The organism is Bacillus sp. PPSBB_2, assembly GCF_045291115.1.
GTDB lineage: Bacteria > Bacillota > Bacilli > Bacillales > Bacillaceae_G > Bacillus_A > Bacillus_A cereus.
Genome location: NZ_CP147983.1, coordinates 5,711,012 through 5,768,682 on the forward strand (window position 1 = coordinate 5,711,012; position 57,671 = coordinate 5,768,682).

Below are 57,671 nucleotides of genomic sequence, written 5' to 3' on the forward strand. Positions count from 1 at the left end.
TCGTATTTATTATGAAACAAAACGTAGACCGCATTTTATTGTAGCTGAAAAGAAAGTTAGTGAAGTTAAACAAAAGGCATAACCAAAAAGTTACTTCTGTAGGAGAAGTAACTTTTTTATATACTAACATTTACAAACACTTCTTTTGAAAAAATATACATTTTGAAATGATAGCATTATATGAAAGAATTTAGTATCATGATTCAAGGTACTATTTCAAGTTGGACGGAGGATACTATGAGCTTATTAACAGTTGAAAAATTAGGACATACATTTGGCGATCGTACATTATTTAAAGATGTATCTATGCGATTATTAGCAGGTGAGCACGTTGGATTAGTTGGTGCAAACGGTGTTGGTAAATCAACATTCATGAATATCATTACTGGTCAGCTTATTCATGACCAAGGTCGCGTAGAATGGACACCGGGCACACATTACGGCTACTTAGATCAGCATACTGTTTTAACACCTGGGCGTACAATCCGTGACGTACTAGCGGATGCATTTTTACCGTTATTCGAAAAGGAAAAAGCTTTAAATGAAGTTACAGAAAAAATGGGAACTGCTACACCAGAAGAACTAGAAGAACTTCTTGAGCAAATGGCAGAAATACAAGATGCACTTGAAGCAGGTGGTTTCTACTTACTAGATATGAAAATTGAAGAGGCTGCACGTGGTCTTGGAATTGATGCAATTGGTTTAGATCGTGATGTTTCAGCATTAAGTGGTGGACAACGTACAAAGGTATTGCTTGCAAAGCTATTACTTGAACAGCCAGAAGTGTTATTGCTTGATGAACCTACTAACTATTTAGACGTTGAACATATTCATTGGTTAACAAATTATTTGAAAGAATATCCACATGCATTCTTATTAATTTCTCATGATACGGAATTTATGAACAAATGTGTTGATGTTATTTTCCATCTAGAATTCACAAAAATGACACGCTATACAGCGACATATGAAAAATTCCTAGAACTAGCAGAAATCAATAAAAATCAACATATAAACGCTTATGAAAAACAGCGCGAGTTTATCAAAAAGCAAGAAGACTTCATTGCAAAGAACAAAGCTCGTTATTCAACGACAGGTCGTGCAAAGAGTCGTCAAAAACAACTTGATCGCATGGAGCTTATTGATCGTCCGGAAACAGCAATTAAACCGGAATTCTCATTTAAAGAAAGTCGTGCAAGTAGTCGCTTCGTCTTTGAAGGTGAAAATGTAGAAATCGGATATACACATCCGCTACTACCAAAGCTATCAATGACGATTGAACGTGGTGAAAAAATTGCTATTGTTGGATGTAACGGTGTTGGTAAATCAACGTTACTAAAAACAATCTTAGGTAAAATTAAACCTTTAAGCGGTAAAACAAGTCTTGGTGACTTCTTAGAGCCTGCATACTTTGAACAAGAAGTTAAAGCTGATAATATAACACCAATTGATGATGTATGGAATACATTCCCTGGCCTAGACCAGCATCAAATTCGTGCGATGTTAGCAAAATGCGGATTAAAAAATGAACATATTTCTCGCCCATTAAGTCAATTAAGTGGTGGAGAACAAGCAAAAGTTCGTTTATGTAAGCTAATGGGTGAGGAAAGTAACTGGCTATTATTTGATGAGCCGACAAACCATCTTGATGTTACAGCAAAAGCGGAACTTAAGAAGGCTATGAAAGCATATAAAGGAACAATTCTCCTTGTATGTCACGAACCGGACTTCTATGAAGATTGGATCACAAAAGTTTGGGATGTTGAAGAATGGTCTCAAAATAGTAAGTAGTCTTTAAGAAAAAACTCCTTGTGTAGACAAGGAGTTTTTTACTTATTTTTATTAAGAATTTTTTATATTGTAGTATCCTATAAGGCGTAATCGAAATTCTTTTAATTCCGGATACGCCTCTAAATTTGCTAACATACCTCTAATTACCGGAATTCTTGGATTAAGCAATCGTATTTCCGCCTCTAAAACATCTAATGTAACCAACAGCTCATCATCCTCTAATTGATCAGCTAAAGTGCGCTTAAATACAATAATCTCTTTTAAAAAATGTTCTTTAACTTGTTCCTTAATAAGCTCTGATTTACAAAGGAATTCTCCAAGCTTTTCTTCATGTAAAATAGGTTCTTCCGAAGATTCTACTAAGCCATCTACTAAATGATCTACTCTTTTTAAAATAAAAGCAGCGACATACGATAAATCAATTTCTGGTGCTTGTAAAATAATTAACTCTAAATAACCACGGCATATGCCTTCTACCATAATTACTAAATCCAATAAATATGGCATAACCTTTTCACCATAAATGGACAATAAACTATTCCGATAAAATGCATGAGACTCTAACTTCATCCGCATCATAAATTCTTCTACTTCTTTATTAAACGGAATCGCATTTTCTCTCGCATGCATAATAATAAATTCTTTATGCTTTTGTATATCATTAAACTGACAATGTAATTGTTTTGCAAATTTTTCACGTGGTAATAAAGACTCTTGTTCAATATCCAGCATTTTCTTTTGGATTTTGTCATAATAATATCGAAGTGTCGCTAATAAAAGCTCATCTTTCGATTTAAAATATAAGTAAAAAGCTCCCTTAGATATACCACTAGCTGTCACAATTTCCTGCACTGATGTCGCATTTACACCCTTAGTAGCAAATAACTTCATAGCCGATTCTATAATTAAACGCTCTTTTTCTTTCATATCTTCTCTCCTAAATTTAATCTCGCATCTTATTATAAATGTATTATACCATCTCTTTTTATTGACGATTGACCGAACGGTCAGTTATATTATGTATTAGACTGACCAGTTGGTCAATATAATAAAAAGGAGCGCAAACATGAACAAAATCATCAATTTCTCGTTAAAAAATAAGTTCGCAGTTTGGCTACTAACCATTATTGTTACTATTGCGGGGATCTACTCTGGACTCAATATGAAGCTGGAAACAATCCCTGATATTACAACACCAATTGTGACGGTAACTACGGTCTATCCTGGTGCTACACCAGAAGAAGTAGCTGATAAAGTTTCAAAGCCGATGGAAGAACAACTACAAAATTTAAGCGGTGTTAACGTTGTGAGTTCATCATCTTTTCAAAACGCATCTTCTATTCAAGTAGAATACGATTTTGATAAAAATATGGAAAAAGCAGAAACAGAAATTAAAGAAGCTCTCACAAATGTAAAACTCCCAGAAGGTGTTAAAGATCCTAAAGTTTCACGAGTAAACTTCAATGCCTTTCCAGTTATTTCGTTAAGCGTGGCAAGTAAGAATGAATCTTTAGCTACCTTAACTGAAAATGTAGAAAAAAATGTTGTACCAGGATTAAAAGGACTTGATGGTGTTGCATCTGTTCAAATTGCTGGCCAACAAGTAGATGAAGTACAGCTTGTCTTCAAGAAAGATAAAATGAAAGAACTAGGACTAAGTGAAGATACCGTAAAAAATGTGATTAAGGGATCGGATGTATCTTTACCACTTGGCTTATACACATTTAAAGACACGGAAAAATCAGTTGTTGTAGATGGCAATATTACAACGATTAAAGCGTTAAAAGAACTTAAAATCCCAGCTATACCTTCCTCACCTAACGGTCAAGGTAGTCAAAATGCTGGCGCTGGTGCACAAACGCCGCAAATGAATCCAGCTGCTATGAACGGGATTCCAACAGTTACATTAGACGAAATTGCTGACATTAAAGAAGTTGGGAAAGCAGAATCTATTTCTCGAACAAATGGAAAAGAAGCAATTGGAATTCAAATTGTGAAGGCCTCTGATGCAAATACAGTTGATGTTGTAAATGCAGTAAAAGATAAAGTAAAAGATCTTGAGAAAAAATATAAAGATTTAGAGATCATTTCAACATTCGACCAAGGTGCACCTATTGAAAAATCAGTTGAAACAATGCTGAGCAAAGCAATTTTCGGTGCTATCTTTGCGATTGTTATTATTATGCTGTTCCTACGAAATATTCGAACAACGTTAATTTCTGTCGTTTCAATACCACTTTCTTTATTAATTGCTGTTTTAGTCATAAAGCAAATGGATATTACGCTTAACATTATGACACTTGGAGCAATGACCGTTGCTATAGGCCGCGTTGTCGATGACTCAATTGTTGTTATTGAAAATATTTACCGACGTATGTCGTTATCAGAAGAGAAATTACGTGGAAAAGATTTAATTCGTGAAGCTACGAAAGAAATGTTTATCCCGATTATGTCTTCCACCATTGTAACAATTGCTGTATTTTTACCGCTTGGACTAGTAAAAGGTATGATTGGTGAAATGTTCTTACCATTCGCCTTAACTATCGTCTTCGCTTTATTAGCATCATTACTAGTAGCAGTTACAATCGTACCGATGCTAGCTCATTCCTTATTTAAGAAAGAGAGCATGAGGGAAAAAGAAGTACATCATGAAGAAAAACCAAGTAAATTAGCAAATGGGTATAAACGCATACTTGCATGAGCTTTAAATCACAAAATTATTACATCAAGTATCGCTGTCCTTCTATTAGTTGGTAGTCTTGCACTTGTACCAGTTATCGGTGTAAGTTTCTTACCTTCTGAAGAAGAAAAAATGATTATTGCAACATATAATCCTGAACCAGGTCAAACGTTAGAAGACGTTGAAAAAATTGCAACAAAAGCTGAGAAGCACTTCCAAGATAATAAAGACGTCAAAACAATTCAGTTCTCATTAGGTGGAGAGAATCCAATGAGTCCTGGTCAATCAAACCAAGCAATGTTCTTCGTGCAATATGATAACGACACGAAAAACTTTGAAAAAGAGAAAGAACAAGTCGTTAAAGATTTACAGAAGATGTCTGGCAAAGGCGAATGGAAAAACCAAGACTTCGGAGCAAGTGGCGGTAGTAACGAAATTAAACTATACGTTTATGGAGATAGCTCAGAAGACATTAAGCCTGTCGTAAAAGATATTCAAAATATCATGAAGAAAAATAAAGACTTAAAAGATATAGATTCTAGTATTGCAAAAACATATGCAGAGTACACTTTAGTCGCAGATCAAGAAAAGCTGAGTAAAATGGGCTTAACGGCTGCTCAAATTGGAATGGGACTTTCTAATCAACATGATCGCCCTGTTCTGACAACAATTAAAAAAGACGGTAAAGATATCAATGTATATGTAGAAGCTGAAAAACAAAATTATGAAACAATCGATGACTTAACAAATCGCAAAATTACAACACCACTTGGTAATGAAGTAGCTGTGAAAGATGTTATGACTGTAAAAGAAGGTGAAACATCGAATACAGTAACACACCGAGATGGACGTGTTTATGCAGAGGTTAGTGCCAAATTAACATCTGATGACGTTTCAAAAGCATCTGCTGCAGTACAAAAAGAAGTAGATAAAATGGATCTTCCTTCTGGTGTAGATGTTTCTATGGGCGGTGTTACTAAAGATATTCAAGAATCATTCAAGCAACTTGGCCTAGCGATGTTAGCTGCGATTGCCATTGTATACTTCGTTCTTGTCGTTACATTTGGTGGTGCCCTAGCACCATTCGCAATTTTATTCTCGCTACCATTTACAATTATTGGGGCTCTTGTTGCCTTATTAATCTCTGGTGAAACATTAAGTGTATCTGCAATGATTGGTGCGCTTATGTTAATCGGTATCGTTGTAACAAACGCAATCGTGCTTATCGACCGCGTTATTCATAAGGAAAATGAAGGACTATCAACACGTGAAGCTTTATTAGAAGCTGGTGCAACACGCCTTCGTCCAATTTTAATGACTGCAATTGCAACAATCGGTGCTCTTATCCCGCTTGCATTAGGATTTGAAGGTAGTGGCTTAATTTCTAAAGGACTTGGCGTAACGGTAATTGGTGGATTAACAAGTTCAACGTTATTAACACTTCTTATTGTTCCAATCGTTTATGAAGTATTAAGCAAATTTAAAAAGAAAAAAACAAAATAACAAAAAAATAACCTCGCTAACTGCGAGGTTATTTTTTATTTCCAAACAAGATTAGGAAATCGCCATAGCCTTCTTTCTCTAATTCCTCTTTTGGAATAAATCGAAGAGCTGCGGAATTAATACAGTAACGAAGGCCATTTGGTCCTGGACCATCTGGAAATACGTGCCCAAGATGTGAATCTCCTTCTTTACTTCTCACTTCTGTACGTGTCATATTATGACTCACATCCATCTTTTCTTTCACACTTGCTGACATCACTGGTTTTGTAAAACTAGGCCATCCACATCCACTATCAAATTTATCTAGAGAAGTAAACAACGGCTCACCTGAAACGATGTCTACATAAAGACCTTCCTCTTTATGGTTCCAATACTCATTTCGAAATGGTGGTTCTGTACCATTTTCCTGTGTTACATAATACTGCATCTCATTGAGTTTTTCTTTTAAATGAGCATTATCCTTTGGCCAATGTTGCTTAATAAAAGCATCTCGTCCTGAGCCTTTACGATATAACTCATAGCGGAATGTGTTTTTCTTATGGTATCCTTGGTGATATTCTTCAGCTGGATAAAATGTAGCTGCTGGTAGTATTTTTGTCGCAATTGGTTTTGAAAAGCGTCCACTCTGCTCAAGCTCTTCTTTTGAGGTCTCTGCTTTTTTATGTTGTTCTTCATTATGATAAAAAATCACCGTTTCATAAGACTGTCCGCGGTCGTGGAATTGTCCACCAATATCAGTCGGATCAATTTGTCTCCAATATATATTTAACAATTCCTCATACGGCATTTTATTTGCATCAAATGTAATTTGTACTGCCTCATAATGTCCCGTCGTTTCTGAACATACTTCTTTATACGTTGGATTCTCTTTATGACCACCTGTATAGCCAGAAACAACCTTTATAATCCCTTCCATCTCTTCAAATGGCGAAACCATACACCAGAAGCACCCTCCAGCAAATGTAGCCAATTCTACCTTTTCATTTACAGCCATTACTTCACCCCTATTCTATGTTCTGCTTACAGTATGGCATAAGAAACATCATATTATAAAAGAAAAAGCACCGAACATCGATGCTTTTTCTTTACTTCACTTTATTTTTTCCAACATCCTTCTCCATTTCATCACTTGTCACGTCTAAAACATCTAATAAGAAGATGAAGATTGGAATACCGATAATTAATCCCCATACACCTAAGAAGTGTTCTGAGAAGATTAATACCATAAATGTATAGAAAATCGGTAAATTTGTTTTTTGCGACATAAACTTCGGGTTTAATACGTAACTTTCAAGCGCATGAATCACTGTTACGATAACCAAAATATAAACAACGTACATGATACCGCCAATATTGTAAGCAATCATACAAAGTGGGAATAACGAAATGATAACCCCTGCTACTGGAATTAAGCCAAGCAAGAAAATCATTAACGCTAAACCTAATAATTGTGGGAATCCTAATATCCATAATGCGATAACTGAAAGAACACAGTTAACAACAGCAATTAAAAATTGCGCTTCGATTACCTTTCCAAATGAACGTGCAAATTTCTTTCCGAAGTACTCAATTTCAGTATAGAAAATTGCAAGCCTGCTTTCTTTAAACTTTGCAGTAAAACCGACAATACGAGATTTTTCTAATAAGAAAAACAAACTCAAAATTAAAGAAAGTAAAACTTGAAGGCCAAATTTACCAACATTCGTAATCGATTTATACAAAATGTCTACGCCTTGTCCTACATATTTAGAAAGCTCCATATGATTGACAGCATTAACTGCATACTTAATTAGTTCACTATCTGGTGGGTTTCTTAAAAATACATTGAATTGGTAAATCAGTTGTGAAATTTGTATCGTCAATACTGGTAAATATTTAAATAGCGTAATAGCAATTCCACCAATTAACATTACATATAGAAACGCTATAATAATTTTTCGATTAATAGGCATGAAATGATCTAATTTGCGTGAAATAAACTTTTGGAATCGATCCATTAAATACGTGAGAATAAACGTAATTAATATTAAATTCAACATACTTTGCAGCCCGTATAACACGAGAGCAAGTATTACTAATACGAGTAACCTCTGGAATCCTTTGCTTTGAAACAGGTTTTTTATTTGCATAATCGACGAATACTCTCTCCTGTCCTATAAACTAAAACGTTAATAAGTAGATTTCTCTCTCTTTTCTACTTTTAATTATTCATTCATATTAAGATTTTTATAAACTCATTATATGCCTACCTTACCAGGTATATAGTAGCCTACTTCTTATTTTACAATACAATGACCTAATTCAAAACGTATTCTACATAGTATTAATGAAGATTTAAGGAAACTTACATTTTTTAATAGGTCTTACCACTACTGTAACATAAAAAGCAAGCTATCAGTAGAAATCTGTCCTACAAATAGCTTGCTTTTCTTATTTTTTAAGTAAGTTTTACTATCCAATGAATGGCATGAACATTGGGATGACAACTACTGTTACAACCCCAACTACCGTTACAGCAATACTTGCCATCGCTGCCTCTACCTCACCCATTTCAATTCCTACTGCAACTCCTAATGCATGACCCGCTGTTCCAAGTGCTAAACCTTTTGCAATCGGATGTTTCACTCTAAATGTTTTTAAGAATAATGCTCCTAATGCGTATACGATAACTGCGTTGAAAATAACTGCAAACGATGTAATTGCTGGAATACCACCAATACTTTCTGAAATTGGTAACGCAATTGCTGTTGTTGCTGCTTGTGGTAGCATTGAATTCATTACTGCTGTATCTAAACCGATTGCTTTTGCAACAATGAACACGACAATTACTGAGCAAATAGATCCAACCACGATAGCTGATAAAATTTGCCACCAATATTTTTTCAACTTATCAACTTGTTTATATAGTGGGATAGCGAATGCAATTGTTGCTGGCTCTAAGAAGAAACTAATCATTTTTCCGCCAGTATTATATTCTTCAAAAGTAAAGTTACCTACCTTTAGAAATACAATCCCTAATACCATCGCCACGAATAATGGTGTAAATAGGAAGAACCCTTTTGAATGCTTGAATAATAATGTTCCGATTCCGTATGCGATTAATGAAACGACGATTCCGAAATATGGAGTCATTGTGCTTGCCATGTTCATTACCTCCCAACAATATATAAATACAATGGTTACGCAACCTTTCCGTGCTTGCGTCCTTTATTTACTACTTTCAATTCTTTTGTATCTTCTGTTTCTTTTTCATCTTTTCCTAAAATAAATTGTGCAAATAATCCTGTTACAGCGAGTAAAATAACTGTTGCTACAACAATTACAGTTAAAATTTGTACAAAGTATTGTCCCATTACACCAAGAGAATTAATAACTGAAATACCTGATGGGACGAATAAGAATCCAATAATACCTGTTAAAGCTGTTCCGAGTGATTCAACTTGCTCCAATTTAATAACTTTTAAACATAATAGACTAAATAAAATAACTAACCCGATTACCGATGAAGGCATTGGAATTGGTAAATGTGTTGCAATAATATTAGAAATTAACATAATAGCTGAGAATATGAATGCTTGTGATAAGAAACTATATACTTTTTTCGTACTCATTTTGGCCACCTCTTTCGATTTGGTACCTTTATTGTATAGGATATAACCGCCCGAGTAAGCGTTTACATAACAGGGCGTCAAATATACAGAATCAGTTACAAATATAAAAGGATGAAATACAAAAGCTGCTCCTTAAATACGAAGCAGCTTCTTGAGTTCTTTTGCATATGTACGGCTAACAGGTACTTTTGATCCTTCTTTCATGATTAAATTATAAGTAGAATTGAACCATGGCTGAATTTCAGTAATATGATTAATATTCGCAATAAAACTACGATGGATGCGCATGAAACTTACTTGCGGCAACTTCTTTTCCAAAATCACAAGTGTATCGTGTGTTACATATGTTTCCCTCATTGTTTTTACTGTCACTTTTCCGTCCACAAGTCCTACATATACAATATCTTCAATATTAACAAGTACGATTGATTCTTCAATTGGTAATGCTAATTTATGCATCTCTACTGTTACATCTGTCCCCTTTATTTCGTGCTTCGTTTCTATTTGCGATTGTTTTTGTTTTTTATACTTCTTTAATGTCTGCACAATACGCTCTTCATCAAATGGTTTTAAAATGTAGTCTAACGCATCTACTTCAAATGCTTGCAGTGCATATTGATCATAGGCAGTAGCAAATACAATTGCAGGTGGATTTTTCATCTTCTTTAATATATTGGCGATTTCAAATCCGTTATCATCGGATAATTGAATATCTAAAAACACAATATCTGGTCTACTTTGCATTAGTTCTTCTAATGCGTCTTCCACACAATCAGCCTCACCAATTATCTCAACTTCTTTCGTTCTCTCTAATAAATACTTTAGTTCATCACGTGCTAACATTTCATCGTCAACTACTAATACTTTTAACAATCTGCTCTTCCTCCCCTACTTTTTTTGGAATAACAAAAGTAATCTCTGTCCCCTCATTTAATTCACTTTCGATATGAAGCATCGTTTCTTTTCCAAATAATCCAATAAGACGTTCATTAATATTATATAAAGCTGTTCCAGTCCCTTTCTTTGACGAAACTACCATCTTTCCTAATTGTTCTAAACGTTCTTCCTCAATTCCCTGCCCATTATCTTTTACTTCAAAATGAACCATACCCTCTTTTTCAAAAACATGCACTTCTACTTCACATACTGGTTGCTTCTTCGGAAAAGCGTGTCGCAATGCATTTTCAACCAATAGTTGAAGAACAAATGGTGGTACTAAAGTTGTCTTTAGCTCGTCCTCAATATACATCTTTACCTCATACTTATTTGGGAACCTTGCTTGTTCTAAGGATAAATATGCCTGTACATGGTTTAATTCTTGTTCTAGTGGAATCAATAACTGACGTGCCCCTTGCAAATTACATCGGAAATATACGCTAAGCTGTAATAATAACTTCCTTGCTTTTTCTACATCTGTTCGGCATAAAGCTGATACTGTATTAATCGCATTAAATAAAAAATGCGGGTTAATTTGTGCTTGTAATGCCTTTATTTCCGCATCTTGCAATAATTTACTTTGCAACTCAGCTTCACCTAATTCAAGTTGTGTAGAGAATATTTTTGCTAATCCTTCTGCTAATTCCTCTTCCACACGACTTAACTGGTTAGGATTTTTGAAATACAGTTTTAATGTCCCTATTGTATTTCCATGTGAAGTTAGTGGAATAACAATCGCCGCTTGCAAAGGGCAGCCTTCATGTTGACAATTAATAACCTCACGTGATTTTGCTTTCATTATTTTCCCTGTGTGTAACACTTCTTTCGACAAACCAGTTATTAAACTATGTGACGGAATATGGTGATCTGATGCTAATCCAACATGAGCTAATATTTTCTCTGTATCTGTTAAGGATACCGCATCTGTTCCTGTAAAGCGGTGAATAATTTGTGCCACATGCTTACACGATTCTTCTGTTAAGCCTTGGCGAAAATATGGTAACGTTTTATCTGCAATACGTAATACCTTATGAGTCTGAAGTGCCTTTGCGTTCTCTTCCTGACGCAAAATAGCTTGTATCATAGAAAGTAAAATAAAACTTCCAAAACTATTTACAAGGATCATTGGTATCGCAATTGTTTTCACAATGCTCATTCCATCCTCTACAATTAATAGGATCATAATCATTTCTAAAGAAACGATAAAAACACTTAAAATCGCTGAAAACTTAGGGGTAATTGTACGGTTATATTTTTTAAAAATGTATCCGATATAACCAGTTATAACGCCTGCTAAAATTGAAGAGATTGCACAACTTAGAGCTGTCGTCCCTCCAAGCATATAACGGTGAATACCAGCAATTGATCCTACCCCAATTCCGACGATAGGACCACCAAGCAATCCACTAATTCCAACACCCATAATACGTGTATTTGCAATGGTACTCGATGATGAAACACCTTGTAACCAATTTTCATTCATAATCGTATTTCCTGCTATTTCAATCCCAGTGTAATTGCTTACAATTGTAAATACCGAAAAAATACAAATAAGCTTAAGCTTATCTACATAGCCATCCTGTTTATGAAGGAGGCGTCTGAAAGTTTTAATATGAGAGAGTAAAAATCCTAAAATAACTATAAGTCCGACTCGTTCAATCATCATGAGTACTAAATTTAGCATCTTTGATTCATTCCTTTTTATTTAGTTAGTTTTATTATGGGAAAATAATGAAGTCGGCGTCAAGAAGAACGAAATGTTTTTTGAAATATTTTACACATAATAACTTCCTCTTTATTTGACAATACATATAGAAGAGTGCTAAAAATAAAGTAATATAATACAGTCCTTTAACCCAACCCCGTGAGGTTGAGAAGGAAGTCGGAATACAATATACGTATGTTCTTTTCTTGGGGATACGTATGCTTTTTTGGCCTTCTCATCATATCAGGTGAGAAGGCCTTTTGTTATTCTTCCATAGCGACTGTAGAAAATAAGGAGGAGTAATAATGAACGTCACTACTGATGTACAACAAACAACAGAGGAGACAAAAGCGAAAAGATATAAAACATTATTTGGTTCTGCGCTAGGATATGCAGCAGAAGGTTTAGATATGTTGCTATTATCTTTCGTACTTGTCTATATTTTAAAAGAGTTTCACTTAAGTCCTGTTGAAGGTGGAAACTTAACTTTAGCTACCACAATAGGAATGTTAATTGGTTCTTATTTATTTGGATTTATTGCTGATTTATTTGGCCGTATTCGTACAATGGCCTTCACAATCTTACTGTTTTCACTAGCAACCGCACTCATTTATTTCGCAACAGACTACTGGCAATTATTAATTCTGCGCTTTTTAGTTGGAATGGGAGTTGGTGGTGAATTCGGAATCGGAATGGCCATCGTAACAGAAACATGGTCTAAAGAAATGCGCGCTAAAGCGACATCTGTTGTTGCACTTGGATGGCAATTTGGTGTACTGATTGCTTCACTCCTTCCAGCATTTATTGTCCCACACTTTGGATGGAGAGCCGTTTTCTTATTTGGATTAATTCCAGCTTTACTAGCTGTCTATGTCCGTAAAAGTTTAAGTGAACCGAAAATATGGGAGCAAAAACAACGCTACAAAAAGGAACTATTGCAAAAAGAAGCTGCAGGTAAATTAACAACTACTGAAGCAGAACAACTAAAACATATAAAAAAATTTCCACTTCGAAAGTTATTTGCCAATAAAAAAGTAACAATTACAACAATTGGTCTTATTATTATGTCGTTCATCCAAAACTTCGGATATTACGGAATCTTCACATGGATGCCCACTATTTTAGCAAATAAATATAACTATACATTAGCAAAAGCAAGTGGCTGGATGTTCATTTCTACCATCGGTATGCTAATTGGAATTGCAATCTTTGGTATTCTAGCTGATAAAATTGGTCGCCGTAAAACTTTTGCAATCTATTATATTGGCGGTACAGTATACTGTCTCATTTACTTCTTCTTATTCACAGATTCAACATTATTATTATGGGGAAGTGCATTGCTTGGATTCTTTGCAAATGGAATGATGGGAGGATTTGGAGCAATTTTAGCTGAAAACTATCCTGCTGAAGCTCGCTCTACCGCCGAAAACTTTATTTTCGGTACAGGACGTGGGTTAGCTGGATTTGGGCCTGTTATTATTGGCTTACTTGCTACAGGTGGCAACCTACTTGGAGCATTGTCCTTGATTTTTATCATCTACCCAATCGGGTTAATTACAATGCTACTATGTGTACCAGAAACAAAGGGAAAAGTATTAGATTAAACGTAAAAGAGGAAGCATCTCATTTAAGATGCTTCCTCTTTTACGTTTTTATTTATTTTGATTTACTAGCCTTCTGAAATAAGAATGCAGTTTTATCTTCTTCTTTTACAATACCTTGTTTTAATGCTAATTCTCCCGCAACTTTAGGCGCTAACCATAGCATTGGGAATAACAAAATTGATACCGGAACTGCCGTCACCACGATAAACGATTGTAGCGCATTAATACTTCCTTCACCCATATATAAAAGAATTGCTGCAACTGCGCCCATAATAAGCGACCAAAAAATTCGCAAACTAATTCTAGGATCTCCGTCTCCAGTCACTGCCATTGAAATGGAATACGCCATTGAATCTCCTGTTGTCACTACAAATAAAATTGTTAATAAAAGAAATGCTGGTCCAATAATATTAGAAAGTGGCAATTGCCCTGTAATTGCAATCATAGCTGCCGGCATACCAGATTCACTTAATGCGTCCGAGATAGACCCAGGATTCATCAACTCATAAAACACGCCTGATCCACCTAATATAGTAAACCAAAATGTTGTAATAATAGGTGCGATAATTCCAATTGCAACGATGATTTCTCGAATCGTTCTCCCTCTTGAAATTCGACTCACTAAAATTGCCATCATTGGTCCGTATCCAATAAACCATCCCCAGAAAAAGATTGTCCAAGATCCTAACCAACTTGTATCACCACGGTATGTGCTCATCGGTATAAACTCATTTACATAAAATCCAAACGAAGAAACAAACGAATCAATAATAAATCCACCTGGCCCAAATAGTAATATGAATGCCATTAACACAATTGCTAATCTAACATTTAAATTACTTATAATTTGAATCCCTGTATCAATACCTGTTACTGCCGATATGGTAGACACGGCCACCACACAAACAATAATTGCTAATTGAGTAATAAACACATCAGAAACTCCAAATAATTCTTGTAATCCATAACTTGCTTGTAAACCTAAAAATCCAATTGGGCCAATTGTACCTGCAGCTACTGCAATAATTGCAGCTGCATCAATTATCGTTCCAAGCAGGCTCTTTCTTAATTTTTCCCCAAAAATAGGATATAAAAGTGTTCGAGGTTTTAGCGGCATATCTTTATGATAATGTCCATACATCATAACTACCGCACTAATTGTACCTAAAATCGTCCATGCTAAAAATCCCCAATGCATATAACTTTGTGCTAAAGCAGGCATGACTGCTTCTTTCGTTCCAGCAGATATACCATCATGTATTGGTGGCACCGTCATCAAATGATACATTGGCTCTGCTGCTGCCCAAAAAACGCCACCTCCAGCAAGTAATGTAGACATAATAATAGCAAGCCATTTTGCCGTACTAATCTCAGGTTTTTCTAATCCCCCAAGCTTAACTCTCCCATATTTGGAGAAAGCCATACACATCGCAACAATAAATGTACCTAATAATAAAACTTGCCAGAAGGCACCGAAATATTTAATTGAAAAAGCGAAACTTTTATTAATCGCACTCTCTACATAATCCTTGTTCAAAAAAACTGCAATTACAAATAATAAAAGTGAACCACCACTAATAATAAATACAGGCCAATCAGTTTTTCGACTCTTCATCCTCATTTATACTTCCTCCTTCCTCAGCAATCAAAAAAAACAACTTTATTATGTTTTATTGTTTAAACCCAAAACATAATAATTATATATGCATAACATTTTATCGACTTCCCACATACTTATGTTGTCCCTAAAAATATGCCAAATCCCTTATTAAAAAGAAAAATCCTCTTCCTCTTACATAAAAAAGCAAAACAAAAGACCTTATATTTCTATAAGGTCTTCGAAACAGAAATTTGATTATAACATAAGGTACTCCTTGGTTCAAAAAGCCTCTTCCAAAAATAACCGAGAGTAAAGGCTTCCATTTGCTACATAACAGTAATTAAAAAAAATTATATTTCACAGAAAAAACCTACACTAAATATTATTTATGAAAGAAATTTGGCTTCAAAATTTCATTCGGATACGGTTTATGATAAATGTGAGTGGTAGCTGGAGATAATGGCGGAATAAGCCATACCCAATTACCTGTTACAACACGACCACAAGCAGCTTCTTGCTTCTCAAATTGCTGAAATTGTTGTGCAGCAGTATGGTGATCAACAATACTAACTCCTTGTTTTTTAAAGGAGTGTAGTACGGCAATATTCAACTCAATTAGCGCCTTATCTTTCCATAAGGTACCGTTTCTCGATGTATCTAAATCCATCATCTCCGCAACAGCCGGAAGTAAATTATAACGATCATGATCTGCTAAGTTACGCGCCCCAATTTCTGTTCCCATATACCATCCATTGAACGGAGCGGCTGTATAAGAAATACCGCCAATTTCTAAACGCATATCTGAAATCATTGGAACACCATACCATTTTACTCCAAGTGATGAAATAGGGTATTCTGGGTGTTCAATTGGCACTTCTTTTACTTCTTCTCTCGGAATTTCTTTATATGTAGGCGCCTTCCCGTTTATAGAGAACACAAGTGGCAATACATCGAAATTCGTACCTTCTCCTTGCCAACCAAGCCCCTGACAAAAGTCCGTAAATGTAGCGGAATGAGAATCACCAATCACTCCCGTTTCTGTTTTATATCCTGCATATCGAATCAATTGGTGATTATAAATTCTTATATTATTTTCCTCACCTTGATATTGCTTAAAAATCGTAATGGTTGGTTTAACTTTCCCGTCGTTCGTTGCATATTTAATATGATGAATTAATGCATTATATACACCCTCTTCATCATTTACTTCGCGCGCATCTAATATGTGCATCTTACTCCAAAATAGTCTTCCAATGCATCTATTACTGTTACGCCATGCCATTCGTGAACCATGAACAAGTTCTTCAAATGTATGCTCATATGTCCCTGTCTTTTCTATCTCAATTTGAATTTCTTTTATACGTTCTTCTATCAATTGTTCTTTATGAAGCTCCTTATAACAAATCGTAATAAAATTACTTGCTTCCTCTATTAATTGTTTCGTTTTACTCATAAACAATCTCCTTCTATTTCAACAAAACCCTGCTACTTTACAGTATAAGCAAAAAGGATAGGAGTCACAAATGAAAGTGAGAGTGTTACTTTTATTGTAATATTTTTCAGAAAATTAATGGACTTACTATTGACTTATATGGAAAATGGGTGTATTTTTGACTCAGGTAAAGTATTTTTACCTAGACCAACTTTTTAAGTGGAAAGGAGGTAATGTTATGTCTTCATTTCAATTGCCAAAGCTTTCATATGACTATGATGAACTAGAGCCACATATTGATAGCAATACACTTTCCATTCATCATGGAAAGCACCATGCGACATACGTAAACAATTTAAATGCTACTTTAGAAAATTATACTGAATTACATAATAAATCTTTAGAAGAATTGCTATGTAATTTAGATGCTTTACCGAAGGAAATTGTTACAGCTGTACGAAATAACGGTGGTGGTCACTATTGTCATAGTCTTTTTTGGGAAGTGATGAGCCCACGAGGTGGCGGTGAGCCTAATGGAGACGTTGCAAAAGTAATTGATTATTATTTCAATACCTTTGACAACTTAAAAGATCAACTTTCCAAAGCAGCTATTAGTCGTTTTGGAAGTGGCTATGGATGGCTTGTTCTTGACGGTGAGGAACTCTCTGTTATGAGTACACCAAATCAAGATACGCCTTTGCAAGAAGGGAAAATCCCCTTACTCGTAATTGATGTATGGGAACATGCTTATTATTTAAAGTATCAAAATAGGCGCCCAGAGTTTGTTACCAACTGGTGGCATACAGTAAACTGGGACCAAGTAAACGAGAAGTATTTACAAGCAATTCAATCACAAAAACATTAGTCGTACGTATAAGGTAAATTTGGTAATGTAAAATCAGTATTGTCGAAATCCTCCAGAATCCCCCGGATTGCCACCGGGGGATTTATGATTACTTCATTGTATTTATATAATGTTTTAAAACATTTTTCATTTCTAGTTTCAGCTCTCGGAACAAAAATCCGAATTCACGAGCCTTTCCATTATGTAATGTACAGTTAGTTACCTCATTATAAGGAGCTATATTTTCCCCAGCTTTCTGAATGAGTGCTTTTATTCCTGTCTTCTCTTCTATGAAATGAATAATTTCTTCCGTAGAAACTACCCCGTTACTACAGGCGTTAATTGGCCCTTTCACATTTTCCATTCCGCACCAAGCTAGAAACTCTCCTGCCTCTTTTTCATGTATAAATGACAAAGTTCCATCTACATGATCCACAACGATAGGTTTTTGGTTCACAATACATTCAACGTAAAATTGTAACCTTTTCGTATAATCGTTTTCTCCAATAACAACTGGAAAACGAACTGCAACAACTGGGAATGTTGCTTGTTGAAATACAACGGCTTCAGCTAATCTCTTTCCTTCACCATAATTGAAGTCATTCCTATCTCCATACGCGATTGCATAATCGTACGGATTAAAGTCTTCTTCTGATAAGCTTAGGGCAGGTTCATAGACGGCCATTGAAGATGTCATAACATATTTCTTCGTTTTCCCTCGTAACACTTCACATATTATCTTCGCTGCATTCGAGCTATAGCATAAATTATCGTATACAATATCATAACTTTTTCCTTCTAGACGCTTTTCTAGTAGCTTTCCATCTTCTCTATCAATAATTATTCTTTTTACTGCGCTACCAAAAGAATCTTCAGTAACTCCCCTCGTCGCAATCGTTACATCGTGCCCCTCTTGCAAAAGTGCTTCTACTAAATGTTTACCAAAAAATCTTGTTCCCCCTAGCACCAATACTTTTTTCAACTTTATCATCCCCATTTTAGCAAATTGTAAAATACTACCTCTCTATTATAAGTGCCAACATATAAAAAGCATGGAATTCGTTTAACGATTCCATGCTTTTCTACAGAAAATATATTAACGTACTCGATATTTATAAATACAATAACAGAAGTACAAAATAGAAATTACTGATACATAAACCCATAGTTCATATACAAATCCCTCTCCCCACACTCCCATAAAATAAAAGAGTGAAGGTAAAGTCAATGTTACCCATGATTGTACGAAGGCAATCCTTCCAAGATATTGATTAATGTTCTTCTTTTGTGTATTTAATACAAAGAATAAATACCAAAGTAATGCCCACATAAACCACGTTAACGCATTAACAACATCATGGAATTGAACAAATGAAACAACCATATAGAATAAGGCTATAATTGCTACCCAAATACAAAACCATCCTAGACCACTACTATCCATTCCTTTTATAAAAGTAACACCTACATATAAATAAGTTAATCCAAATAAGAAAGTAGCCGCATATGAATACACTGTCCAATTGCTTTGGTCAGAAATCATGATCAAATAAAACGGAATAATAATTTGTAGTGCACCCACAAATAAATTAAAAACACCCGCACTTTTCATCTCTGCTTTCCCTAATATAACAAGACTATTTAAAAATAAAGCTGCCCCTGAAAGTAATAATCCTACATAACCCATATATATTCGTGTGAAAATCTTTACCTTTCACACTTTTAACCTCCCCACACTATAAAGTGATACTTATATTATTTTTCTTCCCATTTAAAACTACATACATAATTTTTCATCCAAATAAGTCAGACCTCCTACCTCAAAAAGGAGCGAACTTAAAACGCTTTCAATAATAAATAATCCTATTAAAACATGAACTAGGATTCCTTGATTATAAACGGACTCTCGCAATGATACAAGTGTTGGAATACTTTTCAATAATACGCTTTCAATTTCTATAAAAAATTAATAAAATAATACATTCCTCTATCTCATTCTACTACCTTCTAGCATAAGATATTGTAAAATCACATCATTTAAAACAGCGAACGTTCTTTTCTAGGTTCGCTAATAAAATTAATAAAAAATGACCTCTTGCTTTTATGCAAAGGTCATTTTTTTATATTCATCATTAAACTTCTAAATAGCCATTTTTATTATTTGATTGCCATTTCCAAGAATCTGCACACATTTCTTCTAATCCGCGTGTTGCCTCCCAGCCTAATTCACGCTTTGCTTTCGATGCATCAGCAAAACATACTGCCACATCACCTGGGCGACGCTCTGTAATTTTATAAGGAACTTTCTTACCCGAAACTTTTTCAAACGCTTCAACCATCTCTAGTACACTATAGCCCATACCTGTGCCCAGGTTATAAGCATCTACTCCCGTTGTACTCAGTACTTTCTCAAGCGCCTTTACGTGACCATTTGCTAAGTCCACAACATGGATGTAATCACGGACTCCTGTTCCATCTTTCGTTGGATAGTCATTTCCGAATACGCTTAATTCTTTTAACTTACCTACCGCTACTTGCGTTACATATGGCATTAAGTTATTTGGGATTCCATTTGGATCTTCTCCGATACGCCCACTTTCGTGTGCACCAAATGGATTGAAATAGCGAAGTAACGCGATACTCCATTCTGCATCTGCAAATGCTACATCACGCATAATTTGCTCAATCATTAATTTCGTTTGACCATATGGATTTGTTGCACTTAATGGAAACTCCTCCGTAATCGGTGACGTTTCCGGGATACCATATACAGTTGCAGATGAACTAAAGATTATCTTCTTTACATTATGTTTCTGCATTACTTCACATAGCACTAACGTGCTTGTAATGTTGTTATGATAATATGTTAATGGAATCGCTACTGACTCCCCTACAGCTTTAAATCCTGCAAAGTGAATAACTGCTTCAATTGCATTTTCTTCAAAAATTGCGTCAAGCGCTTCGCGATTTAAAACATCTTCTTTATAAAACTTAAATTGTTTTCCTGTTATTTCTTTCACTCGATTTATAGATTCTACCGAGCTATTCGAAAGGTTATCCACTACTATAACTTCGTAACCGCTATTTAGTAATTCTACACATGTATGACTACCAATATATCCTGCTCCACCTGTTACAAGTATTGCCATAATTATAGTCCTCCATATTTCATTCATTATAAACTTCTCAAAGTATATCACATATTTCTTATCCTATGTTTAACATGCGAACACAGAAACTTACATTTTATCCCATAATGATTTTATAACATATACGATTCTAATCAGTTAATAAAAAAACGCCACATAATTTTTATTATGTGGCGTTTTTTTATTAAATTACATAACAATATACACTTAGAAAATGCGCAAGACTACCTAATAATACAAAAACATGAAAAATTTCATGATGCCCCATATATTTAAACTCTAACCATTTTGGCTTTGTTCCATAAATAAATCCACCAATTGTATAAAAAATGCCCCCAAGTACTAAGAAAATAATGCCTCCTGTACTTAAATTCTCAGCTAACGGTGCAAAGAATAACACAATTAACCAACCCATCGTAATATAAATTGCTGTCGATAACCATCTTGGACAATTAAACCAAAACATTTTAAATACAATGCCACAAATCGCAGTTGCATAGACTAAACAAAATAATAGTAAACCACTTGCTGAATTTAATGTAATTAAGCAAAAGGGTGCATATGTACCTGCAATTAATATAAAAATCATAGAATGATCTAGCTTCCTAAAGAAGTAAATAACACGTTCATTGGCTACAACACTATGATACACAGCTGACGCCGTATAAAGGACCATCATTCCAATACCAAACAAAATAACAGCTGTAATTGCAGCAAATGATGGCATCTTGATAGAAACTTTCACAAGCATAGCTAATAAGGCAATAAATGATAATATCGCTCCACCTAAGTGAGTAAATGCATTAACTGGTTCCCTTACATAAGCATTCATAATAACACCCCTCATATAATTACATGTAGTTTTAATAACTACATATAATTATATACACATTTCTTTTTAAGGTCAACATTTACAATTCATTTGTTTCGTAATACCATATTTAAAGATATATTAAACATTAAGTTCCACTAAGTTATAAAAGTGAGGGATTCTACGTGGAAAATATAAATGAATTACTTGAGACATTGCATTTAGAAAAAAACATTAAACTTGAGGATATTCCAAATGTTGACTTATATGTAGATCAAGTTGTTCAACTATTTGAGAATACTTATGCAGATACAACGAGAACTGATGATGAAAAAGTATTAACCAAAACGATGATTAATAATTACGCAAAAGGAAAACTATTCATCCCCATCAAAAATAAAAAGTATTCAAAAGAGCATATGATTTTAATTAGCCTAATTTATCAATTAAAGGGAGCTCTCTCCATTAACGACATAAAAAGTTCATTAGAAACTATAAATGACTCCTTATTAAATGATGATTCATTCGAATTAAATACGTTATACAAAAATTATCTTGCTCTTACTGAAAGCAATGTCGAAAGCTTTAAACAAGACGTAAATAACCGTGTTACAGAAGTAAATGAGATTTCTTCCTTAGAAGATACAAAGCTAGAAAAATTTCTACTACTAACATCCTTCGTGACTATGAGTAATATGTATAGACGTTTAGCGGAGCAACTAGTGGATGATTTAAAAGAATCATAAATAAAAAACTATTCACCTATTAAAGTGGATAGTTTTTTATTTACTTAATTGCTTCATGAACTTTTAGTTGTTTCCCTTTAATCGTTGTAGTCTTCATGACTTTCAAGACAAGTGGTCCTTTTCCATTTAATATTTCAACGTAAGAAACATTATCCTGTATCGTAATAATGCCTATATCTTCTGCTGTAACACCTTTAATTTTAGCAATTGTACCGACGAAATCTACCGCCCTAATTTTCTTTTTCTTCCCGCCATTAAAGTACAGCTTCATAATGTCTTTGTTGATGTCTGCATTTTTATCTTTCTTTATAATTGGTTTAGCATGTATCTTTTCTTCAAATGCAGCTTTCTCTTTCATAACTTCTTCTTTTGAAGGTCCAATTGCCTTTGGAATTTCAAATCCAATATACTCCTCAATCTCTTCTAAAAATCTATTTTCATATGGTGTTATAAATGTAATAGCTTTTCCACTATTTCCAGCTCGTCCCGTTCTTCCAGTACGATGTACATAGCTTTCTTTTTCAAGTGGAATATCATAATTAATAACATGTGTAATATTATCAATATCAATTCCTCTCGCAGCTACATCTGTTGCTACTAAATAACGGAATTTTCCTTTTCTAAAATCATCCATGACTTCAAAACGATCTTCTTGTACCATACCACCATGTATTTTGTCACAAGGATAGTTAGCTCGTTTTAATTGTCTATATACATGATCTACATTTTCTTGTGTACGGCAGAAAATAATACAGCTATCAGGATTCTCAATCGTTGTTACATCTTTAAGTAGTGAAAGCTTCTCGTCTTCTATCACCTCAAAAAGAGTATGTTCAATTTTATCCGTCGTAATCCCAGCCGCTTTAATTTCAATATGAGTTGGTGAATTCATATATGTACGAGACAATTTCTCAACATCTTCTGGAAGTGTTGCTGAAAATAACATTGTCATTCTTTTTGTAGGTAATTCATCAATAATTGCCTCTACTTGATCGATAAAGCCCATATTTAGCATCTCATCTGCTTCATCAATAACTAAATACTTCAAACACTCTAAAGAAAGGGTACCCTTCTCAATATGATCCAACACACGACCAGGAGTCCCAACTACAATATGTGTCTTTTGCTTTAATTCTAATTTTTGACGTGCAAATGGAGATTTCCCATAAACTGCCGCAGCCTTAATCCTTTTGAATCGACCTATATTTGTAATATCTTCTTTTACCTGTACCGCAAGCTCTCTCGTTGGTGTTAAAACTAATGCTTGTGGTTTATTCTCTTCCCACTCCACCATTTCACAAAGTGGAATACCAAATGAAGCTGTTTTTCCACTTCCAGTCTGGGATTTCACAACAAGATCCTTCTTTTGTAATGCAACTGGAATAACCTCACCTTGTACTTCCGTTGGATGATCATACCCTAACCCAGTAAGTGCCCTTACAATTTCCTTACTTAATTTATAATCAGAAAAACTTTTTTTACTCATATATTAACCTCATTTTATTCTGTATTATTTTCTTTTTTATCTTTTGTATACGTTACTATCACCCTACTTATTATACTTGAAACCTCACATAAAAGGTGAATCATGCCAGATTCATCTTTTTATATAGAAATAAACCTTTTCATTTCATATATTGTTCAACTACTTGATAACATCTTTTTCTCGTATTGTTAGCATTAACCTTATTATAGTATCCTACATCCACTCAAAAAAATAAAAAGAATACATACAACCTTGTATAATTATCTTAATTTTTCAACCCTTCCCATAAACGAACAATAAAAACAAAAAAACGTTTTAAATTCGTTTTTAACGTTTTTTTTTAGATGTAAAATCTACTTTTTTAAAAAATGTTAAGAAATCCTTTGACTTCTTAATAAAAATAATGTAAATTATCCTATGGACGAACATTTTTGATTAATAAAAATAAAATATTCGTATTTTAGGGGTGTAAATGATGGAAAACGTATTTGACTATGAAGATATTCAATTAATTCCTGCAAAATGTATTGTAAATAGCCGCTCTGAATGTGATACAACTGTCACTTTAGGAAAACATAAATTTAAATTACCTGTCGTGCCTGCAAATATGCAAACGATTATTGATGAAAGAATTGCAACTTATTTAGCTGAGAACAACTACTTTTATATCATGCATCGTTTCCAACCAGAGAAACGAATCTCATTCATTAGAGATATGCAATCACGTGGATTAATCGCTTCTATCAGCGTTGGTGTAAAAGAGGACGAATATGAATTCGTACAACAATTAGCTGCTGAGCAACTTACACCTGAATATATCACGATTGATATCGCACACGGTCATTCTAATGCTGTGATCAACATGATTCAACATATTAAAAAACATTTACCAGAGAGCTTCGTTATCGCTGGAAACGTTGGAACTCCAGAAGCGGTAAGAGAATTAGAAAATGCTGGTGCCGATGCAACAAAAGTTGGTATTGGACCTGGTAAAGTTTGTATTACTAAAATTAAAACAGGCTTCGGAACTGGTGGTTGGCAGCTAGCTGCACTTCGCTGGTGTGCAAAAGCTGCAAGTAAGCCAATTATCGCTGATGGTGGTATTCGTACACACGGCGACGTAGCTAAATCTATTCGATTTGGGGCAACTATGGTCATGATCGGTTCTCTATTCGCTGGTCACGAAGAGTCTCCAGGGGAAACAATTGAAAGAGATGGCAAACTTTATAAAGAATACTTCGGTTCTGCTTCTGAATTCCAAAAGGGTGAGAAGAAAAACGTTGAAGGTAAGAAAATGTTCGTTGAGCATAAAGGTTCTTTAGAAGATACGTTAATCGAAATGGAACAAGATCTTCAATCTTCTATCTCTTACGCTGGCGGAACAAAATTAGACGCTATTCGTACTGTAGATTATGTTGTCGTGAAAAACTCGATTTTCAATGGTGACAAAGTATATTAATTCTTAAATTAACTCGAAGGACAAGCATTTTCATGCTTGTCCTTCTTTTTTGTATATAAAAATGTAAAACATTTTAATTAACTGAATTTTCTAGTATTATGTGTTTAGATGGTCTTAATAAGGAGGAGATACGACTTGAAAAATGTAATGGAAAATCGCCTTAATCGCGCAGAGGTACCTGCTGAACTAACATGGGATTTATCCGATTTGTATAATTCTGATGCCGAATGGCATGCTGCATTAAACGCATTGGAAAATGATATACAGAAACTTGATTCATTTAAAGGGCATTTACATACTAGCTCCCACACTTTATTAAATTGCCTACTTTTAGAAGAAGAGCTTTTAATGACGTTAACAAAACTATACTCATATGCAAATTTAAAAGAATCTACTGATCGTACAAATCCAAGTATTCAAGCGAACTCTTCCAAAATTTCTGCTTTATGGACGAAAGTACATACTGCACTATCCTTTATTCATAATGAAATCCTCTCATTCGACGAAGGAACAATTAAAAAATATTTAACTGAAGAAACAAAACTTGAACCTTTCCGTAAATCGTTACTAGAAATACTACAAAAAAGACAGCACACACTCTCTCCTGAAACAGAAGAAGCACTTGCTGCACTTGGCGAAGTTCATAGTTCTCCATACAAAATTTACGGCATGACTAAATTGGCCGATATGGATTTCACTTCTATACAAGACGAACAAGGAAACGAACTTCCTGTTTCATTCTCATTAGTTGAAAGCAAATATGAATTTTCTCCAAGCACATATATACGTCGAAAAGCATATTCATCATTTGTTTCCACACTAAACCGATATAAAAATACAATTGCCACAACATATGCTACTGAAGTAAAAAAACAAGTAACACTTTCTCGTTTACGTAAATATGAATCCGTTACCCATATGCTATTAGAACCACAAAAGGTTCCACTTGAAATGTATAACAACCAACTTGATATTATTTATAAAGAACTAGCACCTCATATGCGCCGTTTTGCAGATTTAAAAAGGAAAGTATTAGGACTCGATCAAATGCTTTTCTGTGACTTACATGCACCTTTAGATCCCGAATTTAATCCGTCGATTACTTATGAAGACGCAGGCACGCTCATTCAAGATTCTTTAAAAATATTAGGCGATGAATATAGTTCCATAATCGAAAAAGGATTCAAAGAAAGATGGGTAGATCTTGCAGATAACGTAGGTAAATCAACAGGAGCATTTTGCTCAAGTCCATACGGCTCTCATCCCTATATTTTAATTACATGGCAAAATACGATGCGCGGATGCTTTACATTAGCACATGAATTTGGACATGCTGGTCATTTTTATTTAGCAAATAAAAATCAACGTATTATGAACGTACGCCCATCTATGTACTTTGTTGAAGCACCATCAACTATGAATGAATTACTATTAGCTCAGCATTTACTAGCGACTACTGACGATAAGAGAATGCGCAGATGGGTTATTCTGCAACTACTTGGCACATATTATCACAACTTTGTTACTCACTTACTTGAGGGTGAATATCAACGTAGAGTATATGCTCTAGCAGAAGAAGGACAGGCCCTTACAGCTACAACTTTAACTGAAATCAAAACGAATGTCCTATCGACATTCTGGGGAGATTCTGTAGAAATCGATGAAGGTGCAGGCTTAACTTGGATGCGTCAACCTCATTATTATATGGGTCTATATTCTTATACATATTCCGCAGGCCTCACTGCATCCACTGCAGTAGCTCAAATGATTAAAGAGGAAAGACAACCTGCTATTGATCGCTGGTTAGATGTGCTTCGTGCTGGTGGTACAATGAAACCACTTGAACTAATGAAACATGCCGGAGTAGATATGTCAAAACCAGATGCAATCCGTAAAGCTGTTTCTTACGTTGGTTCATTAATTGATGAATTAGAGCATTCTTATCAAGAATAAAAAAATAAGCCCTCGCTTTAATGAGGGCTTATTTCATATTTACTTCCCAAACCGTTTGCGATATCCACATTTCCTGCAAAGTTCTTCAACCGCAACTCTTTTCGAAAATCCATCGACAATGTTTGTTGCTCTTTCACCTTCAATAATGTTAGAAAATGAATCATTATTAATATTCCCAAGGTTAATAATCCCTTCACCATCTAAACAACAAGGAATAACTGTTCCATTCGCTAAAATACCCGCTTGATTACGAAGTCCATGACAGAATCCTTTCCCATCATCCTCTTCCTCATGTAATGCTGGCCACTGGAATTCATAGTCTTGATTAATAAAGACACGTTCTGCAATTTTTATACCTTTTCCTGGTGTAAGCTTCTCTTCAATTTGATAAGATAGATCAAATTCATTTTCAATTATAGATAATAACTCTCTATTTTTCTGGATTTCAGCATTTGTTTTATTATCCTGAGTTAAATTCCATAACCTTAACGATACAATTAAATCTGATTGACTTGTCGCTTCCCTAATGAAGGAAAGTATACTCCTTACATAGCCCTCTTTATCTTGCGAACCTGGATGTCCATCAAAACTATGCAGTGAAAAATTCATTTGTCTTAACGCAGGCTTATTTAACAGCCTATGTCTTCTCTTATTAATTAACGTTCCGTTCGTTGTAATATTAACTTTAAACCCTTTTTCATGACTTAAGTCTAATAGTTGATCTATTTTCGGATGGAGCAACGGCTCACCCTTCACGTGCAAATAAATGTAGTCTGTGTGAGGTTTAATTTGGTCTAATCTTTTAGCAAAATCCTCCACAGAAATGAATTGCTTCTGCCTTTCCGTCGGCGGACAAAAGCTACACGCAAGATTACATACACTTGTAATCTCCAAGTAAAACTTCTTAAACTTCTTCACCTTTAATTCCTCACTTCTCTAACTACTTATACTTTTTCCTCTTCATATTACAGCATATTTTTATGGAAATAGAAACATACTTATTTTAGGAAATCTACATACCATCTAATAATATTTAAAAGACCATCGGTAATTTTTGTCCAATGGTCTTTTTATCCTTTTATATACAAAGAATAAATTTATTTATGATACGGTTCATCGTAACTATTCTAAATAAGGTTATTTTTTATTATTTTCATAATTAAATTTAACAAAAAAGGTAGTGCCTTCCGATCCTGTTTGAATTTCTATTTTTGCATTATGGCGGGCAGCGATGGCATAACATACACCTAACCCCAATCCAGTTCCATTATCTTTGGTCGTGTAAAACGGCGTACCCAGTTTCTCTAATACTTCAGGCCTGATACCTTTTCCTTGATCCCGCACTGCAAGCACCACACAATTTTGACCTTCCTTGTAAGTGCTAATGGTTAGAACTTTCCCTGTATTCATCGCTTCTAAGCCATTACGATATAGATTCATTAATAATTGCCGTATCTCATTACGATTTAAAAGTAATTCTGGAATGTCATTTGTATCGACTTGAATATATTTATTTTGATTGTACGTATCAATCTTTATTAAAGAAATAATATCGCGGATAATTGAATTTAAATCTAACATCTGCAAATCCAATTTCCTTGTATTACCCATTGAGAGAAATTCAGTAATAATAGAATTGGCACGGTTAAGTTCTTCAATCATTAAATAAAAGTACTTATTATGTTTCTCATAGGTATTCTCTTCTTTTAATAACTGTAAAAATCCCAGTACTGTTGTCATTGGATTTCTAATTTCATGGCTGATACCTGCTGCCATTTGCCCTATTAAATCTATATTGGATAATCTTTTCAATTCCTGTTCATATTTCTTTTTTTCCGTTATGTTTTTAAAAATACAACAAATACCATCATCATATGGGTATGCAATAACTTCGTGCCAATATTCATCTGCAGTAGAAAGAAATTCGAAATGAACTGTAGTTCGCTCTGACATCGCACGATGAAATTCCTTATACATAACTGTGTCAATTTCACTCGGGAAAACATTCCATATATTCTTTCCTAATACATCTTTTGCTGTTTTTCTTTGCGGAAAATATTGGTACTTATTTACGTACGTAAATTCCCATTTATTATTTAAAATAAAAAATCCATCCGTAATACATTCAATCACACTTGTAACTTTTTCATTAGCAGCAGCTAACTCTCTCGTTCGCTCTTCCACTATGCTCTCTAGTTGATCCATATACAACAAATTCGAAAACGTAGGGGCTGTGGCATCAACGATAGATTTTGCTAGTTGAAGTTGGGAATCATCATAATTGTGAGCTTTTCCTTCTTTGCCAACGACGATTACCCCTAATACTTCTCCCATTGAAACCAATGGAATCATCAATAGACCCTTACTATCTATATTTTTTGTTTGAATAACCTCTTGGATCTTGGCTTCATAGCTTTTCTCTATCCAATCCGCTTCTGTCCAATGACAGTCCTTACTTAATTTCGTTGTTTTAATTGTTGTTTTATCTAGCGGATCTAGAAGATGAGCAGTCATATTTTTACTCTCTAAAATCTGTTCTAGGTAAAAAAAGCATTTATCAAAACTCTCCTGTATCGAGGAACACATCGATAAATCACGTGTAACATTTAGTAACAGTTGTTTCTCAGCAATAAGGTTTTCCTTTTGTTTTAAATTATTTGCGTTTTGAATTGCAACCGCAGCCATATTTACATAAGCTTCAACACTTTGAATTTCTGAATCTGTTAAGTTCATCGGAATTCCATAATCAAATAAAAAAACTAGACCAAATAACTCTTGCCCAAATGAGATAGGCAGAGCTAATAAGGACTTAATTTTGAATGCATTAACCGGTCTCGGATCTGGTCGATGATCCTTTGAGGTATCAGGAATATAGATGGTTCTTTTCGTTTCAATAACTTCTTTTGCCAGTAAGTCTATTTCAGGATCAATTACTTGAGTATCGAGCGTTACACCATTTATAGTCTCTGGTTTTCCTGCAAACCCTCTAAATGTTCCATCTTCCTGGGGTAAATAAATTCCAACAGCATCGCACCTAACAATCTCCTCTGATATCGCCATTGTCACACGCTGCAATACGTCACGTAGTTCTAATTTCGTATTTATTATTTTTGTTATATTCGCGAGCCTAGAATATCTCGTCTGATCACTTACCATTCACATAGCCTCCAGTTATAGGCATAATAAAATAAATATGATAATATCAGTGTTTTATATAGAATACATTACTTATGATACGGTTCCCCACGATTAATCCGAAACGCTCTATACACTTGCTCCAGCAACACTAATCGCATTAATTGGTGTGGTAATGTCATCTTTGAAAAAGAAAGTGATTCATTTGAACGCTTCATCACTTCTGAGCTTAGTCCAAGTGATCCACCAATTACAAATGCGACTTTACTCTTTCCGTATGTAGCAAGGCGATCTAGACTTATCGCGAATTCTTCTGATGACTTTTGCTTTCCTTCTATAGCTAATGCAATCACATGCGTGTCATCAGAAATTTTATCCAGTATACGTATACCTTCTTTTTCCTTTACAATTAACATTTCTGCTTCACTTAAATTTTCTGGCGCCTTTTCATCAGGCAATTCAATTACTTCTACTTTTGCGTATGCAGATAATCGTTTTAAGTATTCTGCTATACCTTGTTTCAAATATTTTTCTTTTAATTTCCCAATTGAAATAATCGAGATATTCACACGTATCCTCCACCTTACAAACATGTTATCCACAAAACTTATCCACATATCCACAAATACTACCCACATATTGTGTGAGAATCTGTGTTCGATACAACATATGTCGCCTCATTTTGACAAAATTCACATGTTTTTTTCTCTTTTTCCGAGTTATCCACATTGTTGATAACTGGCGCAACTTCACACTCATCCACAATAATATCTAACGCTAATTCAACATGCTCTAAACAACAAGGTAAATTCATTTTCTTCACCTCACTTTTCTACAATAGAAAACAGGAGGTAGGCCCTCCTGTTTTTAATACTTTTGAATGCCTAATTTCACTGTTGTTGTTACTCTTTTTGTGCCACGATAAAACGTAAGAGTCATTTTATCATTAATTTCCTTATCATATAAGGCCGTACGGAATCCAATAATATCGCGAATCGGTTTTCCATCTACCGCCACAATAACATCATGTTCTCTTAAACCAGCATCCGCACCTGGCGAAGGACTTTTCACATCCAAAATACAAACTCCCTCTGTTACAGTACCTGGTAAATGTAATGTTTTTGACCAATAATAGTTTGGAATTTCATTTAATGACCTAAGTTCAATCCCAACATATGGTCTTCTTACTTTTCCATACTTCTCAAGTTCATTCATAATCGGAACAGCTCTAGTCACCGGAATAGCAAGGCCGATTCCTTCTACTTCTTTTGCAGCAATTTTCATTGAATTAATACCAATTAATTGTCCTGCTGCATTTACAAGCGCACCGCCACTATTCCCCGGATTAATTGCTGCATCTGTTTGTAACACTTCTACTTGCCAATCATAATGTCCATCTTGATCTAAATCTACAGGGACAATACGTTCATTAGCTGAAATAATACCTTGTGTAACTGTTCCAGAAAATTGCAGTCCAAGTGGGTTTCCAATCGCAATAACTGGCTCTCCTCTGCGAACAGTATTAGAATCGCCAATTTCAATTATTTTTTTCACATGCTTTGCATCTATTTCTAATACAGCTAAGTCTGTGACTACATCGGTTCCTAATACTTTTCCAGGAACCTTCTTACCGTCACTTAGACTTACTTCAATACGATTCGCTCCAGCTACAACATGATTATTCGTTACAATATAAGCTTGACCATCTGTCTTTTTATAAATTACTCCTGATCCTGTACCGGCCTCTGAATCTGCCTCTGAAAAGTTATCTCGTTGAATGTTAATAACACCCACAACAGCTTCAGATGCACGATCAACAGCATCTACAAAGCTAATCTGTTTAATCCCTTGAGCTTCGGCCATATTACTTCCGCTTGCTTCAGCTTGCGGAAGCGTATCAGCAGAATTTGAAAATAAAGGCGCTCCAAACGCGAATAAAGAAGCTCCTACAATTGTTCCCGCTATACTAGAAAGAACTATACCTTTGTGCTTCTTTTTTCCTGCACGTTTCATACGATAATTTTCTTCATCAATAAAGGACATATTTGTTCACCTATCTTCCTGAAAACAACTATATTCACCTTTATTGTTTACTAAAATGAAGAATTATACGTATTGAATTTTTGTAGGCATTTTTGGATCTGTATCGTGAATTTCAAAGGATTCACCCACTCCAAATCCTTTTTCCTCTAGTACTTGTGATACTGACATACGCGCTAGTTCTTTCATGTTATTATCTAAGCTTAAATGGGCTAAATAAATATGCTTTGTCTCATCTGTAATTACATCTGCCATCGCTAATGCAGCATCCTCATTACAAACATGTCCAACGTCACTTAAAATACGTCGTTTAATGCTCCATGGATAACGTCCCATACGAAGCATTTCTACATCATGATTACTTTCAAATACGAAAGCATTAGCTCCCTTAATAACGCCTTTCATACGGTCACTTACGTATCCCGTATCTGTAATAAGCGCTAACTTCCTATTATTGTTATGGAAAGCATAAAACATCGGTTCTGCCGCATCATGAGAAACTCCAAATGACTCGACTTCAATATCACCAAAGGTTTTCACATCACCAACTGAGAAAATAAACTTTTGTTCAGTTGGGATATTTCCTATTAAATGTTCCATTGCATTCCATGTTTTCTCATTCGCATAAACAGGTAAATCATATTTACGTGCCAGTACACCTAATCCTTTAATATGATCACTATGCTCATGCGTTACAAGAATACCTGATACATCATTTATATTCAGTTCTGCTTGTTTAAATAAAGCCTCTGTTGCTTTACCACTTAAACCTGCGTCGACTAGTAATTTTTTTTCATCGGTTCCTACGTATAGCATATTTCCTGTACTTCCACTTGCAAGTACGCTAAAATGCAACCCCATTCTTTCTCACTCCAGTATGTTCATCAACCACTTGATTTTCCTTTTCTCCTAATTCCATAACTTGTCCTTCAATTGCATTCACAAAGAAGTCCTGCTTCTGCTCCGTTTTCAAATTCCACGTTGGAGCCAGTACTTGGTTATTAGAAGTAGATGCGGTAAGAGTGGCATAACCAATTTGCGCTTCTTTAACATGCGTATTTCCATGAATTTTATTTTTTAAATACAAATTTTCTAAAGCTGTTTGAGCCGTAATAATTTCTTGCTCTTTCGTTTTTTCACCTTCGCCCATTTCTTTTAAATCAGTTAGCATTGTCTGCGTATATGAAACAAGTTCATTTTTTTCATTTAATTCCACAACAATCATCGCCTGATTATTATAGAAAATAGGCTTATCTTTATATTTTTGGAAGAAATAAATTTTAGAGTCTTTCACCGCTCCAAATTCATACTTTTGTCCATCCAATACATAGTTCTTCAAAAATTCATTATACTTATCTTTTGATAATGATTTCGTATTTAAAAAAGGCTCTTTTAGCTTACTTTCTATCTTGTACATATTTTGTATATGCACTGTTTGATTTTTCAAAGACTGTATATCTTCTTCTTTAAAAGCTTTATTTTCCGCTCTAATAAATGACTCTTTTTTCGGTTCTTTAGGGATATTTCCCATCGTAATTTTGTTTGCTTTTAATTCTTGATCTATCTTTGTTTCTGCAATAAGCTCCAATTGATTACTATCTTGCTTTTGAATGAATTGGAAAATGAGAAAGAGGTCCAAAACAAAAAAGGTCACAATAAATATGGTTTTAATCCGATCCCAATCCATTTAGTCCTCCCTCACTCCACTCATAGATTTTCTGTTTACCTGTTTCATCTTCAACAAGCTTTACATACCAAATTGGTTGTAATCGAACTACTTGTCCATCTAGTGATAACTTGTATCCAATACCAATATCCTTAATTACTTGTTTCTTTATCTCTGGATTATTTTCTAGAGATGCTATTACAACATGCCCTGACGGAAGAGTAACCTTCTGTTCTATACCTTTAGTATTTAAAGACAGCAACGGTCTTTCATATTCCATTACTTCTTCTGATCCCCATATTTGTCTCAATTCAGCTAATCCATCTTCATTGAATACTGAATATCCATCTTCATTTAAACGAAATACTGTCTCTCCTTTATTCATATAGTCCAAACGATATGAATCCAAACTTCCACTGTGACCACTTACGAATTCAAAGCTTTTTTGTAAAAGCATTAAATTATCTATCGTTTTCTCAGTTAAGACAGAAGAGTTTTTATACTTTAGCATGTGACGATCGTTTTCAATTTCCATGGATCTAATACCATCTGTAAATGTTTCTTTCGACATCTCGGTAATCGGACTTAAATAACGAGGATCACTAAACAGAGCATTCTTAAACGTATCAACTGCTAAATTAGATGAAATATATGTTATATTGTTTAACTCTGTCGTTCCATCTGGTAAAAATAACTTTTTCATATCATTAAGTTGATAATCAAAATAAGGCTTTGCTGATACTATAAATTGATTTTGGGCATTTACAATATCTTTTAAATACACGCCACTTAATTTTGCCTCGTATATTTTAAAGTTATCACCATCAGAAACAAAGTTAATTTTAATTTCTTGATCCTTACTTCGAGAAGGATCGAGGAGAATACGATTAAAATGTTTAGGCTTATCTGTACTCTTCTCTTTCATGTTAAACATGGATTTTACTGCATCAAATGGGATATCGGTAGGGAAAACAAGTTCAACTTTCCCTTCACCATGCACATATGAAAGGAAATCACCCTTAGTGATTGATATCTCTTTAAAATCATGTAGTTCCCCTACTTCCAGAGGCTTATAGATTGATTCTATATCTGCCTCTCTTCTGCTCCCATAATGATTTTTATCTTTATGCACGATGATAGAAGTAGGACGGACAACATCGGAAATTTTAGTTTGGTTCATTCCTTCATTTCCCTGCACAAATTTCGCGTTTTGCATGGATGTAGAATCTGGCACATACGTCCATAGGTTAAAAGTAAGAAATAGGCTAATTACAACTAGGTTAATTAAAACTATTGTTTTAAAGTTTTCCATACTCATTCCCAATCGTCCTCTTCATCTGCTGCCATTGGTAACGTGAAATAAATAGTTGTCCCTTTTCCTTCTTCACTCTTCGCCCAAATAGAGCCACCATGTGCCTCAATCATTTCTTTTGCAATTGCTAATCCAAGCCCAGTACCACCCATTTGTCTTGAACGAGCTTTATCTACGCGATAAAAACGTTCAAAGATTTTATCAACGTTTTCTTTTGGAATACCCATTCCTTGGTCACTTACACTAATTTCTAATAAATCACCGCGATCACGTAAACGATATGTTACTGTTCCACCTTCTGGTGAATACTTTAATGCGTTAGAAATAATGTTATACAGCACTTGAGTAATTTTGTCAGTATCCATATCAATAAATCTAGATTTCTTAGAGAAAGATCGTTTGAAACTTACATTTTGCTCTTTAGACATTTCAAAGCGATCAATAATATTATTAAAGAAATCAGTAAAGTCGACCCATTCTTTCATTAAACGATGCTCTGTACTATCAAGTTTAGATAGCTGTAACAACGCATTTACAAGTCTAATCATTCTTTCTGTTTCTTCTTGTGTAACCGTTAAAAATTGTGGTGCAATATTTGGATCCTGCCATGCTCCATCTGTAAGTGCCTCTAAATAACTGCGCATCGTCGTTAATGGCGTCCTTAATTCATGAGAGACATTCGCCACAAACTCACGGCGTTCCCTTTCTATACGCTCCTGCTCTGTTACATCATATAGTACAGCAATTAAGCCATTTGCCTTCCCTGTTTCTTTTTGAATAACAGAGAAACTAGCACGTAAAATATATGGTTCGTTTCTCGTACTAAAATCTAATAAAACAGAATCTGGCTCTTCATATAAATGATCGAGCGTAAATTTTTCCTGTATTCCTAATACCTCTAAAACAGATTGATCGAGCGCTGTTTCACGAGAAACATTTAACATCTTTTCCGCAGGGTCATTTAGTAAAATAATATCCCCTTTTCGGTCAGTAGCAATTACTCCATCTGTCATATGTGATAAAACAGATGATAATTTACGCCTTTCACTTTCTGTAGAAGAACGAGCTTGTTGTAATTTTTTTGATAAATTATTGAAGGATAATGCCAGTTGTCCAATTTCATCATGGCTATGCACTTTTACTTTTCTCGAATAATTTCCTTTTGCCATTTCGATTGCTTGTCTCCGCATATCTGAAATTGGTCTTGTAATTGTTTGAGCCAATAAAATCCCAAGTACGGCCGTTACTAATAAAGCAATTACTGTTCCCGTAGCAAAAATTTGATTTATATCCTTCATTTGTTTATATACATCTTCCATAGATGCCACAATGTAAATAACACCAAGCGCATCCTTACCGTTATCATCTAGAATCGGAGTAAGCATAACTTGAACACGATGACCTGTACTACCATCCTTCTCAATTTTCACTTCCGGCTTTTTTTGTACTAACACTCGCTGAACAGCTATATCAGTTGATGTTCGATTCACCTTATTCTGCTTTGATTCATCTGAAATAGCCAGTAACTTTCTGTGCGAATCAAATACACTTACCTCTTGTATAACTTTCTTCTGATCAGAGGCAAATTTTCGAATTGAAGTTTTAATCGTTTCATCTGTTGACTCTGTTTCTGCTTTTGTATAACTTTTTTTAAACTCTTGCTTCAAATTATATGATAATAAGTTTGTTTGCTGCGTTAAAGAATCCCTAAAACCTTGTACTAAGCTCTTCTCTAATTCCCTTACGAAATATACTCCAATAACTTGCATCGCTATTAATATTAATAGCATATATATAAGCACAAATTTTAAATGAATAGATTGAAAAAAACCAACTTTCTTCATATACTATTCCTGCTCTGGGTCACGCAAGTAATACCCTACTCCACGTCTAGTTACAATTAAAGTAGGATGGCTTGGATTATCTTCAATTTTTTCACGCAAACGACGTACTGTAACGTCTACTGTGCGCACATCTCCAAAATAGTCATAACCCCAAACTGTTTGTAATAAATGTTCGCGTGTCATAACTTGTCCTAAATGTTTCGCTAAATAATGTAGCAACTCAAATTCACGATGTGTAAGCTCGATATTTTCCTCACGCTTCGTTACACTATATGCATTTGGATTAATCACAATTGGTCCAATAACCATTTCTGTATTTTCTTCTTTTTCCGCAGCACCACCTTGTTGATGGCGGCGTAAATTCGCCTTCACACGAGCAAGTAATTCCCTTGTACTAAATGGCTTCGTTACATAATCATCTGCCCCAAGCTCAAGCCCTAATACTTTATCAATCTCAGAGTCCTTTGCTGTAAGCATAATAATCGGCATTTCTGAGCTTTTACGTATTTCACGGCAAACCTCTAAGCCATCTTTACCTGGTAGCATTATATCTAATAAAACCATATCTGGTTGCTCTTCATTAGCCTTTTCAATTGCTTCATCACCATCATGCGCCATTACTATTTCAAAACCTTCTTTTTCTAGGTTAAACTTCAAAATATCTGCAATCGGCTTTTCATCATCAACTACTAAAATTTTCTTTCCCATCATCGTCTATTTCCTCCTTATAAAAATATGGTCAATAATCCCTAAACATATTGATGTTTACATAGTATGTCCTATATGACCGCATCCTTTGTTTAAGTATTTTCTCCTCTATTCTCATAGACTCATGTATGATCCACTTTTACACGGCATCCTATACGATCTATAGAAAAACCTCTAGCTTCAACTGCTAGAGGCTCCTCGTTCTATTTTAAAATAACTACTCAGTTTTGTAAAATTACATAAATAAAAAGGATATTAAGTGGGCCCACTTAATATCCTGAGAGTGGCTCGGGACGGAATCGAACCGCCGACACGAGGATTTTCAGTCCTCTGCTCTACCGACTGAGCTACCGAGCCAAAACTATATATAAAACCACTAATGGTGGTATAAACAAAAGTGGCGGTCCCGACCGGGGTCGAACCGGCGATCTCCTGCGTGACAGGCAGGCATGTTAACCACTACACCACGGGACCAAAAATAAGCAAAAAAAAACATGACCCGTACGGGATTCGAACCCGTGTTACCGCCGTGAAAGGGCGGTGTCTTAACCACTTGACCAACGGGCCACGAAAAATAAAATGGTGAGCCATGAAGGACTCGAACCTTCGACCCTCTGATTAAAAGTCAGATGCTCTACCAACTGAGCTAATGGCTCATACTCACCAACGTCATATTTTCGTGACGACAAGATGTATCATAACATGTATTCTGTATTTATTGCAATACTTTTTTTATTTTTTTATAAAAGAATAAGAAAAAACTCATGCAGACATGAGTTTTTTCTAAAAAATGTTAATTAAGCTTCGTATACGTTACGAACAATATTTGTTTGGTTACGATCTGGTCCAACTGAGAACATAGATATTTGAATTCCTGTTAACTCAGAAACACGTTCTACGTATTTTCGTGCATTTTCAGGAAGTTCATCTAATGATTTTACACCAGTAATATCTTCTTCCCAACCTGGAAGCTCTTCATATACAGGCTCACATTTCGCTAAAATGTTTAAGTTAGCTGGAACTTCATCAATAACTTCGCCATTGTATTTGTAAGCTACACAAATTTTAAGAGTTGGAATACCTGTTAAAACGTCGATAGAATTTAATGATAGATCCGTTAAACCACTAACACGACGTGCATGTCTTACAACAACGCTATCGAACCAACCTACGCGGCGTGGACGACCAGTTGTCGTTCCATACTCGCGACCAACTTCACGAATTTGATGACCAATTTCATCATGAAGCTCAGTAGGGAATGGACCATCACCAACGCGGCTTGTATATGCTTTACATACACCTACAACGCGAGTAACTTTCGCAGGACCAACTCCAGTTCCAACTGTTACACCACCAGCAATTGGGTTAGAAGATGTAACGAACGGGTACGTACCGTGGTCAATATCAAGCATAACACCTTGCGCACCTTCAAATAATACACGGTGATTATTATCTAATGCATCATTTAATACAACAGACGTATCACATACATATTGCGCGATTTGTTGCCCGTACTCGAAGTACTCTTCGAAAATTTCTTCTACAGTGAAACCTTCTGTATCGTACATTTTTTCAAATAAACGATTTTTTTCTACTAAATTGCGCTCAAGCTTCTCTTTAAATGCTTCACGGTCTAAAAGATCAGCCATACGAATACCGATACGAGCAGCTTTATCCATATATGCAGGACCGATACCTTTTTTCGTTGTACCGATTTTGTTATCACCTTTACTTGCTTCTTCTAACTCATCTTGTTTTAAGTGGTAAGGTAAAATAACATGTGCACGGTTACTTACACGTAAATTATCAGTACTTACACCACGATCGTGTAAGTATTTTAACTCTTCAAGTAATGCTTTTGGATCTACTACTAATCCGTTTCCGATTACACAAATTTTCTCTTTATAGAAAATACCAGATGGAATTAAGTGTAATTTATATTTAACTCCGCCGAAAACAATTGTATGTCCCGCGTTATTTCCACCTTGATATCTTGCAACTACTTCCGCATGCTCAGAAAGAAAATCAGTGATTTTACCTTTTCCTTCGTCGCCCCATTGTGTTCCTACAACTACTACTGAAGACATTATTAAAGCACCTCCGCAATTTTCAAACGATCTATTCAAACAATATAATTGTACCAAAACCGAAAGAGAAGTCAACCGAAAAGCGAACATTTTTTCACAAAAAAAACATTTTCGTTCGTAAGAATTATATATTTAACTTATGAAAGCCTTATCTTTCTTATAAAAAAAAAGAAACACATCTTATTATAAGAAATGTGTTTCTTTTTTATACTGCCTTTATGCCGGTGGAGCATGTCCATCCTCAAAACGACGTTCTAAGTTAACGAACTTATTGAACTCTTTGACGAATGCAAGTTCCACTGAACCTACTGGACCGTTACGTTGTTTTGCAATAATAATTTCAATTGTATTTTTGTTTTCTGTTTCTCGATCATAGTAGTCTTCACGATATAGGAAAGCTACAATATCAGCATCCTGCTCAATACTTCCAGATTCACGAATATCAGACATCATCGGGCGTTTATCTTGACGCGATTCTACACCACGAGATAACTGTGATAAAGCAATAACAGGCACTTGCAATTCACGCGCAATCCCTTTTAAGGTACGAGAAATCTCAGATACTTCCTGCTGACGGTTCTCACCTGATTTCCCACTTCCTTGAATAAGCTGCAAATAGTCAATCAAAATCATACCAAGACCTTGTTCTTGCTTTAATCTACGACATTTTGCTCGAATCTCATTTACTTTAATACCTGGCGTATCATCAATATATATACCAGCATTTGAGAGACTCCCCATTGCCATTGTTAATTTTGCCCAATCATCGGAAGTTAATGAACCAGTACGAAGTCTTTGTGCATCAATATTCCCTTCTGCACAAAGCATACGCATAACAAGCTGATCAGCACCCATCTCCAAACTAAAAATCGCTACATTTTCATCCGTTTTCGTCGCTACGTTTTGTGCAATATTTAATGAAAATGCCGTTTTCCCTACTGATGGACGTGCTGCCACGATAATTAAATCATTTCGTTGGAAACCTGCTGTCATCTTATCTAATTCAGTAAACCCAGTTGGTATCCCAGTAACTTCACCCTTTTGATTATGCAAAAGTTCAATTTTGTCATAAGCATCTACAAGAACATCTTTAATGTTTTGGAATGCTTTTGCATTCGTTTGATGGGATACTTCTAATATTTTTTTCTCAGCCTCGTTTAAAAGACCATCCACATCATCTTCTCTCTCGTATCCATCCGATACAATATGAGTCGCCGTGCGAATTAAACGACGTAAAAGCGCCTTTTCAGCGATGATGCGTGCGTAATATTCTACGTTAGCTGCAGTTGGCACAACTTCTGCTAACTCTGCTAAGTAAGAAACCCCACCAACCTCTTCTAGTAATCCTTGATCAGCCATTGCTGATGTCATCATTACTAAGTCAATCGGCTCTCCCTTATCAGATAGCCCAAGCATGACTTCAAAAATCTTTTGATGTTTCGTTCGATAGAATGAATCAGGTACCAATAACTCTGATGCTGAAGTTAACGCATCTTGATCAATCAATATGGCCCCTAAAACCGCCTGCTCAGCCTCTATATTATGCGGAGGGGTACGATCAGCAAGTACATCACTCATACGCAATCCTCCTTGCTTAATTTATTTTTATTGTTCACTAACATGAACTTTTACTGTTGCTGTTACTTGTGGATGCAATTTCACAGTAACGTTTGTATAACCTAACGCGCGGATTGCATCGTCCATTTCAAATTTACGTTTATCAAGTTTAATCTTGTGTGATTTTTGCATTGCATCTACGATTTGTTTGCTTGTGATAGAACCAAATAAACGGCCACCTTCTCCAGATTTCGCCTTTAATTCTACAGTTAATTTCTCTAAAGTCTCTTTTAACTCTTTTGCATTTTCAAGCTCTGCTGCTGCATCTTTTTCTTCTTTACGCTTTTGAGCTTCTAAAGTTTTCATACTACTATTTGTTGCTTCAGCAGCTAATCCTTGTTTCAGTAAGAAGTTATTTGCATAGCCATCTGGTACGTTTTTTACTTCTCCTTTTTTACCTTTACCTTTTACGTCTTTTAGAAAAATTACTTTCATGATTGTGTGCCTCCCTGTAAATAGTCATCAATAACAAATCGAAGCTTCTCCTCAGCTTCATCTACTGTAACATTTTTCATCTGTGTGGCTGCATTCGTCAAATGCCCGCCACCGCCTAAGTTTTCCATAATTAGCTGCACATTCACTTCACCTAAAGACCTGCTGCTAATTCCAATGAGGTTCTCGCCACGTTTCGCAACAACAAATGATGCAATAATCCCTGTCATCGTTAATAACGTGTCTGCCGATTGCGCAATAAGCACTTGATCGTAGTAATCATCACTATCAACTTTAGCAATCGCAATTCCATTTTTATAAATGTACGCATTTTTTATAGCTTTTGCAACCCGTAAATACTGATCCATATCTTCCTTTAAAAGTTCTTGTACAAGTACAGTATCTGCACCATGTGAGCGTAAATAAGAAGCAGCATCAAATGTACGAGCCCCTGTCCGGAATGTGAAACTTTTCGTGTCGACAATAATACCCGCTAACAATGCCGTCGCTTCTAACATTGTCATCTTTAAATTTTTAGGTTGATACTCAAGTAATTCTGTAACCAATTCTGCTGTTGAAGAAGCATATGGTTCCATATAAACTAGCAATGGGTCTTCAATAAAATCTTCTCCACGGCGATGATGATCAATAACTACCACATTTTCAATTTTATGTAATAGTTTTTGCTCCATCACCATAGAAGGTTTATGCGTATCGACAACAACAAGTAACGACTCATCATTTGCAAATTCCATCGCTTGCTCTGGAGTAATAAAATGAGACCATAACTCCTCATTTTGTTTCACTTTGTCCATCAAACGCTTAATTCCTTTATCGGAATCATTTTCATCTAACACAATATATCCTTTACGCTCATTTAATTGAGCCACTTTTAAAATACCAATCGCAGCACCAATTGCGTCCATATCGGGAGCCCTATGCCCCATAATAATGACATTACTACTTTCTAATACTAAATCCTTTAACGCATGCGAAATGACCCTGGCGCGTACACGGGTACGTTTTTCAACCGGATTTGTCTTACCTCCATAGAACTTAACTTTACCTGTCGCTTGTTTAATAGCTACTTGGTCTCCCCCACGCCCAAGCGCAAGATCTAAACCAGATTGAGCCATTGCTCCAAGCTCTGATAAAGGTAAATCACCTGATCCGACACCCACACTTAATGTAAGTGGTATATTCCTTTTAGATGTTTCTTCACGCACCTGATCTAAAATGCTAAATTTCCCTTTCTCCATCTGCGTCAAAATACTTTCATTTAGCACAACGAAGAATCTTTCTGAAGATGCACGTTTTAAATAAGCACCATACTTAAGTGCCCATTCATTTAGTCGCGATGTCACAAGACTTGTTATATTCGTACGTAATTGATCATCTAATCCTTGTGTAACTTCATCATAATTATCCAAATAGATGACAGCTAAAACAGTCCTTTGATCCTCGTACATCTTTTCGATTTCTGTTTGTTCCGTTACATCAAAGAAATAAATTAACTTTTCTTCTTTCCTTACAAAAACGCGAAACTTTCGATTATTTAAAGAGACTATATCATCAGAAGTTTCTCCTTTAATGAAAAGAAGTAATGTTTCTGATACATCGTAAAGGTGCCATCCAGCTAATGCGTGCTGTCCCAGACATGAAGATAAATAAGGATTTGCCCAATCAATCCCATAATCCTTATTGTATAACAAAATACCAATCGGCATTTGGTTAAATGCTTCATTACTTACTTTCTTTACTCTTGTAATCATATCTGTCGTATGCTTTTCGAAATTCCTTTGAAAATTAAGTTCAAATCGTATAACGATAAAGAATACGATACAAAAAATGACAAAAGCAGCTATACCCATAATTAAATGAAAATAACAGAGAATTGAAATGAGCACAAACACAAAAAATGCCAATACATAAACAGGATATAAAAACCACTGTTTCTTATCAAATTCAGGCATGTATACAACTCCTATAAAGTAAAACTAACTTACCTTCCAGTTAGTTAAACAGATTAAAATAGTATAAGGAATATTATTTTATCCCCCTATTTTAGAACGCAATGAAATCCCTAAGTCAATTATACCTAAGATTGTCACAAGAGGAAACAGCATCGGAATAAACATGCATGCAATAAAACTAATAATAGGAACCCCTTTAGTAAAACCTTTTCTATACGCTAAAAAGGCGATAAATGTCAGACCTTGCAGTACAAGCAATAGTGCAAATATGACATTTAGGTTAGAAAATACCATATGTAAATATGATGTTGGTTCTACTTTTATAAAAGTTGCTAACAAAATAAATATAACGTAATACCAAATGATACTCTTTGGTAATTGTATATCTTTAAATTTAGGCCAAGATATAACTTCATGTTTTAACTTTTTCAAAACACTACCTGATATTATCACTGTAATCCAAGAAAAACATACTGAAACTAGCACAAGTATACTTGGAAGTAACGATTGTAATATATCATTCATTTGTGCGAGTAACTCTTTTTGTTCCTTACTAATCGGCATGCCAGTAGCACTTACTATCTTTTCGCTTTTCGCCATACTTTCACTAAACATACTTTGCATTTGCTTCATTATATCTATGTTGAAAAACTTTATACTCGCAACATAAATAAGTACAAAACCAATTAAGTATGCAAGCGTCCCCGCTATTAAGATTTCCACTGGCTTTTTTCTTGTTTTATACATATATCCTAAAACAATCCCTATCAATCCAAACATAATTGTCTTCACTAAATTCAGCGGTTGACTCACAATAATAGTAACAAAAAGTGCTGCTACAAAAACCACGAGCACATTAGATAGTTTATGTCTTATCATTAATAGTATAAATGGTAACGGCAACGCAAAAGTTACAACTGTACCCAAAATCGGAACATACATAGATATAAGCAATAAAATTGCATATATAGCTAATAATGCTGCACCTTCTGTAATAAACTTTGTTTGTTTCACATTTTAACCTCTCTTTCAAAAAGAAAAGCATAGCAAAATGCACAGTAGAGTCCCACTCTACTGTGCATTTCATACGCTATTATTCACCAACATATGGTAAAAGTGCCATTTGACGAGCACGTTTAATTGCAACTGTAAGTTTGCGTTGGTATTTCGCGCTTGTTCCTGTTACACGACGAGGTAAAATTTTACCACGTTCAGAAACGAAACGTTTTAATAAATCAACATCTTTATAGTCAATGCGAGTGATGCCGTTAGCTGTGAAGAAACACACCTTACGACGTTTCGCACGTCCACCTTTGCGTCCTGCCATGTCTATTTCCCTCCATTCTTTGTTAAAACTAACAAATTTACTGTATTAGAACGGTAAATCGTCGTCGGAAATGTCGATCGGTTGACCTACATTTGAAAATGGATCGTCATTCTTCGTAAATCCAGAGTTACCTTGGTTACCTGAATTACTAGATTGACCAAATGGGTTAGAGCCTTGGTTACCGAAACCAGCTCCTGATGGTTGCTGATTAAATGAACCACGTTGCTCCCCACCGCCATTACGCGGCTCTAAAAATTGCACGCTTTCCGCAAGAACTTCTGTTACGTATACACGTTTACCATCTTGTCCCTCGTAATTACGAGTTTGAAGACGTCCATCTACGCCTGCTAAGCTACCTTTTTTCAAATAATTTGCTACGTTTTCTGCTTGTTTACGCCATATTACACAATTAATAAAGTCAGCTTCACGCTCACCTTGTTGATTGGCAAATGCGCGATTCACAGCTAACGTAAAAGTAGCTACTGCAACACCATTGGGCGTGTAACGTAAGTCAGGGTCCTTAGTTAAACGACCAACGAGGATAACACGATTCATCAATCGAACCACTCTCCCTTATATATCAATTATTTTTCTTCTTCTTTAACAACGATATGACGAAGGATGTCTTCGTTGATCTTAGCTAAACGGTCGAATTCGTTAATCGCTTCTGCGTTAGATTTCACGTTTAAGATCATGTAGAAACCTTCACGTAAGTCGTTGATTTCGTAAGCTAAACGACGCTTACCCCACTCTTTCGTGTTAATGATTTCTGCACCATTGTTTGTTAAAACACCTGCAAAACGTTCAACTAAAGCTTTTTGAGCTTCTTCTTCAACGCCAGGACGAATGATGTACATAATTTCGTACTTTCTCATTACACTTTCACCTCCTTTTGGTCTAAACGGCCCGTAATGGGCAAGGAGCAATTAATTTATAGTAATTACTCACGAGTTTAGATTATATCATAGTAAGTTATATGAATCAACTCACCAATACATAAAAAACTTGGCAAACATATAATATATTTGCCAAGCTCATATCTTTATTTTTCCTAGGAAATATTAAATTAAACGTTAAAACGGAAGTGCATAACATCTCCGTCTTTTACGATATATTCTTTTCCTTCTAAACGTACTTTTCCAGCTTCTTTTGCAGCTGTCATAGAACCGTTTGTCATTAAATCATCGTAAGAAACTGTTTCTGCACGAATAAATCCACGCTCAAAGTCTGTATGAATAACACCAGCACATTGTGGTGCCTTCATTCCTTGTTTAAATGTCCAAGCACGTACTTCTTGAACGCCAGCTGTAAAGTAAGTAGCAAGTCCTAATAGGTCATATGCTGCACGAATTAATTGATCTAAACCAGACTCTTCAATTCCTAATTCTTCAAGGAATACTTTTTTCTCTTCTTCGTCTAATTCAGCGATTTCTGATTCGATTTTTGCACATACAACGATTACTTGAGAATTTTCATTTGCTGCAAATTCTTTTACCATTTGTACGTATTTATTTTCCGAAGGATCGATAATATCGTCTTCACTTACATTCGCTACGTATAACATTTCTTTTGTTGTAAGTAAATGAAGGCCTTTAACAATCTTCATCTGCTCTTCTGTAAATTCAACAGTACGAGCTGGTTTTCCCTCTTCAAAAGCTTCTTTTAAACGAACTAAAATTTCATGCTCATATACCGCTTCTTTATCTTTTTGTCTTGCTAATTTCGCAACACGCTCGATACGCTTATCAACAGACTCTAAGTCCGCTAAAATTAGCTCTAAATTGATTGTTTCAATATCATCAATTGGATCTACTTTCCCTGAAACGTGCGTAATATTTTCGTCTTCAAAACAACGAACAACTTGGCAAATTGCATCTACTTGACGAATGTGAGATAAGAATTTATTTCCTAAACCTTCACCTTTACTAGCACCTTTTACGATACCTGCAATATCAGTAAACTCGAATACAGTCGGAACAGTCTTTTTCGGTTCTACTAATTCCGTTAATTTATTTAAACGCTCATCTGGTACTTCTACAATCCCTACGTTTGGATCAATTGTACAGAATGGATAGTTCGCAGATTCTGCTCCTGCTTGTGTAATTGCATTAAATAAAGTGGACTTCCCTACGTTAGGTAATCCAACAATCCCAGCCGTTAATCCCATATTTTTCACTCCTATGTCTCAATCTTTCATCATTATAGATAGTAACGAAAAAAATGACAAGTTTCCGCCAAACGAAAAAAAGTAACAGTTACCTACTGTAACTGTTACTCTCCCTCTATTCTTCGTGCTTCACAAGTATTTTTTTCACCTTACGATCAAACTCTCTTCGAGGAATCATTACTGAATGGTCACACCCCTCGCACTTAATGCGGATATCCATTCCCATACGAATAATTTTCCAACGATTCTCGCCACATGGATGGGCTTTCTTCATTTCCACAACATCATACAAGTTATATTCCTTTTGCTCCATTCTCCAAACTCCTCTCCATACTAAATTGCTTTTCCACTAACTAATTCTTCACGATTATATAAAACCATACGTGGATATGGAATTTCAATTCCATGTAAATCAAGACGATTTTTAATCTCTTTACGAAGTGCCCTTGCAATAACTGCATGTTGCATCGGTTCTACTTCAGCAATAACACGTAATATAACTTCTGATGCTGCTAATGTTTGCACACCTAATAATTGAGGCGTTGTTACCATTTTTTCGTACTTTGAAGGTAATTCTACTAATAAATCTTCAATAACTTGCTCTGCTTTCGCAATATCAGCCTCATATGAAATAGATACATCAACAAACGCTACACTATTACTAACTGAGTAGTTAGTAACTTGAATAATACTTCCATTTGGTAAAGTATGAATTTCACCTGTCCAACTCTTTACTTTCGTTGTACGAAGTCCAATTTCTAAAACGACTCCTTCAAATTGACCGATTTTAACATAATCGCCAACTGAAAACTGATCTTCTAACAAAATAAATAAACCTGTAATAACGTCTTTCACTAAACTTTGAGCACCAAATCCGACTGCTAAACCAATTACCCCAGCACCCGCTAATAAACCTGATGCATTAATATCAAACACACCTAAAATCGCAATTAGCATAATGAACATAACAACGTACGCTACAATATTTTCAAGTAATTTCGCTACTGTAACTGTACGACGTTCTGAAATTTGAATTGGAGAACGACTCCCCATACGAAACGCATTTCGTACAACCGCCCTTGCAATTCGCACAACAACTGCACCAATTGTTAAAATAATACATATTTTTAATATCGCAACTCCAATATGAGCCCAACGATCAGCATCTAATAAATACTGTTTCATAGAATTAAACCACTTCGCTAATAAATCCATGTACCTCTACCTCTCTAGCTAAAATTTCTTTTTAGTTACCCTTATTATTGTATCAGAAGTCCCCTAATTGCTGAAAAAATTTTATGATTTTAATCCTATTTTATCCCCGACATCCAGGTATAAAATGGAACGAATATATATATACTAGTACTATTATTTCCGTTTTCATTCACATTTTGCAAAAATTACGCACTTATAACTTTCCATTTTCCTCACCATATAACATATATTGAAAATTTATTAAAAGGATGGGTGCTTCATGAATATTGGAAGTTTTCGCTTACCATTTTTTGAGAAAGAAACTCAAAACGTTATGCACCAAGATCTAGAAGCCTCTGAGATAATCAGTAATTTCTTACTTACCCATATTCCTATTAAAACTAATATACCACTCATTCTCGTTTGTATCGGCACAGATCGCTCTACAGGTGACGCACTCGGCCCATTAGTTGGTACAAAACTTGAACAAATAGACATCCAAAACCTCCAAGTATTCGGTACACTAGATGAGCCAGTACATGCGCTAAATTTAGAAGATAAAATTCAGAATATACAGAAAGAATATCCTACTGCATTTATAATTGCTGTTGATGCATGTTTAGGAAAGTCCCAAAATATCGGATCAATCACTACTGGAAAGGGACCTAGTAAACCTGGAGCTGCTATGAATAAGAAATTACCTGCAGTTGGTGATTTGCACATACACGGTATCGTCAATCTAAATGGGTTTATGGAGTTTTTCGTTCTTCAAAATACAAGATTAAGTTTAGTCATGAAAATGGCTGATGTAATCGCAAAAAGTATAAAAGAGACGGATCAAAAATTATCCGCATTAAAAAAAGCAAACCATCTATAAATAATAAGATGGTTTGCTTTTTAATTTTTCTGTGCTAATAGTTCTAAAATACGATTTAAATCTTCTTTATTAAAAAATTCAATTTCGATTTTACCTTTTTCTTTTTTCGTCTCTTTAATTTTCACATCTGTGCCAAACTTTTCTCTTAAGAACGTTTCACGTTCCACGAAAAATATATTTCGCTCTTTTTTCACTTTTTTTGTTTCACGTGAAACGTGTTGATTAATCTCTTGGACGATTTTCTCTAATTGACGAACATTTAATCCTTCTTTTTCAATGCGTTTCAATAAGGACTTCAATTGTTCTTCATCTTTTATCGTAAGTAAAGTTCTCCCATGAGCCATTGAAAGTTGACCATTTGCAATCATATCTTGTACGAAAGAAGGTAGGCTTAATAACCGAGTATAATTTGCAATGTAAGGTCTGCTTTTACCAAGACGTTTCGCTAATTGTTCTTGCGTTACATTTAGCTCATTCATTAACATCTGGTATGCCATTGCCTCTTCCATAGGATTTAAATCTTCTCGTTGTAAGTTTTCTAACAACGCAAATTCCATCATTTGCTGTTCAGTTAATTGTCTTACAACCGCAGGTACTTTTTCTAAACCAGCCTCTTTTGCAGCACGAAATCGTCTTTCACCTGCAACAATTTCATATCCTTTAATACTCTTCCTAGCAATTAATGGTTGTAGAATACCGTGTTCCTTAATCGAAATTGCTAATTCCTGAATCGCCTCTTTATTAAAGTGTTTACGCGGTTGATATGGATTCGGCCTTAATTCAGTTACAAGAATCTCCTGAATTGTTTCCTCTTCTTTCACATCTAAATCAGGAAAAAACACATTAATTCCTCTTCCTAATCCTTTAGCCACCTGCAATCACTTCCTCTGCTAAATCTATATACACTTCTGCTCCTCTTGATTTAGCGTCATACTGCATAATAGGTTTCCCATGACTTGGAGCCTCGCTCAAGCGTACATTACGCGGAATAATCGAGCGATATACTTTATCCCTAAAATACTTTTTCACTTCATCTATAACTTGAATCCCTAAATTTGTACGGGCATCCAACATTGTTAACAATACACCTTGAATTGCTAAATTTTTATTTAAATGTTTTTGTACAAGTCGAACTGTATTTAATAGCTGACTTAACCCTTCTAGTGCGTAATATTCACACTGTACAGGAATAATAACAGAATCTGCTGCTGTTAATGCATTAATCGTTAATAACCCTAAAGATGGGGGACAGTCGATAATAATATAGTCATATTCATCACGAACTGGCTGTAATGCTCTTTGCAAACGTACTTCCCGGGAAATAGTCGGTACCAATTCAATTTCAGCACCAGCCAATTGAATTGTAGCGGGTAGAACATCTAAGTTTTCAGTTGCGGTTTTCTGTATAACCCCTTGAACATCTGCATCTTCCACAAGAACGTTGTAAATACATTGATCTAATTCAGATTTTTCAATTCCCACACCAGTCGTTGCATTTCCTTGAGCATCAATATCTACAAGAAGGACTTTTTTACCTACTTGCGCCAATCCAGCCCCTAAATTAACAGATGTTGTTGTTTTTCCAACACCGCCTTTTTGATTAGCAATAGCAATGATTTTTCCCATGATGTCACCTACTTTCAACCTTTCTATCTTATTCTAGTAACAATTACGTTTATTGTAACATGAAATAAAACTTTTTCTTTTACGTCCTTTATTAAACTTCAAAATTTATTTCTAAACTCCTTCTTCATTTAACAAGAAAATATAGTAAAAAAGACCTCTCCAATAGGATAAGGTCTCTAGCACGTCATTATTATTTTTTCTTTGGAATTTTAATTGTAATTTGATAGTACTCATCAAATTCTTCTTCCTCAGAATTAACATTCAAACCACTTTCAGTAACCATTTGTAAAGATTGTCTAATTGTATTCATAGCAATCCTCGTATCTCGACTTACTGCTTTTTGCTTTGCCTTACGCTTCGGTTTCGCTTCCTCTAGTAACTTCGCAATTCGTTCTTCTGTTTGCTTTACATTTAGTTGTTTCTCCACAATTTCCTGTAAAACCTTCAGTTGTAATTCCTCATTTTTTAAAGGAATGAGAGCGCGGGCATGACGTTCTGTAATGCTTTTTTCTAATAATGCACTTTTTATTTCTTCAGGCAACTTTAACAAGCGCAACTTATTTGCGATTGTAGATTGTCCTTTTCCAAGTCGTTGTGCCAATGCTTCTTGTGTTAAATTATGTAACTCAATCAGCTTTTGATATGCCACAGCTTCCTCGATTGCCGTTAGTTCCTCACGTTGCAAGTTTTCAATTAAAGCTACAGAAGCTGTCTCTGTATCATTTAAATTCTTTATAATTGCAGGAACCTTTTCCCAACCTAACTTTGTTGCCGCGCGAAAACGTCTTTCTCCAGCAATAATCTCGTACTTATCATCCTCATATTGCCTTACAACAATCGGTTGAATAAGTCCATGTGTACGAATTGTTAATGCTAACTCATCAATACGCGCATCATCAAAAACTGTTCTTGGTTGATAACGGTTAGGGGTAATATTTACTATCGGAATTTCTTGTATTTCTTCATATACCTTTTTATCTATCTCTTCATGGCTTTCGTCTTGTAATTCGAATTCGCTCTCTTTATCTCCAAAGCCAAATAAACGAGAAAACGTATTTTTCATACATATTCCACCACCTTTTAGGCCTATTGACTATTCTCCATAAAATGTTTCCTATGAAACATTTACGTTTTCATTTATATAATTTAATCTTACGTCTAATAAGATTTATTTTTCAATAGGTAATTTATTGGGTGTTCCCGGTTTGCGTGGATATTTCTTTGGTGTCTTGCGCTTTTTCTCGATTAATAAAATATTACGTTCACTCTCTTCAAATGGTAATTGGAAAGTAGACATCTCTTTCAACTCTCCGCCTAGCACCTCTAAAGCATACTTGCCATTTTCAATTTCTTCGTTTGCTGCTGCACCTTTCATTGCAATGAATGTTCCTCCAACTTTTACAAGTGGTAAACATAGCTCACTTAATACAGAAAGACGCGCAACTGCACGTGCCATTACAATATCGTATGATTCACGTACACCTTCTTTTTTCCCAAATGTTTCAGCACGATCGTGACAAAATGCAACATCACTTAATTCTAACTTTTGGGCTAAGTGATTTAAGAAATTAATACGTTTTTGCAATGAATCTACAATTGTTACTTTTAAGTGCGGGAAACAGATTTTTAAAGGAATACTTGGGAATCCAGCCCCTGCACCAACATCACAAATTGAGAATGGTTTTGAAAAATCATAATAAAAAGCAGCTGTAATGGAATCAAAAAAGTGTTTTAAATATACTTCTTCTTTTTCTGTAATAGCCGTTAAGTTCATTTTTTCATTCCACTCTACTAATGTTTCAAAGTAGATTTTGAACTGCTCTAACTGTCTAGAAGAGAGGGTGATTCCCTTCTCTTCTAGCATAGATTGAAATTGTTCTATGTTCATCTAGCAATATCTCCTTACTATTTATTGGTTCGATACGCGTGCAATTTTTCCTTGTTCTATATACACAAGTAAAATGGAAATATCCGCTGGATTTACGCCAGAAATACGTGAAGCCTGCCCCATTGAAAGTGGACGAACATCTTTCAATTTCTGTCTAGCTTCTGAAGCAAGGCTAGAAATCGCATCATAATCAATATCTACAGGGATTTTTTTACTCTCCATTTTCTTCATACGCTCTACTTGCTGTAAAGATTTTTCAATATACCCTTCATACTTAATCTGAATTTCAACTTGTTCTTTAACTTCATCACTTAATTCTACTTCACTTGGTACTAAAAGATGAATATGCTCATATGTCATCTCTGGACGACGTAATAAGTCACTTGCACGTATTCCATCTTTCAATTCACTTCCGCCAATATTGCGAATTAATTCTTGAACTTCAGGACGTGGTTTAATAATAATGCTGCTTAAACGTTCCTTTTCCTGTTCAATTTGTAATTTTTTATTTGTAAATCGCTCATAGCGCTCTTCTTTAATTAGTCCAATTTCACGACCAACTTCAGTTAAACGAAGATCAGCATTATCGTGGCGTAATAATAGACGGTATTCTGCACGAGACGTTAATAAACGATATGGTTCATTTGTACCTTTCGTTACAAGATCATCAATTAAGACGCCAATATAAGCATCCTCGCGACCTAAAACAACTTCTTTTTTACCTAAAGAACGGCATGCTGCATTAATTCCAGCCATAAGCCCTTGTCCGGCCGCCTCTTCGTAACCAGAAGTTCCATTAATTTGTCCTGCTGTATATAAATTTTTAATCTTTTTCGTTTCAAGTGTTGGCCATAGTTGTGTTGGCACAATTGCATCATATTCAATTGCATAACCTGTACGCATCATTTCAACATTTTCTAGGCCTGGAATTGTTCTAAGCATGTCACGTTGTACATCTTCTGGTAAGCTTGTGGATAAACCTTGTACATATACTTCTTGTGTATTACGCCCTTCTGGCTCTAAGAAAATTTGATGACGTGGTTTATCATTAAATCTTACTACTTTGTCTTCAATAGAAGGACAGTATCTAGGGCCTGTTCCTTTAATCATACCAGAATACATAGCTGAACGATGTAAATTTTCATCTATTAAACGGTGTGTTTCTGTACTTGTATATGTCAACCAACATGGAATTTGATCCATAATAAATTTCGTTGTTTCAAAAGAGAACGCACGTGGCTTATCATCACCTGGTTGAATTTCTGTTTTACTGTAGTCAATTGTATTACTGTTTACACGCGGAGGTGTCCCTGTTTTAAATCTAACAAGATCAAATCCAAGTTCTTCTAAATGCTCAGATAATGTAATAGACGGTTGCTGATTATTTGGACCGCTTGAATATTTTAAGTCGCCCATGATAATCTCGCCGCGTAAAAATGTTCCAGTTGTAATTACAACGGTTTTTGCTGTATATTCTGCACCAGCTTGTGTAACTACCCCTTTACATACACCTTCTTCAACGATTAAACGCTCTACCATTCCTTGGAACAACGTTAAGTTTGGTGTTTCTTCAATTGTTTTCTTTAATTCATGTTGGTAAGCGAATTTATCAGCTTGCGCTCGAAGTGCACGTACGGCTGGTCCCTTACCTGTATTTAGCATACGCATTTGAATATGAGTTTTATCAATATTACGTCCCATTTCTCCGCCTAATGCATCAATTTCACGAACAACAATCCCTTTTGCTGGTCCACCAACAGAAGGGTTACATGGCATGAATGCTACCATATCCAAATTAATTGTTAACATTAATGTTTTTGAGCCCATTCGTGCTGCCGCAAGACCAGCTTCACATCCTGCATGACCTGCACCGATTACTATGACATCGTATGAACCGGCATTGTATCCCATTGTTTATTCCTCCTAATAATCTCTATCTTTCTACAACTTCACTATATTATTTTCCTAAACAAAATTGAGAGAACAACTGGTCAATTAAGCTTTCATGCACTGTGTCCCCAGTAATTTCACCAAGTATTTCCCACGTTCTTGTTAAATCAATTTGTACCATATCAATTGGTACACCATTTTCAATCGCCTCAACTGCATCACCGATTGTTTTTCCTGCTTGTGTTAATAATCCAATATGTCTCGCATTAGAAACATATGTCATATCTGCAGAATCAATTGTTCCTTCAAAGAATAAATCAGCTATTGCCTTTTCGAGTTCATCTATTCCTTGTTCCTCAATTAAGGATGTTGTAATAACACGATTTCCCGCGGCTAACTCTGTAACACGTTCCATATCAATCGCTTGCGGTAAATCAGTCTTATTCACAATAACAATAAAGTCTTTTCCTTGTACCGCACGGAATAGATCTTCATCCTCATTTGTTAAAGCCTCGCTATAGTTGACAACAACTAATACTAAATCCGCTTGGCTCATCATTTCTTTTGAACGTTCCACACCAATTCGTTCAACAATATCTTCTGTCTCCCGAATACCGGCTGTATCTATAAGTTTAAGAGGTACACCACGCACGTTAACGTACTCTTCAATAACATCACGAGTTGTTCCTGCAATATCAGTTACAATTGCCTTTTTCTCCTGAACAAGACTATTTAATAACGATGATTTCCCAACGTTAGGTCTACCGATAATTGCTGTAGCAATACCTTCACGTAAAATTTTCCCTTGTTTTGATGTTTCTAATATTTTTTCGATTTCCGAACGAACATGCGTCGCTTTCTCAATTAAAATATTATGTGTCATCTCTTCTACATCATCGTATTCTGGATAATCTATATTTACCTCAACATGAGCTAATGTTTCTAATATTTCTTGACGCAAAAGACCAATTAATTTAGATAATCGCCCTTCCATTTGATTAATTGCTACATTCATCGCACGATCTGTTTTTGCTCGAATCAAATCCATAACAGCTTCTGCTTGTGATAAGTCGATACGTCCATTTAAAAAAGCACGTTTTGTAAATTCGCCCGGTTCTGCCAATCGTACTCCTTGTGCTAGAATAAGTTGCAATACTTTATTTACTGAAACAAGTCCACCGTGACAGTTAATTTCCACTATATTTTCACGTGTAAAAGTCCTTGGTGCGCGCATAATAGACACCATAACTTCTTCAATAACTTGATTTGTATCTAAATCAACAATATGACCATAATGAATAGTGTGAGAAGGAACCTCTGTTAAATCCTTCCCCTTAAAAATACGATCAACTTTCTCAACCGCATCATCCCCACTTACTCGAACAATGGCAATTGCACCCTCTCCAAGCGCTGTGGAAATCGCAGCAATTGTATCAAATTCCATGTCCTTTCACCTCACTTGCTTATTTATCTCTATTTCAACATGATTATTTCTTTCACTAAATTATTAGGATACCATAACGAACCTATCTACAAAAGAAGAATAACTCATTTTATTATATCCCCATGTAAAAAACACTAAACTTATTCACAGTGGATAAGTTTAGTGTTTTTTAGTTATCCACATCTATTTTCCGCTCAAAAAAACCGGCACTCATTTGAGCAACCGGTCATTTAGGAGATATTACAACATGCCGATGTGGTTCATTTCCTTCAGAAGTTGTATTGATACCTTGATGATTTGATAATGCCTGATGAATAATTTTTCGTTCAAAAGATGGCATCGGTTCTAAAATAACTCTTTTTTTCGTATTAAATACTTGTTTCGCTAATCGATAAGAAAGTGATTCTAACGTACTTTTTCTTTTACTACGATAATTTTCAGCATCTAGTGTAATACCGATATACTGCTTCGTGTTACGATTCGCGACAAGTTTTGTTAAATACTGTAAAGAGTTCAATGTATTACCTCTTTTCCCAATTAAAACACCTACATTATCACCAGAAATTGTGAATTCGATTTCGCGTCCTTTTACAATTTTACTAATCTCGACTTCCACACCCATATCGTGAATAACATTTCTTAAATATTCTTCACATTCTTGAATTGGATCTTTCTTCAATACAACTACTACTACTGCAGGGCGATTCCCAAATAAACCTAAGAATCCCCTTTTACCCTCATCGACAATATTTATATCTACTCGATCTTTTGATGTATTTAATTGCCTTAAAGCATCCTCTACTGCCAGCTCGACTGTTTGTCCTTTAGCAGTAATTACACTCACTTGCTTGAGCCTCCAGCTTTACCAGCCTTACTAGCCTTAATCTCTGGCCCTTTAATAAAGTACATTTGAGCAATACCAAAGATATTACCAACAACCCAGTAAAGTGATAATGCAGCTGGGAAGTTAATTGCAAAGATTAAAATCATAATCGGCATAAGCCAAAGCATCATTGCCATTTGTGGATTTTGACCAGCTGTTCCTGCCATTGCAAGCTTTTGCTGAATAAATGTCGTAATTGCTGCAACGACTGGTAAGATATAGAACGGGTCTGCATGTCCTAAATCGAACCA

51 protein-coding genes, 4 tRNA genes and 2 pseudogenes (2 of these 57 running past the window's edge) are annotated in these 57,671 nt (G+C 35.2%); 9 read left to right on the forward strand and 48 right to left on the reverse strand.

What is annotated here, in order from left to right; translation table 11 throughout:
* Both V6946_RS29055 and V6946_RS29060 read left to right on the forward strand, forming a co-directional pair.
* Nucleotides 1-82: the 3' end of a glycosyltransferase family 2 protein gene (locus V6946_RS29055; protein ID WP_000175825.1), read on the forward strand. It extends 857 nt beyond the left edge of the window; the window shows 82 of its 939 coding nt (coding positions 858-939); its start codon lies beyond the left edge, outside the window; its stop codon occupies nt 80-82.
* A 155-nt stretch (nt 83-237) separates the two neighbouring features.
* Nucleotides 238-1,791, forward strand: a complete 1,554-nt coding sequence (locus V6946_RS29060) for an ABC-F family ATP-binding cassette domain-containing protein (protein ID WP_000055410.1) — start codon at nt 238-240, stop codon at nt 1,789-1,791.
* 51 nt (nt 1,792-1,842) lie between these two features.
* Here V6946_RS29060 and V6946_RS29065 read toward each other — a convergent pair whose 3' ends face one another.
* Nucleotides 1,843-2,718, reverse strand: a complete 876-nt coding sequence (locus tag V6946_RS29065) for a TetR/AcrR family transcriptional regulator (RefSeq protein WP_006919813.1) — start codon at nt 2,716-2,718, stop codon at nt 1,843-1,845.
* 139 nt (nt 2,719-2,857) lie between these two features.
* Between V6946_RS29065 and V6946_RS29070 the strand changes: the two are divergent.
* A pseudogene (locus V6946_RS29070) lies at nt 2,858-5,974 on the forward strand (efflux RND transporter permease subunit).
* 28 nt (nt 5,975-6,002) lie between these two features.
* Here V6946_RS29070 and msrB read toward each other — a convergent pair.
* The 7 genes and pseudogenes from msrB to lytS all read right to left on the reverse strand — a co-directional run bounded on the left by msrB (nt 6,003) and on the right by lytS (nt 12,205).
* Nucleotides 6,003-6,455, reverse strand: a complete 453-nt coding sequence (gene msrB / locus V6946_RS29075; RefSeq protein WP_224201069.1) for a peptide-methionine (R)-S-oxide reductase MsrB — start codon at nt 6,453-6,455, stop codon at nt 6,003-6,005.
* 45 nt (nt 6,456-6,500) lie between these two features.
* Nucleotides 6,501-6,968, reverse strand: a pseudogene (msrA, locus tag V6946_RS29080) (peptide-methionine (S)-S-oxide reductase MsrA); the annotation flags it as partial.
* 91 nt (nt 6,969-7,059) lie between these two features.
* The gene (locus V6946_RS29085; RefSeq protein WP_001166010.1) at nt 7,060-8,103 is read right to left on the reverse strand and encodes an AI-2E family transporter; all 1,044 of its coding nucleotides are present in this window, start codon (nt 8,101-8,103) and stop codon (nt 7,060-7,062) included.
* Between the two features lie 322 nt (nt 8,104-8,425).
* A complete protein-coding gene (lrgB, locus tag V6946_RS29090) occupies nt 8,426-9,118 on the reverse strand; it encodes an antiholin-like protein LrgB (RefSeq protein WP_000168869.1) in 693 nt (230 codons plus the stop codon).
* 35 nt (nt 9,119-9,153) lie between these two features.
* Entirely contained in the window at nt 9,154-9,585 is a 432-nt protein-coding gene (gene lrgA, locus V6946_RS29095; RefSeq protein ID WP_000104901.1) for an antiholin-like murein hydrolase modulator LrgA, read from the reverse strand.
* A 132-nt stretch (nt 9,586-9,717) separates the two neighbouring features.
* The gene (locus V6946_RS29100) at nt 9,718-10,458 is read right to left on the reverse strand and encodes a LytTR family DNA-binding domain-containing protein (protein ID WP_000921842.1); all 741 of its coding nucleotides are present in this window, start codon (nt 10,456-10,458) and stop codon (nt 9,718-9,720) included.
* Nucleotides 10,436-12,205, reverse strand: a complete 1,770-nt coding sequence (gene lytS / locus V6946_RS29105) for a two-component system sensor histidine kinase LytS (RefSeq protein WP_000933561.1) — start codon at nt 12,203-12,205, stop codon at nt 10,436-10,438. Before lytS ends, V6946_RS29100 begins: the two co-directional genes overlap by 23 nt.
* Nucleotides 12,206-12,531: 326 nt before the next feature.
* Here lytS and V6946_RS29110 point away from each other — a divergent pair, with 326 nt between their 5' ends.
* Nucleotides 12,532-13,830 (forward strand): MFS transporter, encoded by a 1,299-nt coding sequence (locus V6946_RS29110; protein WP_001103412.1) that lies wholly within the window; start codon nt 12,532-12,534, stop codon nt 13,828-13,830.
* A gap of 52 nt (nt 13,831-13,882) precedes the next feature.
* Here V6946_RS29110 and V6946_RS29115 read toward each other — a convergent pair whose 3' ends face one another.
* Both V6946_RS29115 and V6946_RS29120 read right to left on the reverse strand, forming a co-directional pair.
* Nucleotides 13,883-15,451, reverse strand: a complete 1,569-nt coding sequence (locus tag V6946_RS29115; RefSeq protein WP_006919822.1) for a BCCT family transporter — start codon at nt 15,449-15,451, stop codon at nt 13,883-13,885.
* A gap of 361 nt (nt 15,452-15,812) precedes the next feature.
* On the reverse strand, nt 15,813-16,883 hold the full coding sequence (locus V6946_RS29120; RefSeq protein WP_000047627.1) for a nitric oxide synthase oxygenase: 1,071 nt from the start codon (nt 16,881-16,883) through the stop codon (nt 15,813-15,815).
* 217 nt (nt 16,884-17,100) lie between these two features.
* Here V6946_RS29120 and sodA point away from each other — a divergent pair, with 217 nt between their 5' ends.
* Nucleotides 17,101-17,727: a superoxide dismutase [Mn] gene (gene sodA, locus V6946_RS29125; RefSeq protein ID WP_000094037.1), complete on the forward strand. Its 627-nt coding sequence runs from the start codon at nt 17,101-17,103 to the stop codon at nt 17,725-17,727.
* Between the two features lie 88 nt (nt 17,728-17,815).
* Here the strand turns inward: sodA and V6946_RS29130 are convergent, their stop codons facing one another.
* The 4 genes from V6946_RS29130 to V6946_RS29145 all read right to left on the reverse strand — a co-directional run bounded on the left by V6946_RS29130 (nt 17,816) and on the right by V6946_RS29145 (nt 21,687).
* On the reverse strand, nt 17,816-18,703 hold the full coding sequence (locus V6946_RS29130; protein WP_033692135.1) for an NAD-dependent epimerase/dehydratase family protein: 888 nt from the start codon (nt 18,701-18,703) through the stop codon (nt 17,816-17,818).
* Between the two features lie 99 nt (nt 18,704-18,802).
* Entirely contained in the window at nt 18,803-19,393 is a 591-nt protein-coding gene (locus V6946_RS29135) for an AmiS/UreI family transporter (protein WP_000542569.1), read from the reverse strand.
* 445 nt (nt 19,394-19,838) lie between these two features.
* A complete protein-coding gene (gene galE / locus V6946_RS29140) occupies nt 19,839-20,855 on the reverse strand; it encodes a UDP-glucose 4-epimerase GalE (protein ID WP_000996540.1) in 1,017 nt (338 codons plus the stop codon).
* A gap of 184 nt (nt 20,856-21,039) precedes the next feature.
* Nucleotides 21,040-21,687 (reverse strand): hemolysin III family protein, encoded by a 648-nt coding sequence (locus V6946_RS29145; RefSeq protein WP_000995363.1) that lies wholly within the window; start codon nt 21,685-21,687, stop codon nt 21,040-21,042.
* Nucleotides 21,688-21,851: 164 nt separating this feature from the next.
* Here V6946_RS29145 and V6946_RS29150 point away from each other — a divergent pair, with 164 nt between their 5' ends.
* Complete coding sequence (locus V6946_RS29150; protein ID WP_000427879.1) at nt 21,852-22,412, forward strand: DUF1836 domain-containing protein; 561 nt, start codon at nt 21,852-21,854, stop codon at nt 22,410-22,412.
* Nucleotides 22,413-22,452: 40 nt separating this feature from the next.
* Here the strand turns inward: V6946_RS29150 and V6946_RS29155 are convergent, their stop codons facing one another.
* Complete coding sequence (locus V6946_RS29155) at nt 22,453-23,898, reverse strand: DEAD/DEAH box helicase (RefSeq protein WP_006919829.1); 1,446 nt, start codon at nt 23,896-23,898, stop codon at nt 22,453-22,455.
* A gap of 475 nt (nt 23,899-24,373) precedes the next feature.
* Between V6946_RS29155 and guaC the strand changes: the two genes are divergently transcribed.
* Together guaC and pepF are read left to right on the forward strand one after the other, a co-directional pair.
* On the forward strand, nt 24,374-25,357 hold the full coding sequence (gene guaC, locus V6946_RS29160; RefSeq protein WP_000432447.1) for a GMP reductase: 984 nt from the start codon (nt 24,374-24,376) through the stop codon (nt 25,355-25,357).
* 135 nt (nt 25,358-25,492) lie between these two features.
* Nucleotides 25,493-27,310 (forward strand): oligoendopeptidase F, encoded by a 1,818-nt coding sequence (gene pepF, locus V6946_RS29165; protein WP_006919832.1) that lies wholly within the window; start codon nt 25,493-25,495, stop codon nt 27,308-27,310.
* Nucleotides 27,311-27,349: 39 nt separating this feature from the next.
* Here the strand turns inward: pepF and V6946_RS29170 are convergent, their stop codons facing one another.
* From V6946_RS29170 to V6946_RS29290, 25 genes are all read right to left on the reverse strand, one after another.
* Entirely contained in the window at nt 27,350-28,228 is an 879-nt protein-coding gene (locus V6946_RS29170; RefSeq protein WP_000713633.1) for a radical SAM/SPASM domain-containing protein, read from the reverse strand.
* Between the two features lie 219 nt (nt 28,229-28,447).
* On the reverse strand, nt 28,448-30,466 hold the full coding sequence (locus V6946_RS29175; protein ID WP_366981696.1) for an ATP-binding protein: 2,019 nt from the start codon (nt 30,464-30,466) through the stop codon (nt 28,448-28,450).
* A 68-nt stretch (nt 30,467-30,534) separates the two neighbouring features.
* Nucleotides 30,535-31,014, reverse strand: a complete 480-nt coding sequence (gene rlmH / locus V6946_RS29180) for a 23S rRNA (pseudouridine(1915)-N(3))-methyltransferase RlmH (protein WP_001027000.1) — start codon at nt 31,012-31,014, stop codon at nt 30,535-30,537.
* Nucleotides 31,015-31,073: 59 nt separating this feature from the next.
* Entirely contained in the window at nt 31,074-31,259 is a 186-nt protein-coding gene (locus V6946_RS29185; RefSeq protein ID WP_001052827.1) for a CxxH/CxxC protein, read from the reverse strand.
* Between the two features lie 53 nt (nt 31,260-31,312).
* Nucleotides 31,313-32,488, reverse strand: a complete 1,176-nt coding sequence (locus V6946_RS29190; RefSeq protein WP_000008031.1) for a S1C family serine protease — start codon at nt 32,486-32,488, stop codon at nt 31,313-31,315.
* Nucleotides 32,489-32,551: 63 nt separating this feature from the next.
* The gene (locus V6946_RS29195) at nt 32,552-33,346 is read right to left on the reverse strand and encodes an MBL fold metallo-hydrolase (RefSeq protein ID WP_000522837.1); all 795 of its coding nucleotides are present in this window, start codon (nt 33,344-33,346) and stop codon (nt 32,552-32,554) included.
* Nucleotides 33,330-34,172: a two-component system regulatory protein YycI gene (locus V6946_RS29200; protein ID WP_000383740.1), complete on the reverse strand. Its 843-nt coding sequence runs from the start codon at nt 34,170-34,172 to the stop codon at nt 33,330-33,332. Before V6946_RS29200 ends, V6946_RS29195 begins: the two co-directional genes overlap by 17 nt.
* Nucleotides 34,153-35,469 (reverse strand): YycH family regulatory protein, encoded by a 1,317-nt coding sequence (locus V6946_RS29205; protein WP_000061560.1) that lies wholly within the window; start codon nt 35,467-35,469, stop codon nt 34,153-34,155. The genes V6946_RS29200 and V6946_RS29205 overlap by 20 nt, the downstream gene beginning before the upstream one ends.
* On the reverse strand, nt 35,466-37,307 hold the full coding sequence (walK, locus tag V6946_RS29210) for a cell wall metabolism sensor histidine kinase WalK (RefSeq protein ID WP_366981697.1): 1,842 nt from the start codon (nt 37,305-37,307) through the stop codon (nt 35,466-35,468). Before walK ends, V6946_RS29205 begins: the two co-directional genes overlap by 4 nt.
* A 3-nt stretch (nt 37,308-37,310) precedes the next feature.
* Entirely contained in the window at nt 37,311-38,018 is a 708-nt protein-coding gene (gene walR, locus V6946_RS29215; protein WP_000971865.1) for a cell wall metabolism DNA-binding response regulator WalR, read from the reverse strand.
* A 281-nt stretch (nt 38,019-38,299) separates the two neighbouring features.
* A tRNA-Phe gene (locus tag V6946_RS29220) sits at nt 38,300-38,372 on the reverse strand.
* A gap of 41 nt (nt 38,373-38,413) precedes the next feature.
* Nucleotides 38,414-38,489 (reverse strand) — tRNA-Asp (locus V6946_RS29225).
* 21 nt (nt 38,490-38,510) lie between these two features.
* Nucleotides 38,511-38,582 (reverse strand) — tRNA-Glu (locus tag V6946_RS29230).
* Nucleotides 38,583-38,595: 13 nt separating this feature from the next.
* Nucleotides 38,596-38,671, reverse strand: a tRNA-Lys gene (locus tag V6946_RS29235).
* Nucleotides 38,672-38,812: 141 nt separating this feature from the next.
* The gene (locus tag V6946_RS29240; protein ID WP_000100238.1) at nt 38,813-40,102 is read right to left on the reverse strand and encodes an adenylosuccinate synthase; all 1,290 of its coding nucleotides are present in this window, start codon (nt 40,100-40,102) and stop codon (nt 38,813-38,815) included.
* A gap of 216 nt (nt 40,103-40,318) precedes the next feature.
* Nucleotides 40,319-41,680, reverse strand: a complete 1,362-nt coding sequence (dnaB, locus tag V6946_RS29245; protein ID WP_001286148.1) for a replicative DNA helicase — start codon at nt 41,678-41,680, stop codon at nt 40,319-40,321.
* Nucleotides 41,681-41,707: 27 nt separating this feature from the next.
* Nucleotides 41,708-42,154 (reverse strand): 50S ribosomal protein L9, encoded by a 447-nt coding sequence (rplI, locus tag V6946_RS29250; protein ID WP_000864228.1) that lies wholly within the window; start codon nt 42,152-42,154, stop codon nt 41,708-41,710.
* The gene (locus tag V6946_RS29255; protein WP_001113785.1) at nt 42,151-44,124 is read right to left on the reverse strand and encodes a DHH family phosphoesterase; all 1,974 of its coding nucleotides are present in this window, start codon (nt 44,122-44,124) and stop codon (nt 42,151-42,153) included. Before V6946_RS29255 ends, rplI begins: the two co-directional genes overlap by 4 nt.
* Before the next feature lie 78 nt (nt 44,125-44,202).
* Nucleotides 44,203-45,138 carry a YybS family protein gene (locus tag V6946_RS29260; RefSeq protein ID WP_000814840.1) on the reverse strand — a complete coding sequence of 312 codons (936 nt, stop codon included), beginning with the start codon at nt 45,136-45,138 and terminating at the stop codon, nt 44,203-44,205.
* A gap of 79 nt (nt 45,139-45,217) precedes the next feature.
* Nucleotides 45,218-45,451 carry a 30S ribosomal protein S18 gene (gene rpsR, locus V6946_RS29265; RefSeq protein ID WP_000918873.1) on the reverse strand — a complete coding sequence of 78 codons (234 nt, stop codon included), beginning with the start codon at nt 45,449-45,451 and terminating at the stop codon, nt 45,218-45,220.
* Between the two features lie 45 nt (nt 45,452-45,496).
* Nucleotides 45,497-46,009 (reverse strand): single-stranded DNA-binding protein, encoded by a 513-nt coding sequence (ssb, locus tag V6946_RS29270; RefSeq protein WP_000981966.1) that lies wholly within the window; start codon nt 46,007-46,009, stop codon nt 45,497-45,499.
* A 26-nt stretch (nt 46,010-46,035) separates the two neighbouring features.
* A complete protein-coding gene (rpsF, locus tag V6946_RS29275; RefSeq protein WP_001233778.1) occupies nt 46,036-46,326 on the reverse strand; it encodes a 30S ribosomal protein S6 in 291 nt (96 codons plus the stop codon).
* A 191-nt stretch (nt 46,327-46,517) separates the two neighbouring features.
* A complete protein-coding gene (gene ychF, locus V6946_RS29280; RefSeq protein ID WP_000524657.1) occupies nt 46,518-47,618 on the reverse strand; it encodes a redox-regulated ATPase YchF in 1,101 nt (366 codons plus the stop codon).
* 115 nt (nt 47,619-47,733) lie between these two features.
* A complete protein-coding gene (locus V6946_RS29285; RefSeq protein ID WP_000435485.1) occupies nt 47,734-47,931 on the reverse strand; it encodes a DUF951 domain-containing protein in 198 nt (65 codons plus the stop codon).
* 20 nt (nt 47,932-47,951) lie between these two features.
* Nucleotides 47,952-48,833 (reverse strand): mechanosensitive ion channel family protein, encoded by an 882-nt coding sequence (locus V6946_RS29290; protein ID WP_006919853.1) that lies wholly within the window; start codon nt 48,831-48,833, stop codon nt 47,952-47,954.
* A gap of 259 nt (nt 48,834-49,092) precedes the next feature.
* Here V6946_RS29290 and yyaC point away from each other — a divergent pair, with 259 nt between their 5' ends.
* Nucleotides 49,093-49,689, forward strand: coding sequence for a spore protease YyaC (yyaC, locus tag V6946_RS29295; protein ID WP_001020712.1), 597 nt, complete (start codon nt 49,093-49,095; stop codon nt 49,687-49,689).
* Nucleotides 49,690-49,709: 20 nt separating this feature from the next.
* Here yyaC and spo0J read toward each other — a convergent pair whose 3' ends face one another.
* The 8 genes from spo0J to spoIIIJ form a co-directional block, all read right to left on the reverse strand.
* On the reverse strand, nt 49,710-50,561 hold the full coding sequence (gene spo0J, locus V6946_RS29300; RefSeq protein WP_001051832.1) for a stage 0 sporulation protein Spo0J: 852 nt from the start codon (nt 50,559-50,561) through the stop codon (nt 49,710-49,712).
* Nucleotides 50,554-51,315: a sporulation initiation inhibitor protein Soj gene (gene soj / locus V6946_RS29305; RefSeq protein ID WP_000516114.1), complete on the reverse strand. Its 762-nt coding sequence runs from the start codon at nt 51,313-51,315 to the stop codon at nt 50,554-50,556. Before soj ends, spo0J begins: the two co-directional genes overlap by 8 nt.
* Before the next feature lie 190 nt (nt 51,316-51,505).
* Nucleotides 51,506-52,378, reverse strand: coding sequence for a nucleoid occlusion protein (noc, locus tag V6946_RS29310; protein WP_000799016.1), 873 nt, complete (start codon nt 52,376-52,378; stop codon nt 51,506-51,508).
* Between the two features lie 105 nt (nt 52,379-52,483).
* Nucleotides 52,484-53,203, reverse strand: coding sequence for a 16S rRNA (guanine(527)-N(7))-methyltransferase RsmG (gene rsmG, locus V6946_RS29315; RefSeq protein ID WP_001019628.1), 720 nt, complete (start codon nt 53,201-53,203; stop codon nt 52,484-52,486).
* Between the two features lie 21 nt (nt 53,204-53,224).
* Complete coding sequence (gene mnmG, locus V6946_RS29320; protein WP_000541031.1) at nt 53,225-55,114, reverse strand: tRNA uridine-5-carboxymethylaminomethyl(34) synthesis enzyme MnmG; 1,890 nt, start codon at nt 55,112-55,114, stop codon at nt 53,225-53,227.
* A gap of 46 nt (nt 55,115-55,160) precedes the next feature.
* Nucleotides 55,161-56,537, reverse strand: a complete 1,377-nt coding sequence (mnmE, locus tag V6946_RS29325; protein ID WP_000393754.1) for a tRNA uridine-5-carboxymethylaminomethyl(34) synthesis GTPase MnmE — start codon at nt 56,535-56,537, stop codon at nt 55,161-55,163.
* 226 nt (nt 56,538-56,763) lie between these two features.
* A complete protein-coding gene (gene jag, locus V6946_RS29330) occupies nt 56,764-57,381 on the reverse strand; it encodes an RNA-binding cell elongation regulator Jag/EloR (protein ID WP_006919856.1) in 618 nt (205 codons plus the stop codon).
* Nucleotides 57,378-57,671, reverse strand: the end of a protein-coding gene (spoIIIJ, locus tag V6946_RS29335; protein ID WP_000727738.1) for a YidC family membrane integrase SpoIIIJ. It continues 483 nt past the right edge of the window; only the last 294 of its 777 coding nucleotides appear in the window; its start codon lies beyond the right edge, outside the window; its stop codon occupies nt 57,378-57,380. Before spoIIIJ ends, jag begins: the two co-directional genes overlap by 4 nt.

What these genes read in the sequence shown, in the direction of transcription:
- V6946_RS29155 (WP_006919829.1), bottom strand. Translation starts at nt 23,898, where the DNA reads ATGAGTAAAAAAAGTTTTTCTGATTATAAATTAAGTAAGGAAATTGTA.
- guaC (WP_000432447.1), top strand. Translation starts at nt 24,374, where the DNA reads ATGGAAAACGTATTTGACTATGAAGATATTCAATTAATTCCTGCAAAA.
- V6946_RS29240 (WP_000100238.1), bottom strand. Translation starts at nt 40,102, where the DNA reads ATGTCTTCAGTAGTAGTTGTAGGAACACAATGGGGCGACGAAGGAAAA.
- V6946_RS29120 (WP_000047627.1), bottom strand. Translation starts at nt 16,883, where the DNA reads ATGAGTAAAACGAAACAATTAATAGAGGAAGCAAGTAATTTTATTACG.
- rpsF (WP_001233778.1), bottom strand. Translation starts at nt 46,326, where the DNA reads ATGAGAAAGTACGAAATTATGTACATCATTCGTCCTGGCGTTGAAGAA.
- rpsR (WP_000918873.1), bottom strand. Translation starts at nt 45,451, where the DNA reads ATGGCAGGACGCAAAGGTGGACGTGCGAAACGTCGTAAGGTGTGTTTC.
- V6946_RS29200 (WP_000383740.1), bottom strand. Translation starts at nt 34,172, where the DNA reads ATGGATTGGGATCGGATTAAAACCATATTTATTGTGACCTTTTTTGTT.
- ychF (WP_000524657.1), bottom strand. Translation starts at nt 47,618, where the DNA reads ATGGGATTAACGGCTGGGATTGTTGGATTACCTAACGTAGGGAAGTCC.
- V6946_RS29115 (WP_006919822.1), bottom strand. Translation starts at nt 15,451, where the DNA reads ATGAGGATGAAGAGTCGAAAAACTGATTGGCCTGTATTTATTATTAGT.
- noc (WP_000799016.1), bottom strand. Translation starts at nt 52,378, where the DNA reads ATGAAAAATACGTTTTCTCGTTTATTTGGCTTTGGAGATAAAGAGAGC.
- mnmG (WP_000541031.1), bottom strand. Translation starts at nt 55,114, where the DNA reads ATGGGATACAATGCCGGTTCATACGATGTCATAGTAATCGGTGCAGGT.
- mnmE (WP_000393754.1), bottom strand. Translation starts at nt 56,537, where the DNA reads ATGGAATTTGATACAATTGCTGCGATTTCCACAGCGCTTGGAGAGGGT.
- V6946_RS29145 (WP_000995363.1), bottom strand. Translation starts at nt 21,687, where the DNA reads ATGAATGCTTATGTAAGGGAACCAGTTAATGCATTTACTCACTTAGGT.
- V6946_RS29290 (WP_006919853.1), bottom strand. Translation starts at nt 48,833, where the DNA reads ATGGATTTATTAGCGAAGTGGTTTAATTCTATGAAACAGTATTTATTA.
- lrgA (WP_000104901.1), bottom strand. Translation starts at nt 9,585, where the DNA reads ATGAGTACGAAAAAAGTATATAGTTTCTTATCACAAGCATTCATATTC.
- V6946_RS29130 (WP_033692135.1), bottom strand. Translation starts at nt 18,703, where the DNA reads ATGGGGATGATAAAGTTGAAAAAAGTATTGGTGCTAGGGGGAACAAGA.
- yyaC (WP_001020712.1), top strand. Translation starts at nt 49,093, where the DNA reads ATGAATATTGGAAGTTTTCGCTTACCATTTTTTGAGAAAGAAACTCAA.
- V6946_RS29195 (WP_000522837.1), bottom strand. Translation starts at nt 33,346, where the DNA reads ATGGGGTTGCATTTTAGCGTACTTGCAAGTGGAAGTACAGGAAATATG.
- walR (WP_000971865.1), bottom strand. Translation starts at nt 38,018, where the DNA reads ATGATGGGAAAGAAAATTTTAGTAGTTGATGATGAAAAGCCGATTGCA.
- rplI (WP_000864228.1), bottom strand. Translation starts at nt 42,154, where the DNA reads ATGAAAGTAATTTTTCTAAAAGACGTAAAAGGTAAAGGTAAAAAAGGA.
- galE (WP_000996540.1), bottom strand. Translation starts at nt 20,855, where the DNA reads ATGGCAATACTTGTAACAGGTGGAGCAGGATATATTGGTAGTCATACA.
- V6946_RS29060 (WP_000055410.1), top strand. Translation starts at nt 238, where the DNA reads ATGAGCTTATTAACAGTTGAAAAATTAGGACATACATTTGGCGATCGT.
- V6946_RS29085 (WP_001166010.1), bottom strand. Translation starts at nt 8,103, where the DNA reads ATGCAAATAAAAAACCTGTTTCAAAGCAAAGGATTCCAGAGGTTACTC.
- V6946_RS29255 (WP_001113785.1), bottom strand. Translation starts at nt 44,124, where the DNA reads ATGCCTGAATTTGATAAGAAACAGTGGTTTTTATATCCTGTTTATGTA.
- soj (WP_000516114.1), bottom strand. Translation starts at nt 51,315, where the DNA reads ATGGGAAAAATCATTGCTATTGCTAATCAAAAAGGCGGTGTTGGAAAA.
- dnaB (WP_001286148.1), bottom strand. Translation starts at nt 41,680, where the DNA reads ATGAGTGATGTACTTGCTGATCGTACCCCTCCGCATAATATAGAGGCT.
- lytS (WP_000933561.1), bottom strand. Translation starts at nt 12,205, where the DNA reads ATGCTAAATTTAGTACTCATGATGATTGAACGAGTCGGACTTATAGTT.
- V6946_RS29135 (WP_000542569.1), bottom strand. Translation starts at nt 19,393, where the DNA reads ATGGGTTATGTAGGATTATTACTTTCAGGGGCAGCTTTATTTTTAAAT.
- V6946_RS29110 (WP_001103412.1), top strand. Translation starts at nt 12,532, where the DNA reads ATGAACGTCACTACTGATGTACAACAAACAACAGAGGAGACAAAAGCG.
- V6946_RS29205 (WP_000061560.1), bottom strand. Translation starts at nt 35,469, where the DNA reads ATGAGTATGGAAAACTTTAAAACAATAGTTTTAATTAACCTAGTTGTA.
- V6946_RS29175 (WP_366981696.1), bottom strand. Translation starts at nt 30,466, where the DNA reads ATGGTAAGTGATCAGACGAGATATTCTAGGCTCGCGAATATAACAAAA.
- walK (WP_366981697.1), bottom strand. Translation starts at nt 37,307, where the DNA reads ATGAAGAAAGTTGGTTTTTTTCAATCTATTCATTTAAAATTTGTGCTT.
- V6946_RS29190 (WP_000008031.1), bottom strand. Translation starts at nt 32,488, where the DNA reads ATGTCCTTTATTGATGAAGAAAATTATCGTATGAAACGTGCAGGAAAA.
- rsmG (WP_001019628.1), bottom strand. Translation starts at nt 53,203, where the DNA reads ATGAACATAGAACAATTTCAATCTATGCTAGAAGAGAAGGGAATCACC.
- V6946_RS29285 (WP_000435485.1), bottom strand. Translation starts at nt 47,931, where the DNA reads ATGGAGCAAAAGGAATATAACTTGTATGATGTTGTGGAAATGAAGAAA.
- V6946_RS29065 (WP_006919813.1), bottom strand. Translation starts at nt 2,718, where the DNA reads ATGAAAGAAAAAGAGCGTTTAATTATAGAATCGGCTATGAAGTTATTT.
- V6946_RS29185 (WP_001052827.1), bottom strand. Translation starts at nt 31,259, where the DNA reads ATGAATTTACCTTGTTGTTTAGAGCATGTTGAATTAGCGTTAGATATT.
- sodA (WP_000094037.1), top strand. Translation starts at nt 17,101, where the DNA reads ATGTCTTCATTTCAATTGCCAAAGCTTTCATATGACTATGATGAACTA.
- lrgB (WP_000168869.1), bottom strand. Translation starts at nt 9,118, where the DNA reads ATGGCAAGCACAATGACTCCATATTTCGGAATCGTCGTTTCATTAATC.